Below are 57671 nucleotides of genomic sequence, written 5' to 3' on the forward strand. Positions count from 1 at the left end.
GTAAAACCGGCTACAAATGGCTTGAACGTTTTGACCCTTCTGACCTGTCATCCCTCTCTGACCAGTCGCGCGCTCCGCATTCCCACTCCCGGACAGTTCCTGATGATATCGTCGGGCATCTGACTGCCCTGCGTCAGAAACATCCTGACTGGGGGCCGAAAAAACTGCGGATGTGGTTGCTCAATCACCATGTCGATTTTGCCGTACCTGCCGCCAGTACTATCGGCGATATCCTCAAGCGTGAAGGGCTGGTTCCGGATAAAAAGAGAAAACGCAGAACACCGGGTAATCGCCAGCCGCTGACCACCATCAGTGAGAACAATCAGGTCTGGAGTGCTGATTTTAAAGGCAAATTCAGGTTGCTGAGCGGGGAGTACTGCCATCCCTTCACTCTGACCGACAATCACAGCCGGTATCTGCTGTGCTGCCGGGGAACACACCGGGAGAGTGAGCCCTTTGTCAGAGCGTGCCTGACTGATGCATTCCTGGAATATGGTCTGCCGGAAGTGCTCAGGACCGATAACGGTCAACCTTTCGCGGGAACAGGCATAGCCGGATTAAGCCGTCTTGCAGTCTGGCTAATCAAGCTGGGCATCAGGCCGGAACGTATCAGAAAGGGACACCCGGAAGAGAATGGCCGCCATGAACGAATGCACCGCTCCCTGAAAAGTGCGGTGAAATATGGCAACACCTTCATGACGATGGAAGAACAACAGCGGTGGTTCAGTGACTACCGGGAAGAGTTTAACCACGAGAGACCGCATGAAGCCCTGGCAGGTGCAACGCCCGGAACGGTGTGGCAACCCTCGGGCCGACACTGGGATGGCAGAGTGCCTGAATATGTTTATCCGACAGGGGGCATGGTCTACAGGGTGAAATCGAGGGGAACACTGTATATGGGAAAAAAGGGGACCGTGTTCCTGAGTGAAGCACTGACTGGTGAGTACATAATGCTGAAAGAACAAGATGATGGCCTGGAAGCCATCATCTTTAATGGAATAACACTTGCGTACTACGACAGTAAAACCCAGAGTGTGCTCCGGATAGACTAAAAGTGTTACCTATGTTCCCGGTCTGATCTGTCACCTATGTATCCGGTCATACAGTAGCGCCACCGGGCACGCCATCAGACGCCGATATCCCGCAATTTCTCGCCTTTCATCAGCTTGCGTTCAATGTGTTCCAGCGTCACGCCTTTGGTTTCAGGAACAAGCCAGAACGTAATACCGATAAACACCACGTTCAGCACCGTATAGAGCCAAAATGTACCAGCCGCGCCAATCGAATCCAGCAGCGTCAGGAATGTCGCACCGATAATCATGTTCGACACCCAGTTGGTGGTTGTAGAACAGGTAATCCCGAAGTCACGGCATTTCAGCGGCTGAATTTCAGAGCACAGGATCCACACTACCGGCGCGGCACTCATCGCATACCCTGCAATACACATCATGGTCATGCCGACAGAGAGCCATGAAAGCCCGCTTGATGCCGTGCCGTTATCGAACTGCATCAGGCAGTAGCCGAGGATCAACGTGCCGATGGCCATCACGCTAAAACCAATTTTCAGCGCCGGTTTACGTCCGGCTTTATCAACGGTGAATACCGCAATAAAAGTGGCGAACATAAAGGTCAACCCGACCACCAGCGTGGCTATCATCTGCTGTTCGGTGTTGGTGAATCCGGCCATTTTGAAGATGCGCGGGGCGTAATACATGATGATGTTCATGCCGGTGAACTGCTGCATCGCCTGCAACAACATGCCGAGGAACACCGCGCGACGCACGTTGCTGTTGGCCTTAAACAGCGCCCAGCCGCCCTGCTTCAGCTTCAGGCTTTCGCGGATTTCGTTCAGCTCGTCACGCGCTTTTTCAGACGTATCACGCAACATGCGTAGCACCTCTTCCGCCTCCACATGACGCCCTTTTTGCGCCAGCCAGCGCGGGCTGTTCGGCAGGAATATCACCAGCACGATCAGCAGCAACGCAGGCAGCGCCAGCACACCCAGCATCGCCCGCCAGTTACCGCTGTAGCTGAAATATGTATCGGACAAAAACGCCAGCACGATACCGAGCGTCACCATCAGCTGATACATACTGATCATCTTGCCGCGCACGTTCTCGCTTGCCATTTCTGACAGATAAAGCGGCGCGGTGTACGACGCAATCCCCACCGCTACGCCCAGCAGCACGCGGGACAGCAACAGCAATTCCACGCCTGTGGCAAACGCAGAGCCGAGTGAACCGGCGACGAACAGAATGGCGCCAACCATCAGGCTGTATTTGCGCCCAAGGCGGAACGAAAGCCAGCCGTTAAACAGCGCACCGATAGCTGCGCCGAGCATCATACTGCTCACCACCCACTCCTGGAGGCGGCTGCTCAACGTAAAGTGATCGGTAATAAACGGCAACGCACCGGCAATCACGCCGATATCCAGCCCAAACAGCAACCCGGCTACCGCTGCCGCGATAGAGACAAACTGGTTCATCCGGCGGGTATCGCGCAGCGCGCCGGGCATGAGGGTAGAGTCATTTATAGATGTCATATTTTCCTGCCTGAACAGCGAAATTCGTTAACTGAAATTACGAGATGGCGAAAAAAAGTGTCAGGCGGGAATCCGCGAAGATATGGATAATTTCGCTGCGACATACCGATCTGTGATGGACATTACAATTTCAACTAATGCTGAATAATCACATTTTTTTACTAATCAGTTAATTTTTAAGCAATAAAACTGTGATTTATGTCATTCATGCATTTTTGGTATGGATTTTTCATCTTTACGGGTATGGATAATGACATTTTTTGTGCAAAAAAAACCTCCGCCATAAGGCAGAGGTTCTTCGTCTGGGGGCGGAATTAACGCGCCAGCCAGCCACCATCAACGGCAACGGTGTAGCCGTTGATGTAGTCAGAAGCTGGGGACGCCAGGAACACAATCGGCCCCATCAGGTCGCTCGGCAGCCCCCAGCGGCCAGCCGGGATACGGTCGAGGATTTCCGCGCTACGCTGTTCATCAGCACGCAGCTGCTGAGTGTTATTGGTCGCCATGTAGCCTGGTGCAATGGCGTTGACGTTGATGTTGTGCTTCGCCCACTCGTTCGCCAGCAGACGGGTCACGCCCATCACGGCACTTTTTGACGCGGTGTAAGACGGTACGCGGATTCCGCCCTGGAACGACAGCATAGAGGCGATGTTAATGATCTTGCCGCCTTTACCCTGGGCGATAAAGTGCTTCGCCGCCGCCTGAGACATAAAGAACACGCTCTTGATGTTCAGGTTCATCACGTCGTCCCAGTCGCGCTCGCTGAAGTTGATAGCATCTTCACGGCGGATCAGGCCTGCGTTGTTGACCAGGATATCGATATGCCCGAATTCTGCCACAGCGCGATCCAACAGCTCAGGAATGGCATCGATTTTACGCAGGTCAGCGGTCAGGCTCAGGAAACGGCGGCCCAGTGCGGTGACGCGTTCAATGGTTTCAGTCGGTTCAACAATGTTGATCCCGACGATATCGCAGCCGGCTTCCGCCAGACCTAATGCCATACCCTGGCCCAGACCGGTGTCACAACCGGAAACTACAGCCACTTTACCCTGTAGAGAAAATGCATCCAGAATCATGTTAGTTCCTTAATCTTTTAACGCCTGTCACGAACAGGCAGGTTTATGCTTAACTGCCCGCGACTAGCGCAGATCTTTAACAGCGACGTGGTCCATGTCATCAAAGACCTGGTTTTCACCGACCATACCCCAGATAAAGGTGTACGCACGGGTTCCCACGCCTGAGTGAATCGACCAGCTCGGAGAAATCACGGCCTGCTCGTTATGCATCACGATATGACGCGTTTCCTGCGGCTGCCCCATCATGTGAAACACGCAGGCATCTTCTTCCATGTTGAAGTAGAAATAGACTTCCATGCGGCGCTCGTGGGTATGGCACGGCATGGTGTTCCACAGGTTGCCCGGCTCAAGCTCGGTCAGCCCCATGCTGAGCTGGCAGGTTTCCAGCACATCGGGAACAAAGTATTTGTTGATGGTACGGCGGTTGCTGGTGAGGTTATCGCCAAGCGTGACCGGGGCTACGTCCGCAGGTGTCACTTTTTTGGTTGGGTACGTGGTGTGGGCTGGCGCACAGTTGTAGTAGAACTTCGCCGGCTTGCCACTATCAATGCTGGCGAAGACCACTTCTTTCGCGCCTTTGCCAACGTACAAAGCATCGCGATGACCAATCTCGTAACAGTGGCCGTCTACGGTGACAGTGCCAGGACCGCCGATATTGATAACGCCCAGTTCGCGGCGTTCCAGGAAGTAGCTCACGCCGAGCTGTTTGCCCACTTCGCCACCAACAGAAACCGTTTTTGCCACCGGCATGATGCCGCCAACAATAATGCGATCGATATGGCTGTAGACCATGGTGTACGCATCGGCTTCAAATACCTTCTCAACTAAAAACTCGTTGCGCAGCGCCTGGGTATCCAGCGTTTTAGCGTGCGCGCTGTGGATGCTTTGTCTGACGTCCACGGTAACCTCCAGAAGTGATCCGTGCCCGAAGGCAAAATAATTAACGAAACATCGTTCCGTTTTCTCGATTGGCACATAGTATCCCCTGAGAAATGGGTTTTCAATTGCATTTAAAACGACGTTTCACTTTTTCTGTATCTTTATGCCAGAAATGATGTTCGGATCACGATTGTTGAGGGGTTGACGCAGAAATGGTTAAAAGCAGCCTGGATGTTAATCATAATAAACAATAAGTTATAAAACCTTTGAAATATGACGGCCTACAAAACATTCAGCGTTAAAAATCTAAGATGACATCGCTTTCATCAATTTTTCTTACAAATTGCGCCATCAGTCACACAAATTGAAACGATGTTTTGATAATTTAACACCCAGTTTTTAACTCAATTTTTATCGTATAAAGGAGTGCATTATGGCTAAAGGTATGCGGGTCAAGCTGAACTACGAGGTCAGCCGCGATCCGGATACAGGCGTGGAAGTCACCCGCCTGACCCCACCCGAAGTAACCTGTCATCGCAACTACTTCTATCAGAAGTGCTTCTTTAACGATGGTAGCCACCTGCTGTTCGCGGGAGAGTTTGACGGGAACTGGAACTACTACCTGCTGGATCTGAAAAAAGCAGAAGCCGTACAGCTGACTGAAGGTACCGGCGATAACACCTTTGGCGGGTTCCTCTCCCCGGATGATAAGTCCTTCTACTATGTGAAGAACGACCGCACGCTGCTGGAAGTGAACTTACACACCCTGGCCGAGCGCGAAGTGTACCGCGTCTCTGACGAATGGGTGGGTTACGGTACCTGGGTGGCCAATAGCGATTGCACCAAACTGGTTGGTATTGAGATTGCCAAAAGTGACTGGACGCCGCTCAACGACTGGAAGATTTTCCACGACTTCTTCCATAAAGGCCCACACTGTCGCCTGCTGCGCGTGGATCTGAAAACCGGTGAAAGCTCAACCATCCACGAAGAGAAAAACTGGCTGGGGCACCCTATTTATCGTCCGTTCGACGACAACACCGTGGCCTTCTGTCACGAAGGGCCGCACGACCTGGTGGATGCCCGCATGTGGCTGGTCAACGAAGACGGCAGCAACGTGCGCAAAGTGAAAGAGCACGCAGAAGGTGAAAGCTGCACCCATGAATTCTGGGTGCCGAATGGTTCTGCACTGGTCTACGTCTCGTATCTGAAAGGTCAGCAGGGCCGCACGATTTACAGCTTTAACCCGGATACCGGCGTTAACGATGCCGTCATGCAGATGCCCGCCTGTTCACACCTGATGAGCAACTTCGACGGCACAATGCTGGTTGGGGACGGCTCCGGCACGCCGGTCGATGTGAAGGATACCAGCGGTTATACCATCGATAACGATCCTTATCTTTATGCCTTTGATGTGGAGAAAAAAGCGTACTTCCGCATCGCCCGTCACGATACCTCCTGGGCAACGGTGGCCAATAGCCGCCAGGTGACCCATCCGCACCCATCCTTTACCCCGGATGATAAAGCGGTTCTGTACAGTTCCGATAAAGACGGCAAACCTGCTCTCTATATCGCGAAACTCCCCGAGCAACCTGAAATGTTGCAAGCATGATTTGAGTTAGTGTTTCTGTAACTGGCCTTGCCCTCCTTTATGGAGGGCTTTTTTTTGGGGGTCAGTGCGTGCTTTTTTGCCCGGTGGCGCTGCGCTTACCGGGCCTACAAAACCGGGAGTTCCGGGCATAAAAAAACCGGCTCACGCGGAGCTAATGCCAGTCAGTTAAGCGATATTAAACCACTCTGCTATTTGAGTGGCATCGTTCCGTTCACTTAGGCTTTCCTGCTACCTGCATAATCCGCTGCGGTGAACGTGCTAAGGGGGCTGCCGCCGCCCCCTTAGCAATCCCGGCTCCCGGCAAAGAAACTCGCCGCTTCGCGGTACCCTCAGCTTATTCCTTCCGGCTTATCGGGGACGGGCGGAGGTAACGTCCCTGTAAATCCGCCCTCGCCGCGCATCCCTGCGCGTCGCCCCGGCCTTCAGGAAACGCTTCGGCGATTTTCAGCCGGACTCACGCTCCCTCAACCTTCTCTGCGGCCTGAAAGTGGCACGGATGTTGAGTCCCGCAGAAATCGGCGAACCGGAGGCCGGATGACAAGGGCTGGACGCCAGGGATGGCGGCCAGAGGCGAAATGAGACAGGATGTCGAGTCGAGCCGACCGCAGGCAAACGGTCGGGAGGTGAGCGCAGTGCGAAGCACCGATTTCTTTGCGGGTCGCGGGGATTGATAAGGGGGCCGCGATGGCCCCCTTATCCCGTTCACGTGTTCTGAACGAATTATTTTCTGCTGATATTAAGGTGAACGGAACCCTGCACCGTGCTTCACTGACAAGCATTACTCACGCGGAGCCGGTCTTTTTCCCGGAGGTACTGCTTATTATGTCTTAGAAAGAGTACGCCACACCTAAACGGAAACGGGTCTGGCGCTCATCGGTATCTTTCACGCCCACGTTACCGACTTCAACATAGGGTGCCCAGTTTTTATCCCATTTGTATGCCAGCTTGGCGTTATATTCGTTGGAGTAATCTTTATTGTTATTACGAATCATACCTTCCGAGCTTTTCGCGTAAACGTAGTTCAGCTCGGTACGGAAATCGCCCATCACCCAGCCAACCCAGGCATCGCCACGGTTGACTTTATCATCTTCTTTATTTGAGCTTGACGGATAACGGGTATATTCATAACGATAACGCGCTGCAACGTAGAATCCATTATCGAAACTATATTGCAAGTGCAGGTTCGGTTTATAAATAGTACGGCTGTCATTACTCTCAATCGTAAACGCAGGCGTCAACGAGATATTGTCCGTTGCTTTCCAGCGCCAGCTAATCTGGTCTTCGTGGCCGTTACCCACCACATCTGCAAATGGCTGGTCGGCCTTATCACCGCCAGATTTCCATTTCGCTTCAACCGAAAAACCTAAGCCGTTTTCAAAACGATGTGAAACAGATACGCGATCTGCGTTCGAGCCGCTATCGATGTATTCATGACGTAAATCAACAGTAACAGCCTGAGCTGCAAAAGACGCACCGACAAGGGAAGCAAGAGCCAGAGATTTCTTAAACATGAAAAACCCTCAATTGAAATAACGTTTCGTTTTTATGGAATTGCAGTTTATTTTTTTATAAACGCAATTTTAGTGACAAAGATCGTAATTATTTGTTTCATTTTTTTTGGCAAAGATCGACGTGAACCCCGTCAACAAAAAAGGGGCTTTAAGGTGAATTTTTATGGGAGAGATCACACTAAAAACTTAGCGGGGAATATAATTCGGCGTGCAAGTATTAATGATAACTTTAGATTTACCTGAAGAGGGTAAAAATATGATTCTTCATGTCAAAAAAAACCTCCAGGCAGGAGGCTTTAGTGTCGGGTTGATGGAATATTATCTTTCGATTGCTAGCGCAACCCCCTGCCCACCACCGATACACAGCGTGGCGATCCCCTTACGGGAATTACGTTTCATCATTTCGTGGACCAGTGACACCAGGATCCGGCAGCCGGATGCGCCGATCGGGTGGCCAAGGGCTATCGCCCCGCCGTTGACATTGACGCGCAGCGGATCCCATTCCAGCATTTTGCCTACCGAAATGGCCTGAGCCGCAAAGGCTTCGTTCACTTCGATAAGATCCACATCACTGAGATGCCAGCCCGCGCGCTCCAGACAGCGACGGGTCGCATAGACCGGTGCGATCCCCATTAAGGCTGGGTCAACACCTACGCTGGCAAACGCCTTGATACGCGCCAGCACGGGTAAATCCAGCTCCTGGGCTTTGCTTTCACTCATCATCATCACCGCTGCTGCACCGTCATTAATAGAGGATGCGTTCCCGGCGGTCACCGAGCCCAGGGTTTCAAATGCGGGATTCAGCTTTGCCAGCCCTTCGGCGCTGGCATCGGTACGCGGCTGTTCATCCGTGTCGACGACAACAGATTCACCGCTCTGTCTAAGCGTGCTGACGGGCACGATTTCATCGCGAAACCGTCCGGAATCGATAGCCGCACGGGCTTTTTGCTGTGAGCTTAGCGCGTAGGCATCCTGAAGCTCGCGGCTGATGCCGTACTCCCGCGCCAGGTTTTCCGCCGTCACGCCCATGTGGTAGTCATTGAACGCATCCCACAACCCGTCATGCACCAGGCTGTCGATAAGCTGGCTGTTGCCCAGCTGCGCGCCGGTACGGCTGTCGGTGAGGACGTGCGGGGCGCGGCTCATGTTTTCCTGCCCTCCGGCAATCACCACATCCGCTTCACCACACTGTATCGCCTGGGTAGCAAGATGCAGCGCTTTCAGGCCAGAGCCACAGACATCGTTGATGGTAATTGCAGACACGGTATTCGGCAGGCCGCCTTTGAGCGCCGCCTGGCGCGCAGGGTTTTGCCCGGCACCGGCAGTCAGCACCTGACCGAGGATCACTTCGTCGATTTCATGCCCGGCGATCCCGCTGCGTTCCACCAGTGCCTTCACCACCACGCTGCCCAGATCAACGGCAGAGTGGCGCGATAGTGCTCCCTGAAAACAGCCGATAGCCGTACGCAACGCACCCACTATAACGACATCTTTCATCACGACCTCTGTATAAAATGACATGACGATAGTAGAGGATTGTTATCAACAATTGACGCAATTGTTTAAAAAAAGTGAGTTTAGTCACAGGATTAGCGTGCATCCTGCAAATACTGGCGCAGCCAGCTTCCGGCGACGCCTGGCGGGGATCGTTTGTTCCACAGCAGATCAACCCCGATCGCGCGCGGCCAGCCCGTTACGTTCAGCTGCACCAGAGATTTTGATGCCGCAAACTCATCCACCAGCGCGCATGGCAGCGCACACCAGCCAAAGCCCTGCACCGCCATACTCAAGAGTAACAGGTAATTGGGCGCTGACCAGACCGGCCCCCGCGCAAGCGTTGTTTCCCGCTCAAGATAGGTACTCAGGCGCAACTCGCGCCAGCCGTGAAGTTCGTCAGCCTGTGTCTCATGTTGCGCCGCAAGGGGATGATCGGCAGAAACATAGATGGCCATCCGGGTCTGCATGGGCAGCCGGGTTGCGCCGATATCGGTCGGGTAACCATCACGCGCTTCCGTCAGCCCGACCTGCGCCCTCTCTTTCTGGAGAAGATCGATAACATCCTCTTCCTCGCCGATCAGACATTCGAATTCCGTATGGGGAAAACGCTGGTCGAACTGTTTCATCAGGTCTTCCAGCACATCCGGGTTCAGCGTATCGGAAAGCACAAACGTCAGACGCGCTTCGGTTTGCGCCGTCAGCGATACCGCCAGCTCGTCGAGCCGCGCGCTGGCCGCAAGAATGGATTGCACATAACCCAGCACCTGTTCGCCCTGCGCGGTTAATACAGGCTGACGCGCCGAACGGTCAAACAGCTCAAAGCCCAGATCGGCCTCAAGATTGGCAATAGAGGTACTGATGGTGGACTGGCTTTTGCGCAGCCGACGCGCGGCAGCAGAAAACGAACCGGCGGCAACCGTTTCAACAAACGCCGTGAGGGCTTCGGGTGAATAGCGCATGAAGTATCTACTTTATCGATGGATACCATCTTTTATATATCATCTTTAGCGATAAAAATAGACCGCAACAACGCCCATTCTGGCGAATTAACGAGGTCACTATGCAACATCAGGATGCACTCCAGCGTAAGCTACCGGAGCGAATCTTCCATGCGGTCTGTTTTGAAGGGATTGCCACGGCGATCCTCGCCCCGACGGCCGCGTGGTTAATGCAACGTTCAGTGGTTGAAATGGGCGGCCTGACCATTATTCTGGCCACCACGGCGATGGTGTGGAATATCATCTATAACTTTGGCTTTGACCGTTTCTGGCCTGTACAGCGGGTGAAACGCACGGCCAAAGTCCGCGCCCTGCACGCGTTAGGATTCGAATGCGGTTTTATCGTGATCGGCGTAAGCATCGTGTCTGCCGTGCTCGGCGTCACGCTGCTTGAGGCATTCACACTGGAAATAGGTTTCTTCCTGTTCTTCCTGCCCTACACTATGTTCTATAACTGGGCGTACGATACTCTGCGCGAGAAAATCATCAAGCGTCGCCAGCAACGACGCGCCCTGGCAGGCTAATTCGCCACTGGCCGGACACCCGCTCCGGCCAACCCCCTCAGAAGCAACGGCGATCTCCTCTCATAATTATGGTAAATTGCACTCCTTTTTGTTCGTTTTATAGTTGATACGTTGCTCTAATGTCGAAAATTTGGTCAAAAGAAGAGACTCTCTGGAGTTTCGCCCTCTACGGTACTGCCGTGGGCGCAGGAACCTTGTTCTTGCCCATTCAGCTCGGCTCCGCAGGCGCCATTGTCCTGCTCATTACTGCCCTCGTGGCGTATCCGTTAACCTACTGGCCGCACAAAGCGCTGGCGCAATTTATCCTGTCGTCGAAAACAAAAGGCAACGAAGGGATCACCGGAGCGGTTAGCCACTACTACGGGAAGAAGATTGGTAACCTGATCACCACGCTCTATTTTGTCGCCTTCTTTGTGGTGGTGCTTATCTACGCGGTGGCGATTACAAACTCGCTAACCGAACAGCTGGCGAAGCGCATGACGGTCGACCTTAGTGTGCGGGTGATGGTGAGTTTTGGCGTGGTGCTGGCGCTGAATCTGATCTTCCTGATGGGGCGCCATATCACCATTAAAGTGATGGGATTTTTGGTCTTTCCGCTGATCGCCTACTTCCTGTTTTTATCGCTCTATCTGACGGGTAGCTGGCAACCTGAGCTGCTCACAAGCCAGATGGCATTCGATCAACATACGCTGCACCAGGTGTGGGTTTCTATCCCGGTGATGGTTTTCGCTTTTAGCCATACCCCGATAATCTCGACGTTCGCGGTTGATCGTCGCGAGAAATACGGTGACGCCGCCATGGGTAAATGCAAAAAAATCATGAAGGTGGCGTACCTGATTATTTGCCTGAGCGTACTGTTCTTCGTGTTCAGCTGCCTGCTTTCCATTCCACCGTCTTACATTGTGGCGGCGAAAGAGGAAGGGGTAACGATTTTGTCGGCGCTGTCGATGATGCCCTCTTCTCCTGCCTGGCTTGGGATTTCCGGCATTATTGTCGCCATTATCGCGATGTCGAAATCGTTCCTCGGCACCTACTTTGGGGTGATTGAGGGAGCGACGGAGATTGTGAAGTCGTCGCTGAATCAGGTCGGAGTGAAGAAAAGCCGCGCCTTTAACCGTGCGGTTTCCATCCTGGGCGTGTCGCTGATTACCTTTGTGGTGTGCTGTATTAACCCGAATGCGATTTCAATGATTTACGCCATCAGCGGCCCGCTGATTGCCATGATTTTGTTTATTATGCCGACGCTGTCGACGTATTTGATTCCATCGCTGAAGCAGTATCGTTCGGTGGGGAATTTGCTGACGTTGATTGTGGGGGTGTTGTGTGTGTCGGTGATGTTTGTGGGGTGATTCGAGGAATGAGGATGCAGGCTGTTCCGTTCACTTCTATTCCGGTATAACATTTATTCTTCACAGCCCGTGAACGGGAAAAGGGGGCCACCGCGGCCCCCTTTTCAATCCCCGCGGCCCCGCAACAAAATCGGTGCTTCGCACTTCGCTCACCTCCCGACCCTCTGCCTGCGGTCGGCTCAACTCGACATCCTGTCTCGATTCGCCTCTGGCCGCCATCCATGGCGTCCAGACCTTGTCATCCGGTCTCCGGCTCGCCGATTTTAGCGGGGACTCAACACCCGTGCCCCTTTCCGGCCGCAGTGTAGGTTGAGGTGATGCCAGTCCGGCAGAAAATCGCCGAGGCGTTTCACCGTAGCCGGGGCGACGCGCAGGGATGCGCGGAGAGGGCGTGACCTGCATGGATGCAGGATCTCGCCCGACCCGAAAGCGAAGGGGAAAAAGCCGAGGGAACCGCGAAGCGGCGATTTTCATGGCCGGGAGCCGGGATTGTTAAGGGGGCGGCGATAGCCCCCTTAACACGTTCACCGCAGCGGGATAAACAGGTAGCGGAGAAGCTATAGTGAACGGAACGCTACCACCGATCGTGCAGACGGTGGAACATCACGCCCGAATATCGTCATACTCTCGCGTATTATCAAACTCATGTTTCGCAAACGGGCACAGTGGGATAATCTTGCGGTTCTCACCGCGCATCTTCTCCACCACTTTCGCCACCAGCTGCTTACCGACGCCTTGCCCCTTCAGGCTCGGATCGACATCGGTGTGCTCGATAATGCTCAGGTGCTCGCCGGTTGGGACAAACACAATCTCGGCGACCTGATTTCCGTCTGCATCGTTCACATAAAACTTGTTATGGCCTTCCAGAATATCCATAGTTCCTCGCTTATTTTTGGCGATACTTCAGCGCACCGCTCGGGCAGGTATCAATCACACGAATAACCGTTTCTACATCCACTTCATCCGGGATGATCCACGGTTTGCGTTTCAGATTGAATAGCTTAGCGCTACCGCGCACACAATTCCCTGAATGTTTGCAGATCCCGGTGTTGAAGTAGACATCAATTTTGTCCCCGGTATAGGCCCGGTAACCGGCATCCAGTAGTTCTTTATCCATGACATTGCCTCTGTAGTTATTATGGTGCTAAACAAAGCATAGCCTTGTGGGATCCTGATGGCTATCCACGCAAAAAACGAAAAGCCAGCTCACAACTCTGTTTTTGTCAGATTGCACGTCACATTTCCCCATGTCAGGCTCCGCAAATATCTCATTTTTGTATTTCAGCCGCAGGACATATGAAACGCAGACTCCCTTTTCAGGTGAAGCTTTTTTTATCTCTGGTGTTTTTTTCCTGCCTGCTATTAGCACTGCTGGGTGCGATCCTGTTCCATTTTATCGACCGACAGCTGCACCACGACCTCGGACAACGTGCACGGGTGCAGGCCAGCGAAATAGCCCTGATGCCAGGGCTTGCCGATAAAGTCGCTGCCAGAGATATCAGCGGCATTGCCCGCTTAATTCAGCCTTTACGCGCAGAAAGCGATGCCAGTTATATTGTCATCGGGGATATCCGCGAACAGCATCTGTATCACTCAGAATCACCTGAACGCCTTAATTTACCCATGATTGGTGGGGATAATGCCGAGGTCTTAAAGGGAAAAACCATTATTTCCGTACGTAAAGGCGGGATAGGTGTTTCATTACGTAGTAAAGCCCCGATATTTAATGCACAACATCAGGTGATCGGGATTGTCTCGGTGGGTTATCTGACGTCGTACATTGCTAATATTAATGCCCGCATCCTCTGGCAGTCGGGCTTATATGGCATTGGACTTTTGCTTCTGCTGTTTATTTTTTCCTGGCTGTTTACCCGTAATCTCAAAAAGCAGATGTTCCGCCTGGAGCCCAAAGATATTGCCCAACTGGTTCTGCAACAAAAAGCCCTGCTTGAAGCCATGTACGAGGGCGTATTTGCGGTAAATGCTGAAAAGCAGCTGATTTTAATAAACCGGGCAGCGCGAGAACTGCTGGATATTCGCCAGAGCGAAAAAGAGCTTATCGGCAAACCGCTCGATGAGGTGTTACAGACCTCACCCGGTTTCTTTTCACAGCGCTATACCTCAATAAGCAGCGGTAGCCACGATCAGATTGCCGTCCTTAATCATCGGGAAGTGATCGTTAACCGCGTGGCAATGGAGGTCGAGCCGGGTGTCGAAAGCGGTTGGGTGTATAGCTTCCGCGATAAAAACGACATTAACACCCTCAGCAGCCAGCTGAGCCAGATAAAGCGTTACGCTGACAATCTGCGCATTATGCGCCATGAGCAATTGAACTGGACCGCTACCCTCGTCGGGTTATTGCAGATGAAGCATTATGACGAGGCCATTCGCTACATTCAGGCCCAGTCCGATGGCGCGCAAAAGGTGCTGGATTTTGTCTCTGCCCGTTTCACATCGCCGGCATTATGCGGGTTGCTGCTGGGAAAATACGTCAGCGCGCACGAAAAAGGTGTTGAACTGCTTTTCGATCCTGCCTGCCAGTTAACCCATATACCGTTAACGCTCAACGAAACAGAGCTGATGTCGGTTATAGGCAACCTGCTGGATAACGCCGTGGACGCCACGCTAAAAGCCTCCGTACCCGCCGCAGTGGAACTCTATATTTCGGACAGAAACCAGGAGCTGCTGATAGAAGTAGCCGACCGGGGCTGCGGCGTGGACGATGCCATGAAGCCGCATATTTTCCAACAGGGATTTACAAGTAAGCCCGACACCGGCAACGAAATAACGGGCTCCGAGCACGGTATCGGTCTGTTTCTGGTGGCAGGATATATTGATAAGGCTGGTGGTAATATTGAAATCACCGACAATACCCCGCAAGGCACTATTTTCACGGTGTTTATTCCCTTTAAACCTTCCGTTCGACAGGGCTAACACATGACTACTACCCGGGCAATTGATGTCGTCATTGTTGAGGACGAACCTCACCTCGCCGAGCTGCATCGTGAGTATATTGAGCAGAATTTCCATTTGCGCGTTGTCGGCATTGCCCCTTCGCTGGAAAAGGCGCGTGAGCTGATTAGCCGCCATCAGCCACGGTTGATCTTGCTTGATAACTATCTTCCTGATGGTAAAGGCGTGAACTTAATCGACAGCCCGCTGCTGAAGAGTTTTGAGTGCTCGGTCATTTTCATCACTGCGGCCAGCGATATGCAAACCTGTAGCCATGCTATGCGCAGCGGCGCGTTCGACTACCTGATAAAACCGGTCTTTTTCCAGCGCCTGCACGCCTCGCTTGAGCGGTTTTTGCGATTCGTCCACACCGTGCAACAGGTGAAAGTGGTGGACCAACATGCGCTGGATCGCCTGTTTAATCTGCCTGCGGCAGAATCCTCCCCGGCCCCTTCCACAAAAGGGATTGAGCCCAATACGCTGGAGCGCATTAAGCGCTTTTTCACGGATAACCCTGAAAGCAATATGTCTGTAGAAGAGGTGGTAGAAAACGTGGGCATCAGCAAAACCACGGGCCGCCGTTATCTGGAATACTGCGTGGAGAGCGGTTTTATTAGCATCGAAATGTTGTACGGCAATATTGGCCATCCAAGACGGCTATATCGCAAAGCACCTGCCAAAGAATAAGCCGTAAACCGGGTGGTGTTTTGCGGATTTAATGGTGTTAATTGCCGAAACAACGCCGACAATCACACTTCGGAAGCGGGGCTTTCGCCCCCCTATTGTCTGATGTTCCCCATACGCTATGTTGACCATTAGTTCCTCAAATGTAACTAAAAGGTTAATTATAATGTCGAACACTTTCCGAATTTCTCTGCTTACCGCTACTGTACTGATCTCTACGTCTGCAATGTCTGCTTTACCGCAGGGCTATCCTGCCGAGTATCAAAAAGTCGTGGATGCTGCGACCAAAGAGGGCAAAGTGGTGATTTACTCCACCACCGACACCAAAGCCGCCGGGCCGCTGATTGAGGGCTTCGAGAAAACCTATCCGGGCATTAAAGTTGAATATAACGACATGAACAGCACCGAGCTGTACAACCGTTTTATCAGCGAACAGGCTTCCGGTGGCGGCAGCGGTGATGTGGTCTGGAGCTCCTCAATGGATACCGCGCTGAAGCTCGCCACCGACTATGCGCAGGAGTACAAATCCCCTGAGCAGAGCCAGCTGCCAAAATGGGCAGTCTGGAGCGATAAAGCCTACGGCACCACCTATGAGCCGGTGGTCTTTATCTACAACAAACGCCTTATCCCTGCGGCCGAAGTACCGGATTCACACGCGGCACTGGCCAAACTTATCGCCAGCCAAAGCGATAAGTTCAAGAGCAAAGTCACCACCTACGACATCGAAAAATCCGGGCTGGGCTTTATGCTCTCCGTTCAGGATTTCAAGGCAGATCCTAACTACCTGAAAACCCTGGCTGACGTCGCCAAAGGCGGTTTAGCCGTGCAGTCTTCAACCGGCACGATGATGGAAAGGGTATCGTCAGGTGAAAACCTGATTGGCTTTAACATCCTTGGCTCCTACGCTGAAGCCCGTGCGAAGAACGATCCGTCACTGGGCATCTCCTATCCGAAGGATTACACCCTGGTATTATCGCGCGTGTCCTTTATCAGCCAGCAGGCGCAAAACAGCAACGCCGCGAAGCTGTGGCTGGACTATGTGCTGTCAGAAAAAGGGCAAAGTATTCTGGCGAATCAGGCTGATATCCCGTCCATTCGTAACGATATCGAAGGCAAAAATGATATCGACGGCCTGACCAAAGTGCTGGGCAGCGCGCTGAAACCGATCCCGGTTGATGAAAGCCTGCTGGAATACCTGCAACCGAAAAAACGTCTGGACTACATCAAACAGTGGCGCGAAGCCGCAGCTAAATAAGTCCGGTCATAGCGCGGCGGCTCTGCCGCGCTCCTTCACCTGATGTCGTTGTTCTGGGTTCCAGCACCAGGGATACACTATGAATACATTACACAGAAAGTGGCAAAGCCTGCCTCGCGGCGTAGTGGTATTGATAACCGCTCTGGTTATCTATATTCCGCTGTCGTTCATCGTGATACAGAGCTTCTTATCCGCTCCCTTTTTCTCTCCGGCTAAAGAGTGGAGCTTTGAATCATTTGGATTTATTTTCACCGACCCCGACTTCTATAAAGCACTCAGAAGCGGCTTCATTCTCGCGTTCGGTCTGGTCATCATCGCCATTCCACTTGGCGGGGTACTGGCGTTTCTGATGGTCCGCACCGATTTGCCTGGCCGGCGTCTGATTGAGCCGCTGATCCTGGTGCCGATTTTTGTGTCGCCGATGGTTCTGGGCTTTGGCTATGTGGTCGCCGCCGGGCCGGTTGGGTTTTTATCTCTGTGGGCGCAGTCGCTGATTGGTTTTGTGCCCTGGAATATCTACGACATGTCGAGCATCGTGGTCATCGCTGGCCTGACACATGTTCCGCACGCGTATCTGTATATTTCTTCGGCGCTGCGAAGCGTGGGTTCTGATGTAGAAGAAGCCGCGCGCACGGCGGGGGCTTCTCCGTTGCAGGTCATGACCTCCGTCAGCCTGCCGATGGTGCGTCCGTCTATTCTGTACGCCATCGTGTTGCTGTTCTTCCTCGGGCTGGAGGTGTTTGGCCTGATGCTGGTGCTGGGCGATCCAGAAGGCAACATGGTGCTGGCAACCTACCTGTATCAGTTGACCAACAAGCTCGGCACACCGTCTTATCACCTGATGGCGGCGGTGGCCGTGGTGCTGATTTGTATCACCATCCCACTGGTCATGTTACAGCGCCGCCTGATGCGCACTGCCAACCGCTTTGTGACCGTGAAAGGCAAAGCGTCACAGGCGCGCGCGTTGCCGCTGGGCAAATGGCGCTGGGTGGCAGGTGCCGTGGTGGCGTTCTGGCTGACCGTGACCATTGGCGTTCCGCTGCTTGGCGTGGTGTTACGCGCGTTTATCTCAAACTGGGGGGTGGGAGTATCTCTCTGGGATGAGCTTTCCCTGAGCACCTTCCGCACTATCTGGGCACAACCAAACCTGCTGCGCGCCATCGTCAACTCGATGTCTATCGGCGTGATTGGCGGTGCGCTGGCGGTGGCCTGTTATCTGTTTGTTGGTATTGCCATGCACCGCAAACCGGACAACACCACGCGGTTCCTCGATTACAGCGTGCTGGTGCCACGTGCGGTGCCGGGCTTGCTTGCGGGTCTGGCTTTCCTGTGGGTGTTCCTGTTCCTGCCAATGTGGCTGGATAACTCACTGAAATCAGGCTGGCTTTCCGGGTTTGCGTGGTCAGACTGGATGCGTGAACATCTGATTGTCTGGTTGCGTTCATTACGCAGCACCATCTTCAGCGTCTGGCTGGCCTACACCGTGGTGTGGATGGCATATGGGCTACGGCTTATCTCCTCAACGCTGCTCCAGGTCGGGCCTGAACTTGAAGAAGCGGCGCGCAGCACAGGGGCAACGCGCGGGCAAATTACCCGTCACGTCACCATCCCGTTATCACGCTACGGTCTTATCGGCTCATGGTTGTTGATGTTCCTGATCTTTGAACGCGAATACTCAACCGGTGTGTACCTGCTTTCGCCAGGTACGGAAACCATAGGCTCGATGCTGGTTTCCCTGTGGGCGGCGGGTGCCATTGATATCGTGGCTGCGCTCTCTTTTATTAACATCCTGCTGGTCGTGGTAGGTCTGGGCATTGCCCTTCGCTTCGGAGTTAAATTACATGATTGAATTAGCGGTCGAAAATCTGCACTTAACCTACGGCGACAACCCGGTGTTAAAAGGGGTTTCCATGAACCTCAAACGCGGCGAAGTAGTTTCCTTGCTGGGGCCATCGGGCAGCGGCAAGACCACATTGCTGCGCGCGGTTGCGGGCCTGGAAAAGCCGACCCAGGGTTCGATTGTCATCGGCAAAAACAGCGTTTACAACGGCACACCGCGCAGTGAAATCCCGGCAGAGGAACGCAACCTGGGGCTGGTGTTTCAGTCCTACGCCCTGTGGCCGCACAAAACCGTTTTTGAGAACGTGGCATATCCTTTAAAGCTGCGTAAGGTCCCAGCGAAAGAGGTAACCCAGCGCGTTCAGGATGTGCTGGATCAACTCGGCCTGGGCCATCTGGGTAAGCGCCACCCGCACCAGCTTTCCGGTGGTCAGCAACAGCGCGTGGCGATTGGCCGGGCGCTGGTCTATAACCCGCCAGTGATCCTGCTGGATGAACCGCTTTCGAACCTGGACGCCAAGCTGCGCGAAGAGGCCCGCGTGTTCCTGCGTGAGCTGATTATCAAGCTCGGCCTGTCGGCGCTGATGGTCACGCACGATCAGAATGAAGCGATGTCGATTTCCGATCGTATTCTGCTGCTGAACAACGGCAAAATTGAGCAACAAGGTACGCCGCAGGAGATGTATGGCTCGCCGAAAACGCTGTTTACCGCCGAGTTTATGGGCAGTAACAACCGCCTGCATGGCAAAGTGACCGAAGTCCGCGACGGCAAAGCGCACATTGAAGGCAACGGCTGGAGGCTGTGGGGCCAGGCGGCGGAAGGCGTGAAAGCAGGGAGTGAAGCCACGGCGGTTATCCGTGTGGAGCGTGTTGCAGTGGTGGAAGGTCCGGGAGAAAACCAGCTTGAGCTGCCGTTACTCACCAGTATGTATCTGGGTGATCGCTGGGAATATCTGTTCCGTACCTCGGGGGACGATTTTGTGATCCGTGCCTACGGCCACGACGTTCGCGATCCGCAGCACTGCCATTTGTCGTTACCGGAAAAACACGTCTGGATCTTCCCGAAAGGGTGATGAAAACCTGACAGTGCCCGCTGGCGCTTGGCTTACCGGGCCTGCAAAACCAACGTCGGGTAAGCGAAGCGCCACCCGACACAAACGCGTGCTACCGCTTATGGCGTAACAATATTGAACCAGAAATCAAAGGTATCCAGGCAATGCGGATTCCAGATAACATTGCCCTCCTCGCCCTTGATCATTTCCTGCAAAAGTGGCGCAATAACCTCTTTGCACTAACAAGCATTTCCAGTTTCATAAATCCTCGATAGATAATAATGAGTTTCGAAGAAACAAAGCTACCACCTGCATGTTTTATACCCCATAGCTAATACATTTAAAAATAAACAATTTAAATCTGATAGCGCCGCCAACGTTTTAGATAATGTCAGTCTCTCTCATTTACCCAGAGTTATTCCATGAAGAAACTGTCATTATTTGTGGCTATATTCAGCTTGAGTACATTAACCGCATGTAGCGCCCCTCATCAGGATGAGGTTGAAAAGATAAACCACCTGCAAATCCCGTTGGTTCTGCCAGGTGAAAAACCCGCAGAGGTGCAAACTTCACACATTGCGGCACTTTACCAAACGAACAAACAGCACATTAATGCGCTAACCACCAGCCTGAAAGAACACTATTTAAAAGATACGACCTCAAAAGATATTTTTACCGAAGACAGCCCGGTCCAGCGCGTGTATGCCTCACTGACGAAGCTTGAGCAACTGGATATGATTAACCAGCAATATCTGAAAGATAATAATGAAATGGGTCTGAGGAATATTAATATCGCCCTTCAGCCTTTAATGGCCGGTTAAATGTCAAAAGCCCGGCTACAAACGTAGCCAGGCTTTTTTATCATCGAGAATATGGCAAGTCTTAATCGTGCTGCCCAAAACGATAGGTTAACCCTGCCGTTACAGAGCTCACATCGCTGCTGACGCCTATCTGGTTGGCATTACCCACGTTGCTCACCCACTGATACTCCAGGCGACCCGCCCAGTTTTTGTTGAATGCGTACTCCGTACCGACAGCAGCTAGCGGACGTACGCCGGTATCAAAGCGATTGTGACCACTTACATCGGACTCAGCACGATAGGCCATCGCCCCGGCACGACCATAAATATCCCAGCTGTCCGTCAGGCCGTAGCTGGCTTTTAAGGACATCTGCAAACCCTGGCTTTTCATTTGCGCACCCGCGCTATGATGACCATTAATCTGCATATTCCCTAAATAATCATAACCGCCTTCAACGGCCAGCCATGGCGTTATCTGGTAACCCGTATAAATACCGCCACCGACGTTATCGTGATCGACATTATACTGGTCAGAGCCGTTGTTGTGGTCGTGCGCCTTAGACGCGGTATTAGCATCAAAATAGTGTGACCAGCCAAATTTAGCACCGCTGTACCAGGTACCTGCATCAGCTGCCGCAAACGCCGTGGTTGCGGTAAAGGCATTAGCAATAATTAATGCGACAAGTGTCTTTTTCATAGAAATCCCGTTTGCTTAGTTGAATGTTTTCAGTCAGCAAACGATATAGATAAATATGCGCACCGTTAATTTATTTTCAGTTTAATTTTAAATTATCTCTAGAAAGACTCCGGCAAATGCGTCATCTCCAGCAAATAACCGCCGCGCTTAAATGAGATGTATTTTCCTTGTTTTAACGCCGATAATACATTGAGAACACTGCTACGCGACAGTAACGTACGATCCTGAATATAGTCCAGAATTGTCGTGCGCATTCGCGCTTCTTCGGGCAGCAATATCATCTCCTGCAAATGATTACGAATAACGGAATAGGTACGTTGCTGTACTACCTGGGCATCGCGGTAAATTAAATAAGCCGTGTGATATGACAGCACTGCCGCTACATCCTCCCATACGCCCTGTTCGCGAAAAAGCGTAGCGGCATGATCTGCATCGGCACGCAAAACCGTCGATTCGGTTTCCACCCGCAGAATGTGCCCCTGCGTGGGCTGGATCATTTCGGCGATCCCAAACAGATGCGGTTCATAGACCGTCACCAGCAGCAGTCCGTCCGAAGCACGCAGCAGCGACAGTTCGCCCTGCTGGAAAAGGTACATTTGCTGCCGGCCTTTGTGCGTCCAGGTGATGCGCTTACGCGGGACTAACTTCACTTTCTCCGTGATCGGTTCAAGGATCGCGGTCAGACGTTCAATGGATTGTTCGGGTCGAACAGGAGGTAAAATATGCATGGCACTGCCCTGTAGCCTGACGTCTTTGCCAGTATAGACCAGAAAATTAAGCGGTTACTGCTTCAGAACTGATAACTGTAGTTCACGCTGGCAAACCAGAGATGTGGATTATCGTAGCTGCCGGATAAAACGGCGCGGGGCGCATGACCCAGCCAATGAGCTAGCGCACAGATATATCAGGCGATATTTAGCGAGTAAAAAGAAAGGGGGTTTAATTTTAAATTTCAGCCAGGCGGATCAGAACAATTTCGGTAAAGTCACCTCTGAAATATAGTGGTTAATTTAACCTAAATATATCCTCTTTCAGGACGATGATCTCTCAAAGCATAATACTAAGAAAAGCAGGTGAACGATGTCTGGGATCATCACCAACGTCAATACTCTGGTAGTACAAAATACCGCGTTAAAAAACAGTTCCGTATTACAGCAATCCGTTGAGCGACTCTCCTCCGGGATGCGAATTAACAGCGCCAAAGACGATGCGGCAGGTCAGGCGATTGCTAACCGTATGGGCAGCCAGATTAAAGGTCTTCTTCAGGCGCAGCGAAACGCCAGCGACGGGCGTTCAATGGCCGAAACAGCGGAAGGTGCGCTCAGCGAAATTAACCAGCGCTTGCAGCGCATTCGTGAGCTGTCCGTTCAGTCGTTAAGTGAAACCTACACCCTGGAAGATGCAGACAGCATTCAGGCTGAAATTAACGTCAACCTGAAAGAGATTGCCCGCCTTAATTCGCAGACCACCTTTAATGGCAAAAACGTGCTCGATGGCAGCGCCGGGAATGTGCCGATACAGGTTGGCGTAAATGATAATGAAACCCTTGGCCTCTTCCTTGGCAAACCGGGTTTCAGCGTTGACGAACTTGGACTGACCGACCTGGTGATCCGCGGAATTAGCGGCAAAGTGACGCCGACCGATCAGCTACTGGGCTCCGCCAGCAATATCTCGCTGAGCAGCGGAAGTACCAGCGTCACCTTTAATACCGCAGGCGTCGCACTGACATCCGCCAAACTGGTTCGCAGCAGCAGCGGTATTTTGTTTATTCAGGGCACCGACGCGCAGGGGAAAAACACCTATCTGACGGCGAACTACGGCGCGACGTACAACACCGCCACCAGTTCGGCCAGCGTGAGCGTTTCAGCCGTGACTTCTTCACCGCTCTACAGCGATATCTCCACGCTGCCATCACGCGCGGTGTCAGGACTTTCGTTTGTGGACGACAGCAACGCGGCGATGAGCGCCGATGCGCTGGTAAGCAGCAACGGCAAATACTATATCCAGCAGGGAACGGACTATTACGAAGCTGAACTCAACTGGGGCCCGACCGGGGCAATGCAGGCAAAAGTCACTGACCCCACGGCGCTGACGACCCTGGCATCACCGGTTAACGTCACCACGACACCAGCGGTAGATTTAACGACGGTAACCCCCACCTTCCTGGACAGCAGCGGGAATGCGGTTTCCGGTGCCGCGCGGCTGGTGAAAAATGGCAGCTCGTATTTCATGGAAGTGGACAACGGCGGCGGCGATTTTCGCTATTACGCCGCCTCTGTTGCTGTCAGCAGCGATGGCGGAACACCCGCCGTGACCGTTCAGGCAAACACCGCGACTGCACAAAACACCTTCACGGACGTCAGCACCGTCGGCGGTACATCTTACATAACGATCGACCCGGCAAAGATGCAGCTGAACTATACGGATAACGACGGCAAAACCTTCGCTAACGTACTCGATAGCGATGCTGACGGGAATTATGTGATGAACCTCGGCGCAGACGGAAAAAGCGCCACGCTGGTACAACAAAGTGACGGCTCACTGCTGATTAAGACACTCAACGGCAGCGGCGAGATCCAGATTTATTATCCCAACAGCTATACCGCCACAACCGACGCAGCAACGGGCTGGACCACCATCAATCTGCGGGAAACCGGAGACGGGATCCGTCTGCGTAACCCGGAAGATCCGCTGGCAACCCTCGATGCGGCGATTGCCCGTGTCGATCAGCGCCGTAGCCTGCTGGGCGCAACCATGAACCGCCTCGAATCCGCGCAGAATGTGCAAACGGCAACTTCTACCGCACTGAGCACCTCGCGCTCGCGAATTGAAGACGCTGATTACGCAGAGGAAGTGTCGAAAATGTCTCGCGCGCAGATTGTGCAACAGGCGGGGAACTCGGTGCTGGCGAAATCGAACCATCTGCCGGATGCGGTACTTTCATTGTTGCAGGGGTAATTGGCGTGATGGGGTGAAGGGAATCGAACCCTCGTATAGAGCTTGGGAAGTTCTCGTTTTACCCTTTAACTACGCTGTCAGACATAGTATAGCTACCGTTGCTCCCATTCATTTTCAGAGAATAGCCATGAACGCTAAGCCGTGGGTTTTAGTATTTATTATTTTTGTGGGTTCGTTGAATACTGCTATGGCGGATAGTTGCCGAGCCAACATTTTTGATGGACAGGACTGTCGCTATGACGATGGCACAACATCCAGCAGTCGGGCCAATATTTTCGGCGGGCAAGATACGCAAAACTATTAGCACCAGTAGAGGGTTATGAATGGAATCAGCATGGTCTGCTCGCACAACGCCTGCGGCAGATTTAAAATGAGCGAAAAACAATAACTTCAAGCTATGAGCAAAGCAGATGGGAAACTCTTGCGTGAAACAAAGATACCCCGCCAGTTGCACCGAAATTGTATTGTTTTTTGTTCATGGGCGGATGGGAAAATAAAGGTAGGGGAATTTTGGAGCGGGTGAAGGGAATCGAAACTCTGTTTCATAATTTCCGCAACGCGACGATCATCGAATCAACATAGTAACTATTATTGATACTTGATTGCGAGATTTTAGAGGATCAATCTCATGACAATCAAGGGTCAGGAGTATCTTTATCTTTCACCGGACGGTGTATGGCAGTTTCAGATTTACATCCCGTCTTACATGCGTCACATGTTCGGCGGGAAACGTCTGTACCGGAAAAGCACTGGTACAAGAGACATTTACAAGGCGCGTCACTTCCGTAATCACATGCTGGTAGAGTGGAACAACCTGAAAGAGCAGTTCAAGCCAGATACAGAGGACAGGCGCATCCAGCTTGCGATCACTTCTCTGCACTCTCAGATCAGGAAGAACAAAAATAAACCGCTGATCGAGGAGCGAGCCAGTGTTATTCCTCACCTATGCTTCTTACGAGATGAATACGCAACTGCCTACCAGGAACGGAGATCATTCTCTACCCTGAGCAAATCAGCGCGAGCCGTTGAGGTGTTTCTCCAGAGTATCGGGAAAGTTGATATCAGTCTGGATCAGATTGGACGCCGATTAGTTACAGACTTCATAGAAGAACAGAAGAAACGCGATGTAGCACCCCAGACGGTGCAAAACTGGCTTACATCATTAGGTAGTCTCTACGAGTTCGCCAAACGTCGCTATGACGCTATAGCGCCCCTAAATCCGTTTCATGGTCACAACCTTGAAGCGCGTCGCACCATTGAAAGCTATCAGCCGTTTGAATGGCATCAGCTATCTACCTTACTCAACGAAGCCGATGAAGAACTACGAGCCGTCATTCTGATCGGTTTGTTCTCTGGTGCAAGGCTGGACGAAATCGCCAGCTTGAAAAAATCAGATGTTGTTATAGTGGAAGGGATACAGACTTTCTTCATTAGCAAATCGAAAACAAAAGCAGGGGTTAGGCACATACCGATCCACGCTTTTCTGATCGGTATGGTGGATTATTATCTGAGTTTGAACACTGGAGATTACCTGTTACCACAGGCTAACAGGATTGAACGCAAAGACGGGAAAAAGGGGCCGTTCTATTCCCAGGCATTCACCCGCTTACGGCGTCGCGTAGTGCCTATGGCTACAGATCGCCAATGCTTTCACAGTTTGAGGGGGCATTTTATCACGTGTCTTGACCGTGCCGGAGTACCCGAACAGCGTATAGGCTACATCACGGGGCACTCTTCCCAAGCCGCAGCCACAGAAGCATTCAAGACATACAGCGCGGGGTGTTCCATGAAAGAATTGTCCGACTATGTGGAAATGGTGGATTATCCAGAGATCATCTTCCCAGAAACGAAATAAGGGGCGTAAGCCCCTTATTTATAAACAAATTGATTAGATTAATAAGCTATTATTTGTGAATAATACACGCTAATGATTGCTTTACGAGCAAAGCAAGATTAAAATAGTAACAAAAAAGCATTAAACCCTTAACACCAAAACCAAAAAAAACTAACAAAATTCAGCAAGTTACACACTTACATAACAGAAACCATTGTTGATTTTTTGTTACAAAAACCACATTATGAATGAACCTATGTAGAAATTTAAGGTGTTTGTTATGGATACTACATTCATTGCTGAACCTATAGTAAGCATTGACGAAAAGTTGTTGGGCGTTGAGCTTCTCACTCGCTTCATTTCCCCAGATGGACGCCCCCTTCATCCTGAGTCCGTAATTTCATCTTGGGATTTAGATAGGAAACGGCTTTTCCTATACGAACAATGCGGAAACATTGCCAGTATGCAAAAGTGGTTCGAACGAAAGAATCTATTTTGTACACTGAACATTGATCAGCAAATGGCTTTTCTGATACGTCATGACTACATACTTAGACAAACTTTCGAATCGATGCCATTCATCAAACTTGAGCTTTCTGAGAATTTCCCAGGTTTAGATAAAGGATTAAAAAGCCCCTTGTTAAAGTCGCTGAGCCAGGGTGTGAATGGGCTGTGGCTCGATGACCTTGGGGCAGGTAATTCGCATGTAGTTAGTTTGATAGAAGGTTACTTTGAAGTAGTAAAAATAGATCGCATTTTCTTTAATGAGCAGGTGAAAAAACCAACCTTCTACGAATTAATTGTATTAATTAAAAAATACTGCGACAAAATTGTTATTGAAGGCATTGAGGATAGAAAAAGTATGGAAATCTTGCGTGAAGTAGGCATTTGGGGGTTACAGGGTTATCTTTTTAAATCCATCCCATTTGAGAACGTAGATTCGTTGGTATAGCTTGAATAATCTTCCTTGTAAAAGGGGCAAAATGCCCTTATTTATTTCTTAAATTCCGTAGTAACAGTATCAGATTCAGTTTTCTTTGGTGCATTGTTTACTACTTTCTGTTTCACCGTACCACCAACGCTTCTATTACTTTGCGTTTTAGTCGCAATTACATTAACTGTAGCAGTGCTAACAAGTCTTATCTGTTCAAATTCAAGATCGAATTGCATAGCAAATTCAGATTTATAATCGTAACTGATACCAGAGAGAATGACATTCTCATAAACTTTGTGCTCTGTCACTAATGTAATAGGCTGACGGCTATCAAAGATTTTATCAAGATACTGGATAGCCTGAGAAATACGAGTGCCATTAACGCCAGCACTGTATAATAAATCTTTCTCAAGCCTTACCGGAGTTTCGGTAATAATCCCCGATAGCTTGAATGTATTATTCTTAATCTGAACGTGATCGCTCACTTCTGCGCCACTCTCGACGGGATAGCTTGTAATTTCTGCCTGTCTGCGTATTCCCGTATCTGTCACGGCATCAAAAATAATTGCCTGATAGTTTTGAATGTAGCTTTCAGAAGCTGGATTATAAACAGATGCAAGGATAGTGAATCCGTTTTCACCTTTATTACGGGTAGCGCTGCTGTTATTACTATTTGAGGTTGAATTGATTCGGGAAGAATCGCCCCCGATTGTTAAACTTCCTGGTGTTGCCATTTTATTTTATTCCTTATGAAGAGGGGCAATTAGCCCCCCGACCCCTGTCCAGATGAAACAGCCAGCACCATACGCTGATTGTTCTGATTAATACGCTGATCTACGCTCGCATTTAGCATGTTTCCAAATGTCGGATCAGGGGAAATAGTGAGAGAGATCATTCCTTCCGGTAGGTTATTTTGCAATACCACAGGTTGCACCACTGTATTATTAACTGGCGGTGTTACTGTAGCCGCTGCGGATTGTTTCAACATCGAAACAGGAGAATAATCACCGTTGGCGCTCTGTGCGTAGCTGCTAACATCCTGCGCCCCGCTCGTACCGTTCCACCATTCACGCATTGTGTCGAATACATTAGGCTCATGACCGTCTGCTTTAGGCTGGCTGGCTCCATAGGTGTTAGCCACAGGATTACTTCCAGCCTGTGCAGGTGCTGACGTTGTGCCGTAATGCTGGCTCACCGCCTCTTTAGTAGTGTTGTCACCGTTCAGGAGATTCAGCTTACCACTGATCCAGTTGGTCATTTTCATCAGACCGTCCACCACATCCCCCGCTGCCCGTCCGATCCCCTGAAAGAAAGGCAACGCCTCCTGCATCGCTTCCTTCCACTCTTTAACCGTCGCAGGGTCGAGAGACTCCATGAAACCTTCGAAGAATGCCAGCTTCTGGCTATCGGAGAGAATGCTAAGTTCCTGATTGAATTTGCGGTAGGCCACAAGCTGATCTTGCTGTTCCTGGTTCAACCATTGCCCGTTACGCTTGAGCACGTCCACCTGATCAGTGAGCGCCTTACCGCCATTCATAAAGGCTTTATGGTATAGGCCAAGGTCATCACCTAACTGTTCCAACGATGCGAGGATTTGCTCTGGTGATTTGCCCTGCTTCTCAAGAGTATTCGTCAGTGCGCTAACGAAGCCCATCGGGTTTGTTTGATACTGTCGTAAATCGTCCATCTTAAATCCGGCAGTGTTCACCGCTGACAGAATCCCCTGATCTCCACCTTTCCACTGTCCCGACTTCTTATCGAATTTAGCCTCATTGAGAGTTTGACCAATGCGATCCTGAATATCTTTATAATTATCAAGGAGTTTGCGCTGACCTTGAATACCCATTCCCGAATCAATCCCGTTAGCCGTCGCATACTGGCTTTGTGCTTGTAGCGCGTTGTAATCAACGTTCCCTAATCTGGCACGCTGTACAATTTCGCTGCGCTCTTCCTGGGCTGTAACAGCCTCTTTACCCCATGAATAAGCACCATAAGCCGCCGCACCGATACCAGCGCCAGCAAGCGCACCAGTGCCTAAGCCCATCAATCCGCCTGTAATCGCTCCAGAGCCACCTACAGGAGCCGTAGCGCCTCGTTTAGCTGCTTCCCTACGTGAAGCATTGAGCCTGCGATAACCCTGCTGTAAGCGCTTAATCTCACTATTCTGACGTTGTAGACTGATCGTTCCATCAGCATAACTACGGGTAATCTTGCTGGCCTGTAATGCAGCCTGGGTTAGTTCGACGTTGGTTAGGTGTTGCATACTTTTGAAACTCGAAGCTGTATCGAGCAATTTTAGCGAAGCCCTTTCACGGCGCTGTGCGTTTCTTGCGGCCTCTTTCGCTGCCTGAGCCTCTACACGGGCTTGCGCCTTAGCTGCCCTTGCCTTTTCTCGTTCATCGCTATTACGTGGCTTAGAGGCTTTCTTATTCAGCTTATCTAATTCTCTTTCAGCAGACTTTAGCCCCTGGCTGAATCTCTTCATGTTTATTGTGGGGTCTTTAATACCTTTTGCTTTTTTCTGAATCTGGTCAAAAGCATCAAGGGCTGTCTTCATAGAATTACGGTCAACACTAAATGTCACCGTGTTATTAATTTTAGAAGTGTTAATCTCAAGCATGATTATTCACCGCCTTTCTTTTCGTTCACCAGATAATTAAGTGCATCTGATACACTCATTCCTCTGAAAATAAGTTGTCTTAAATGTGAATGACTCACATCAAGTGCTCTCGATACGGCTGCTAAATTGAGTATTTGCTCTGCGCTTGTATCATTAAGTTGTAAATGCAAGCCTCGACTCTTTAGGATAATTTCCAATTTTATCTTTCCTCTTATTCTGGAAATAAAAAAGGGGCAAGGGCTGGCGCATTTGCTTTGCGTGTTCCAGTTCCCTACGCCCCTGATTAAAAAGCTCTTCTGTTATTTCCAAGACGGGAAGAACTACCGTCTATCGCTCGCTATTCGGAGGCTTTAATGTGAACGGAGAAGTTCAGGCCGTGGTTAACTGGCAGTGCTGAGTTTTCCGAGATCACGTTAATCGCGTTTCCGCGCTCGCTTTCGAAGCTCCAGCTATAAACTTCCGCAGGTGCTGCATTAAGGAGTTCAAAGGTGCTGCTGGCTGCGCCGTAAATGTTGGTGTAAATACCGCTTCCCTTAGCGAATTGCGGGATAGCGATAGCATCAGCATCGCCCATTTGTGCGATCAGCAATGGGTCAGTTACTTTGATCACATCTACATTTGAACCAGGGATCGAGAAGGTGCTCACACCTGGCAGGAGGTCACGACGCTGGAACACTACGTTCCCTTCGTCCAATGGGCTGACATAGCGGAAAGCCGCTTCCATTGCAGGGCTGAAACGCAGATCGCTATAGAATGAGCCTGTAGCAAAAACAATAATTCGCTCCACTGCCGACGCCTGGCTTTGTGCCGCTTCGGTAATCTGGCTCACCATGTCGTCAATGGCACGTAGAGTGCTGCTATCGGTAGCTGACAGATCAAGAGTGGCATTCATCGGGGCTACGCCGAACAGGTCGCCAAAGTCGATTAACAGATCGTCTGTCTTAGGCGTATACACCTGACCAGAGAAGAGTGATCGTGCGAGGTAACTTTCACGAGTGCGCATAAACGCTATAGCGTGTTTATTCATGTAATCGCTGTAAATGTCAGTCACGGTTTCTTGAATGTCGCTTCCAGGCTTACGCTTGCCCTGAATGTCTGCCGGGACAATAAGATCCTCACGGAGGAAATACGGAAGCTCGATCAGCCATTCTTTACCGCTTTGACGGGATGTTACGTTATGTTCGTTGGAGAACCTTGCAGTAGGCTGATTATAAAGGCTGGTGTTATCTTCCAGTAAACGGGAAACACTCACTTTATGAGATGTAACTCCGTCGCCATCAAAAATGTTTAGTGACGACAGTAAAAAATTGCGGGTACTGGTTAGCTGGAATAGTGGACTCAGATCCACACGTTCATTTCCAATAATCATTATTATCTTCCTTGCTTAAGAGGTGAAAAATTCACGAGTGGCGAAGCCTTGCGCCTGTAATGCGCTGATCGCTGCTGCGTGGTTAGCTGCGTTGAGGTTGTCGCTCTTGAGGGCAACGTATGATCCAACGTTGGGAGCGCGTAGGACGTTTACAGGCTTATTACTGCCAGCAGTGACAAATTCACTGACGACTACGAAAGCCACATTCCCAGATGTATAGAGATCGCCGGAAGCGTCTATAACATCGCCGCACTGCACATCAGCAGGAAGAGAAGCAAACACTTTACTGTCTACTGCTGCAAAATTATCGGTCGCAGCACTCACAATGTCTGTGTAGCTTTTACGAACCGGAAAAACGTCTGATAGGGTGATAATCATTGTTTGGTTGATTCCTTTTTTACTTTATTGGCGATCCGTTCCTGAATACTTAACTTATTTGGAGTGGTGTTTTCAGAAGGGAAATAACGCTCTACAGCCTTTTCTATTTCTTCTACAGTGCATCCTGCCATTTCAGCCACTTTAGCTATCATTTCAGGGTTACACAAAATCACTTCATCTTTGTATTTTAGGATTCGGTCGCGATTATTTAATAAGAACATTGTTGTTCCTTCGCGTTGGTCTGTGCATTAATTACGAAAGCATTAATAACGAAAGCGTTACACACAGATTGTTAAAAAGGGGCGATCAAGCCCCTGGAGAGAATGCCCCTTGCTAAAGAAAGCATTATTAACGTCATTTTTCAGGAGAAATGAAGTTAAGAATACAATCTAATAAAAAGACCCCCGTTTTATTATCTTAGGAGATTTAAAAAGATCGGGGGTACTTTGCATCTGTTAAACGTGAAGCCCTTCACGCTGGCAATAACAGATCTTGATTTCATTATCTATTAGCTGACACTTTCGGGAGTGTTATTAATAGAAGATTGCCAGCTTAACGTAATTCCTGAACCTCTCACAATTCAAGGGTAGTTAAGTCTGACTACATTCATCCTAACGGAATGAATGAGGGATAAAGAGCGAATGCTCTTTTTGAAAAGGTCGGAGATGCGCGGGTGATTGCATGTAATGCCAACACAACGAGACATTACATCCCGCGCATTCCTTCGGAACTAAACAAAAAAGAAGAAGAAAGAACCAACACTTTCAAAAAAAGCATTCAAAAGAGAGTGCCGCTATGGGAAACGGCATTCAGGAGGGGGAAGTGATTCGAATACTTACCCTAATACTACTATAACACTTTCGCTACGAATTGTCAAGCACTTATTGTGAATGACTATTCAATTTCACTTGCGGCGTATTTCTCTGCAATGCTAACGGCAAGCTCTCCCAGCTCAAGCGTAATGACTTGCAGGGAGCAAGCAAGCTCTTCAAGGGCATTTGCTGCTCGCCACGCCTGATCAGCGGTTATTGTGCTGCCGTCACGCTCCACCAAACGCGCTACAGAGGTTTGCAGGTGCTCAAGGGCTGTAATGGCTTGCTCTGTATGTCTGACAGCGTTCAGGAGGCTCTCAGGCGTTGCTGTGATGTATGTTTTATTCACTTCCTGTAGTAGCGGGAGATGATAATTATCTTCGAAACTAAGGAGTAGAGATTGAATTGTGTCGTTAGTCATTATAATTTTCCCTATCGTCATTAAATAAAAAATCCAAATCGGCAGTGTGACCACTCAGGCCGTTAGTTTGTGAATACCCGACATAATCGGCGTAATGCTCAAACCCGATAATTTGCCAGGATTTAAGTTGGCTACTGTCAATAAAGTATTCTTTTCTACGTCGCGGTTTGTAATAAACGTTGTCCGTTGACGATAGAACATCCTGCAATAATTCAAACTCTGATCCGGCTGGAACCGTTGGAGGGTGTTCTATAATTGTCGTTACCATCTCGCCAGGAATAGATTCTCTTGAATAATCTTTTAACTTATGGCTGTATTTACGTTTTGTTGCTCTCACTGCTTTTTCGATTCTAACAATGTTACTGCGTTCTTTTCTTCCCATTAATTCCTCGTAAAGGGAAACTTCCGTATTTCCTCGTTATGCTCCATACTGCGTAAAATGCAAATAGCCAATAGATAGCGATGATCATAAAAGTTTCCCGATTGTTTGTTAGTGTTGCTTATCAGTGGGGTGTAGTGATAAAACTCACCGCATCATTAACGGTAATGTCGTAATACTTGCCGTGACGCTCCATAGTAATAACGGCTGCATCGTGCATTAATAACATCCAATACCGCGCCCCGCTTTCACTTATACCGACACCATCAGCAATGTATTTCACGGTGGCTTTTATTGCTCCGCTTTCACGTTTGAGAGATGCAAGGTGAAAATAAAGACGCTGGCAAACGGTGTTACATTCGATTTGATGGTTTGTGCATTCATTCAATAGGTATAATTTGTTCATAGTCCTCTTTATTTCAAAATTGTTACTTTGTATCCAATACCAGGGCCAGCACCCAAACGCTCCGCTAAAATGTAATTCTTCTCTATGAGTTCAGGAAACACACGATCAATTGTACTTTTTGAAAGTCCTGTTGCTTCTTCTATCTCTTTCTTAGTGACGTTATCCAAATTAAAGCAAGATGAAAAGTACAGCATAACGATCCGTTGTGAAGCTCCTAAGTTTTTATTTAAGGCATAATCTTTAACTGGGTTCTGCTTTGGTGTCATTGCTGCATTAAATAAAGCCACAAGAGCATTAGCATACTGTAATTCTCCGCGTTCTGCGTATACGTCTACAAGCTCTTGCGCTTGCTCGAATGCAACGCCTCTTTCAACTTCTGGGTTAATAAGACTGGCAAGGTGAATAACATTCAAATCTCTTTCACTGTATTTCTTTGGTGATGCTATTTTTAACATAGATGTTTTATTTCCTCATAGATTGTTTTAAGTTTTGGATTCTTCTCTGTGTCCAGGTATCCGTTAATAAGTAGCCATCTGATTTTCGGATGTTGTGAAACAGGTAAATTCTTTTCTGGGTTTTCCCATTCATCCCGATACAACCCGATAGAAACAGGGTTGACGGCTTCTATCTTAATTTCTTTAGCTGGAATGGAGGCGAGTTTCTTCGTAGGTATTTGCTTTGGCTTCTCCGGCTTCGGATCTGCTTTGGCCTCTTCTGGCACTGGCTGCTGTTTTTCTTCCTGCACTCCTTGCGCTACATCTTCTTTGACGTTACCAAACACAGGGTTTTTTAGGCAATCAATCCACACTGGATCGGCTGTTGTTCCCGTCCTACGTTCAAGCCTAAAGGCATCAGGTGTTAAGTCCGTCACTATCCATTGATTGGAACGTCCTGAAAGATTAGCAATCACCAAACCCACTTGTTTCAAGTCTTCTAGGCAACGCAATGCTGTACGTTTCGAGATTCCAACACTTGCGGCTAATTCTTCTACGTTGTCATGGTAGATCCCTTTATTTCCGCCAATGTTCGAAGTGGTAAAAAAATGAAAACGCTTGCGCATACGAGCGTATAATGCTTTGGTATTGTTAGATAGCTCGACACGCTCACCTGTATTAACGTTGGTTATGTGACTTGCTTCGGATAATGCTTCTTCTGTACCAAAATACTTGTAAATGTCTCCGTTTATAATGTCGGTCATGTTAGGGTGTATCCTTATTTAGTAGAACGTTCTCCGCTCTTGATTGATAATGAAAGTATGGTTGCAGCGTCAATTAACATCTCCTGCACTGTTACGCCTCGCGCCCGTGCCTCTTTAAATAAAGTGGTAAACACTTCATCAGGCAGTTTTACGAATGTTCCGGCTGGTTTCTTCTTTTGGGTTTCGCTCATTCAGTTTTCTCCTTCTGGTTTATTTGTCAGTTTCTTTCTGTGCTGCTCTAATTAGATCGAAGCGTCGTAGCACTTCGTTAAAGAACTCTTCCCGCTCTTTATAGCCGTGCTTACGATTGGTGTTGCGTATAGCTTTAATTTGGAAGCGGGTGACTTCACCGTTAACAAGCTGTGATACCGTAGTATCTATGTCAAAGTATTTAATACTGGTTCTCCTTACGTGAGATAAAATAAAAACACCTTGCAGCCTGACGGCTCAAAGTGCATTGCGATTTGGAATTTTTGGGAGGCTGAATACCTCAAAGATAGAAGGTAAGAATCTTTTTCTTAGCTCCTGATACTAATTTAACACGAAATAAGATAAAAGTCAATAATTATTTTTACCCATTTAAGATCATAGCATACTCACCAAAAACGATCAAGCTCTACCAATCACCATAAAACGGGATGTATCGAGCTATGCGAGGTTTGCACATACATACACTACATCGGTATTCCCTACCCTCTTTAAAGCGCTCTGAGGGCTTCCTGTGCGCCCTCTGGCACTTACCGAAACCAATAGCACAACTACAGAGGGATAACGGTAGTTATCATGATAGTAGGTGATGGTATTGGATTGAGGCTGGATGAACTGGAGCTATCAGTGACCAGTGAAGCCTTAGCCGTGGGCTAACTTTGCATGGATGAAATGCGGAGCATGGAAGACAGGCAGAAGTTATGCCGAAAGAGATTGCGCACACGGCGCACTGCTTCTGTGCCTCGTTTCACGAGGGCGAAGCCCTGGCACAATTACAGATAGATACGCTACGCTGCGTCGTGAGCGGCTGAACGGGTAGCCACCAAAGGCGAACCAGTGAACCTTGCCAGGCGATACACGCCAGCAAAGCGAATCTTTCATAAGATCTTTTCAAAGCTCTCTTTTACAAGTCGCTTTGAAAATCTCTTTGTATAGAGTGCCAACTTGTCACCAATCACAGCCTAATCAGTGCCATTTTGTCACCTGTTACCTTTGAATCAGTGCCATTTTGTCACTTATTCATGGATGCCATTCTGTCAGTCGGTGACAAATTGACACCAATTAGGGTTAGCCCTTTGCCCTGTTCTCTCCAAACTATCCCATACAACAACTCCAATGTAATTCTCATCTAACAGGCATCTAAACCGCTGGTAATTGGCAGGTAAAGAATGCCATTGTTACGGGGTTAAAGTTGCCATAGTAACTATCACTCTCTTTGCGTAAAGCCTTGCGCCGTGCGGCTTGTCACTGATTGTCACAACGATCATCACTTTGATGTAAGCACATCCTGCTTAACGACTTTTTTGTTATAATGTAACAACACGATTTTCCATGCCAAAATCGCCTTTTTTGATAATAATTCTCAACAACTCAGATCACATCGTTGTGGATGAGAACCACTATCATCTACAAAGCAATAACGCCCTACTTCGATACACTTTGGTAAAGTGTATTCTGTAACTCATTGATTTAAATGAATCAGCACACTTTTCCATCACTTCACCGTGCAAACAGGGGTAACACCCCGCCATCGAAAATAAATCTCTTGACAGAACCACCGTTTCATGAATCATGATGGTGAGTGTATTTTCATTTATTTTTCAATTACTTACTGATATTTTCCGATTCTGGCGATTTCAGATCGGGGTGGCCTTTGTAAGCCGTTCAGCAGCTCAGGCAACCGCGCACACATTTTGATCATTTTGTGCTCTTCTTAAATTTACGTATCGTACAACTTATTGAAAATGATCAATTTCTGATCAATGATGATTTCAACGAAACGAACATGAGGAGGGGTAAAGATGAAAGGTATTAGCCAGGCGCTAAAGAGTGCAGACCATGTTAAGGCGGTGGCAGCAGAGCTACAGCGCAACAACACCACCAACCTGTTCTATTGCTTGTGGGTGTTTATGTATGAATCGGGCTTGCGTATCTCTGACGTGCTCAAGCTCAAGTATGAAGACGTAGAGGGGCAATCTCACCTCAAGGTGAAGCAGGAGAAAACGGGGAACGTGGTAAGGCCAAAAGTTACAGCGTCCATGTTGTCAGTGGTGGCACAACGCAAGGCAGAACAAGCTAAGATGCCTGTAGCTACAGATTACATTTTCAGTGCTGCCACATTACGCAGTAGAGGAAACCCCGTTACACGTAACACGGTGTTTGCCGAGTTCGGCAAGATGGGCCGTAGAGCGGGATTCTCTAATGTGGGATGCCATACACCCCGAAAAAGTCGGGGCCGAATTTTATTCGAGAATGGGGTGCCGATTGAACAGATCGCCCATTTCCTGGGACAGACAGATCCACGGTCAACGATGTATTACATCGGGTATGGTCAGGATGTGCAGGACGATTTAACAGACGAGTTTTCTTTAGAATGGTGATCAACATGAAGCGCTTACTTTACGTGCTGGTACTGCTGCCGCTGGCGTCTCATGCAGGACAAATTACGATGACCAACCCAGAGGAGGAACAGACGGAGAACGGAAAAACGCTATGCACGTATCAGAACAGCAATTACCTGTTCACCTACGTAACTAAGGGGAAATGTCCCTATACGAAAACCTTCAATACAGAGGATTCGGAAGAGTGAAAAAGGAAGAAGAGCTAATCACCAGCTTTATCTGGTGTGGTGCTACGGTGTGCGTTTATACGCAGGTAGTAAAGTTTGCAGGGACGACGATACAGCGTCACCTGTTACCAACAAACCTTAGAAGAGCAGTTGATCAGCAAGTGGCAGGGGCCGCCAACCACCAAGAAGCCAGCCCCCGCCGTATTCAACAATCCCAACGGAGAGTTAGAGATGCCGAATCAGCACATTATGGCGTTAGCGCTCGCGCTGTGCAACGTAAGCAACGGTAAAACCGTCCGAATCCCTGCCATGACAGGAAGCCAGCTTCATTTGCTTATGATGTGGCTACGGGCTTTGAAATAACCATAACGAACGAGGAGATAAAATGGCGACATACAATTCTTATTCAATCAAGCAAGACATTGAACTCTATCAAGAAGAGTTGCAGGAAAAACACCCACGGCTATCTGAGAAACGGTTAGATGCGATCCTTGAGGTGAAAAGTGCAATAGCGCTACGTTTTAAAGACATTGCCGACAAGGACGAAGCAGCGAAAGAGCACATTGCTGTATGCAACATTATCCGAGCCAACAAAGAACTAAGTAAGGCTGATTTCTCGAAGTTTATGGACTTTGCGCAAATGTACTGGCGACAGTATCAAAGCGAATGTGCTCAAGAAGCCTAACCAATTTCTTGCCGGGGGCGCAATGCCCCTTTTTCTTTAGGGTATTACTCCCCGTTGGTTTTATCCCCGTCCTCTTGCCGCATAGATTCGATAAACTCCCGTTGCGCCTGTGTGAGTTCAAGCTCATCCAGCAAGCGATCTAACTCGTCTTTGGGTGATTCCTCTTGATTCTGTCTCTTCCCGATAGCCATACTCACCCTTGATTTATTCAGATTAATCTTAGGTTAACCAGGGTGCAGAAAATGCGCAACTCACAGATTTTAGAGAATAGAAACCATAATGCCCGTTGGTGGTAAGACAACGTGCGGAGCCGTTAGGCGACTTCATCAGGGTTATGTCAGACAGTGAAGTTTATCAGGATGACCATGTACCCGAAGGAGCGAGGCCGAACCGCTGGCAGAGCCGGATCTGTAGCTACCGGAGCATCACCACCATAAAACCTGTTTATTCCCTGCAACGTCATCTCGACGTGTGGCATGTGGGAGCATCGGCAAAAAATGCGCTTCACTGTAAGGTTATGAGAAGTGCGATCCGTCGCTGCCTGGTGTAGGCTTTGCGTTCATTGTTGGGCTATCGCGGTAAGAACTTGAAACCACCGCCGACGATTGGCTACACTCTCATCTCACCGAGTAACCATTCGTGACAAGTGTCAAAGTAGTGAACTATGGTAGAACGCCTCAGCATGTTAGTAAGCACTACTGCGTAACATGCTGGCAGAGCAGCATTTTAGAATGCTTGCTCCACAAGGGGAGATTCTGGAGCGGGCGAAGGGAATCGAACCCTCGTATAGAGCTTGGGAAGCTCTCGTTCTACCATTGAACTACACCCGCTTTGAAGTGCGTAAAGCATTATAGGCCTTACGCACTTTCACACAAGCCTCTTGATGACTAAGTGGCGATTAAATAATCACTTAGCATTTCGGTTTGCTGCCCTGTGCCGGAAGATAACGCTGCGGATCGATGGCCGTGGCGCGATAGCGGATCTGGAAGTGGAGCTTCACCGAGTCCGTCCCTGTGCTGCCCATGGTCGCAATCTTCTGCCCCGCCTTCACGTTCTGCCCATTGTTCACCAGCATAGTGTCGTTGTGCGCATACGCCGTGATGTAATCTTCGCCATGCTTAATCATGATCAGATTACCGTAGCCGCGCAGCTGGTCGCCGACGTAAACCACTTTTCCGGCACCGGATGCATAAACAGGTGTCCCGCGCGCCGCAGAGATATCAATGCCCTTGTTTCCGCCCTCAGACGTTGAATACGGCATCACTACTTTGCCACTGGCAGGCCAGACCCAGCAGCGCTGCCCGACCGGCGGCCAGGACGATTGCGGCACTGCGTAAGATGGTGTCACTTTGGCGGTTTTCGTTTTAGACGACGTGGAATTTTTTGCTGTAGAAGAAGAGCCGCCGTTAACCTTCAGCTTTTGCCCCACTTCGATGGTATAGGGCGCAGGGATATTGTTCATCCGCGCCAGATCTTTCACGCTAGTGCCCGTTGTACGCGCAATTCGGTACAGCGTATCCCCGCGCTTAACGGTGTACACCGTACCGCCCATATCGGAGGATTTACTGCCCGAACACCCCGCCAGCAGTAGTGTTAGCGTCAGAAGGGATAAGGCAATAATGGGGTTTCTGGTCAGGCTTCCTGCAAACAAAACGGATCCTCGGTCAGCGTAAATGGCGCACTATGATACCAGCCTCAATCCTGATGCCCAACAGCTGCTGCAAACGGATATCCGTGGGCAATAATTTCCATCATTTCCGGCATATAGGGCATCGCGGGCAACTTCACCAGCGCCGGGTAGAAAATCTGCGGCGAAGGAAAGACATCTACCACATAACAGTGGCTGAGCTTACGGGCATCCACCTCAGAGGAAGGCAGCAGCGTAGCGGCCTGCAAACCAGACTCTAGCCAGTCCAGAATGACGCCAGGCTGGGTGATATGCATAATCACTTTCGGATTCACGCCCGCTTTGCGAAACAGATCGATCAGCATTTCGTAAGTGCCGGAGTCCTTTGCCCGATGCAGCAATACCAATGGAAAATCACCCAGCGCGGCGTAATCAAACGGATTGGCAGGCGGCGCGGGCAGACAAGATTTAGCAATCACCGCCACCAGCTTGATCGGATCGAAGGAAACATAATCGAACCCTTCACTGCGATAAGGTCGCTGAATAAGTGCGACGTCGATTGTCCCAGCATTAAGCTGCGTCTCTAAATGGCTGGAATCCGACACAGATATGTTAATTTCGGCATGAGGGTGGCGGCGATATAATTCTAATAACAGCGGTTTAAAATAGGACTGAAAAAGATGGGTTAAACCGATGCGTAACTGAAATTTATCTTTCTGCGCAATTTCTGTTGTTTCACGCGCGGTATCTTCAATCTGGCGTAATATTTCACAGGCTTTACGATAAAGAAAATAACCGGCTTCTGTCGGTTCGAGTCGATTTCCCCGGCGTGTAAATAACGCAACCTGTAATTCTTCTTCCAGCTCCTGAATGCGTTTACTGAGCGGCGGCTGCGCCATGTTGAGCGACTTCGCCGCCTGGCTCACCGAGCCCTGCTCCACCACTTTGCAAAAATAACGTAGCCTTTTCAGATCCATATTGAACGCCCCTTCTCTTTTTCGCCTGTCAGTATCACACCCGATATCGTAAAGGGGAAGTATTTCCTTATACCGCATTTATTTAACATTAATAACAAACCTGCAAATTAAACCTTTTTGATCTGGTTCGCCTCCGTTAAACGGTATTTGTCGGAATAACGGTGCCGCAATATCGTAGAACCACTCCTGTTACCTGAGATGGAATCCATCATGTCAAATAGCGATAACAATGTTCATGACCTGCGTTCCGCGCTGGCGTTATTAAAAACGCTGCCGGGCGAATATGTTGAAACCAGCGTTGAAGTTGATCCTCATGCCGAACTGTCGGGTGTTTACCGTTACGTTGGCGCAGGCGGAACCTGCCAGCGCCCGACCCGTAAAAACGGTCCGGTGATGGTATTTAATAAGGTGAAAGGCTTTCACGATATCAGCGTGGCGATTGGTCTTAATGGTTCACGCAAACGCGTCAGCCACTTTCTGAACTGTGAGCCGGAAAAACTCGGTCACCTGCTGAAAAACTCTGTGCAGAACCCGATTTCACCGGTCATCGCGCGCAATAACGCAGTCTGTCAGGAAGTAGTACATCTGGCCACTGACGAAGGTTTCGACCTGCGCAAACTGCTGCCCGCGCCAACCAATACCGAAGAGGATGCAGGCCCGTATATCACCATGGGATTGTGCTACGCCTCTGACCCAGAAACCCACGAATCCGACATCACCATTCATCGCCTGTGCGTGCAGAGCAAAGACGAGCTCTCCATGTGGCTGACCCCTGGCCGCCATATTGATGCGTTTCGCATGAAGGCCGAAGCGGCAGGTAAACCGCTACCCATTTCCATCAGTATCGGCGTTGACCCGGCCATCGAGATTGCCGCCTGCTTCGAGCCGCCAACCACCCCGCTTGGCTTTGACGAGCTGAGCGTGGCGGGCGCGTTACGAGGCCACGCAGTTGAGATGGTGCAGTGCAAAACCATCAACGAAAAAGCGATTGCCCATGCCGAAATCGTTATTGAAGGCGAGCTGCTGCCAAACGTGCGCGTGCGCGAAGATCAGAACACCAACACCGGTAAAGCCATGCCGGAATTCCCGGGCTATACCGGCGAAGCCAAAGAGGCGATCCCGGTCATCAAGGTGAAAGCCGTTACCCATCGCCACAACCCAATCTGGCGCACCACTGTCGGGCCTGGTGAAGAACACGTGAACATGGCCGGTATCCCAACGGAAGCCAGCATCCTCGATATGGTTGAGCGCGCCATGCCGGGCAAACTGCTGAACGTGTTTGCCCACTCCGCAGGCGGCGGCAAGTTACTGGCGGTAATGCAGTTTAAGAAAGCGGCCGCAGTAGACGAAGGGCGCCAGCGCCAGGCGGCACTACTTGCGTTTTCAGCATTCCCGGAACTGAAGCACGTCATTCTGGTGGATGAGGACGTGGATATTTTCGACAGCGACGACGTGATGTGGGCGATGCAGACCCGCTACCAGGGCGATGTGGACACCGTATTTATTCCCGGCGTACGCTGCCATCCGCTCGACCCGTCACAGGTGCCGGAATACAGCCCGAGCATTCTCCAGCAGGGGATGTCGTGCAAAACCATTTTCGACTGCACCGTCCCGTTCCACCTCAAACACCACTTTGAACGTTCAAAATTCAAAGAGGTAGATGTGAAACGCTTCCTGCCAGACTTCGAGTAAGAGGAATTAACGTGACCACGCAACGTATCATCATCGGGATCAGCGGTGCATCGGGATTCCAGTACGGCGTTAAAGCGCTTGAACTACTGAAACCCTTGGATCTGGAAGTGCATCTGGTGGTGTCCAGAGGGGCGGAGCGCACCTGCGAACTGGAAACCGACTATCAGCTCGATAAGGTGATGGCGCTGGCGGATGTCGTTCATCCCATTAGCAATCTGGGGGCATCGATATCCAGTGGTTCGTTTAAAACTTTGGGAATGCTGGTTGCCCCTTGCTCCATGCGCACGCTTGGCGCAGTGGCTCACTGTCTGACGGACAATCTGCTGACACGCGCTGCCGATGTGGTGCTGAAAGAGCGGCGTCATCTGGTACTGCTGGCCCGCGAAACGCCGTTGAATCTTGGGCATATCCGCAACATGGCCGCGGTAACGGAAATGGGCGGGATTATCTTCCCGCCAGTTCCAGCGCTTTATCAGCGGCCGCAGAGTGCAGATGAGATCATTCAACACAGCGTCAGCCGCGCACTGGACCTCTTCGGTCTGGACGTGAAAAACATCCCGCGCTGGGGCGAAGGCAACCTGCTCTACACAGAATAATACTTAGGAAAACATCATGTTAATTGGTCCTTATGTGAATGGCGCGGCCGTCATTCTGGGTGGCTTCGCGGGTTCTCTGGTCGGGACACGCATCCCTGACCGGGTGAAAACCGCGCTGCCATTAACGTTTGGCCTCTGCTCGGTGGGTCTGGGCATCAACCTGGTAATCAAAGTGAAATTTATGCCCGCCGTGGTTCTGGCCATGGTGCTGGGCGCGGTGATTGGTGAACTCTTCTTCCTGGAAAAGCAGATTGGCAAAGCGGCGGGAACCACGCGCGGGCTGATCAACCGCATTTTCCCGCCGGTTCAGGGGTTATCGCATGACGAATTTACGGAAAAGTTTGTCGCCATTCTGGTGCTGTTCTGCGCCAGCGGAACGGGGATTTTTGGTGCGATGCATGAAGGTATGACCGGCGATCCGTCTATTCTCTACATCAAAACGGTGCTGGATCTCTTTACCGCGGCTATCTTCGCGACCATGCTCGGCTTCTCGGTGATGACCATCGGAATTCCGCTTATCGCTGTGCAGGTCGCACTGGCCACGCTCGCAGTGTTTATCCTGCATCTGATTACGCCTGATATGATGGCCGATTTCTCCTGTGCGGGAGGGCTTATAATGGTGGCGACCGGTCTTCGCATTTGCAACATTAAGGCATTCCCGGTAGCAAATATGTTGCCCGGTCTGATACTGGTTATGCCCTTTTCAGCTCTGTGGGCCAAACTGTTCGTATAAGAATGCCGTATAATAAAGCCGCAGGTGGTGGTGCGCAGCCCTAACCTGCGGTCTTTGTACTGGAGCAATAATGAGCATTCAAGAACACGTCATTTTAGTAAATGACCAGGGAACGGTAATTGGCACTCAGGAGAAATACGCCGCACACACGTCGCATACCCCGCTGCATCTGGCCTTCTCATCCTGGCTGTTTAACGCAAAAGGCGAATGTCTGGTGACACGGCGCACCATGAGCAAAAAAGCCTGGCCTGGCGTCTGGACCAACTCCGTGTGCGGCCACCCTCAATCCGGTGAAGAGATTGAACAGGCCATTATCCGCCGCTGCCGATTTGAAGTGGGCGCAGAGATTACTGACATTACCGCCGTCGCGCCTGAATTTCGCTATCGTGAAGTCGATCCTTCCGGGATTGTCGAAAACGAGATCTGCCCGGTTTATGCCGCACGCGTCACTGCCGACGTCACCATCAACCATGACGAAGTGATGGAATACCAGTGGGTCGCGCTGGAAGCGTTATTCCGTGCGCTGGACGCAACGCCTTGGGCATTTAGCCCGTGGATGGTGATGGAAGCCACCGTCGCACGCGACGCGCTCCGTGCTTTCGCCACACAATAAAAAAGCCCCGGCGATAATCGCACGGGGCTTTTTTTACGTCCTGACGGCTTATTTCACCGGACGCATCGCCGGGAAGAGGATCACGTCACGGATGGTGTGGCTGTTAGTGAACAGCATTACCATACGGTCGATACCAATGCCCAGGCCCGCGGTTGGCGGCAGGCCGTGTTCCAGTGCAGTCACGTAGTCTTCGTCGAAGAACATAGCTTCGTCGTCGCCAGCCGCTTTCGCATCAACCTGATCCTGGAAGCGCTGCGCCTGATCTTCCGCATCGTTCAGCTCGCTAAAGCCGTTGCCGATTTCACGGCCACCGATGAAGAATTCGAAGCGGTCAGTGATTTCCGGGTTCTCGTCATTACGACGCGCCAGCGGAGACACTTCAGCAGGGTATTCGGTGATGAAGGTAGGCTGAATCAGGTGCGCTTCGGCCACTTCTTCGAAGATCTCGGTCACGATACGGCCCAGACCCCAGCTCTTCTCAACCTTGATACCGATGCTTTCTGCAATCGCTTTCGCAGAGTCGAAGTTATCCAGGTCAGCCATCTCAGTTTCTGGACGGTATTTCTTGATAGCTTCGCGCATGGTCAGCTTAACGAACGGCTTACCAAAGTCGAACACCTCGTCACCGTAAGGCACTTCGGTTTTGCCCAGAATGTCCTGCGCCAGGGTACGGAACAGGGATTCGGTCAGTTCGATCAGGTCTTTGTAATCTGCGTAAGCCATATAGAGTTCCATCATGGTGAACTCTGGGTTATGGCGAACGGAGATACCTTCGTTACGGAAGTTACGGTTAATTTCGAACACGCGGTCGAAACCACCTACCACCAGACGCTTCAGGTACAGTTCCGGCGCGATACGCAGATACATGTCCAGGTCCAGGGCGTTGTGATGCGTGATGAACGGACGTGCAGACGCGCCGCCTGGGATCACCTGCATCATTGGGGTTTCCACTTCCATAAAGTCACGGTTAACCATGAACTGACGAATACCGGCCATGATCTGGGAGCGGATTTTGAAGGTCTTGCGGGATTCATCGTTAGAGATGAGATCCAAGTAACGCTGACGATAGCGCGCTTCCTGATCCTGCAAACCGTGGAATTTATCCGGCAGTGGGCGCAGTGCTTTGGTCAGCAGACGCAGCTCGGTACAGTGGATAGACAGCTCACCGGTCTTGGTTTTGAACAGCTTGCCTTTCGCGCCCAGGATATCGCCCAGGTCCCACTTCTTGAACTGCTCGTTGTAGATGCCTTCTGGCAGGTCGTCACGGGAAACGTACAGCTGAATACGACCGCCAACGTCCTGTAAGGTCACGAAAGAGGCTTTACCCATGATACGACGCGTCATCATACGGCCAGCCACAGACACTTCTACGTTCAGCGCTTCCAGCTCTTCGTTTTCTTTGCCGTCGAAGTCAGCGTGCAGTTGGTCTGAGGTGTGGTCACGACGAAAATCGTTCGGGAACGGCACGCCCTGCTCACGCAGTGCTGCCAGCTTCTCGCGGCGGGTTTTCAGTTCGTTATTAAGATCGACTACCGCGTCAGCGCCCTGTGCTTGTTGTTCAGACATGTTGGTTCCTCATAACCCTGCTTTCAAACTTGCTTCGATAAATTGGTCCAGGCTGCCATCCAGCACCGCCTGCGTGTTACGGGTTTCAACCCCGGTACGCAGGTCTTTGATGCGGGAGTCATCAAGGACGTAAGAACGAATCTGGCTGCCCCAACCGATGTCAGACTTGTTGTCTTCCATCGCCTGTTTCTCAGCATTTTTCTTTTGCATCTCCAGTTCATAAAGCTTCGCTTTCATCTGCTTCATGGCCTGGTCTTTGTTCTTATGCTGGGAACGGTCGTTCTGGCACTGCGTAACCGTGTTGGTTGGAAGGTGGGTAATACGCACCGCCGATTCCGTACGGTTAACGTGCTGACCACCCGCACCGGATGCGCGGTAAACGTCGATTCGCAGGTCGGCCGGGTTGATTTCGATATCGATATCGTCTTTCACTTCCGGGTAAACAAACGCGGAGCTGAAGGAGGTATGACGGCGGCCGCCGGAATCGAACGGGCTCTTACGTACCAGACGGTGAACGCCGGTTTCAGTGCGCAGCCAGCCGTAGGCGTAATCACCAATAATCTTAATGGTGATGGATTTCAGACCCGCGACTTCACCTTCAGATTCTTCGATGATTTCGGTTTTGAAACCGCGTGCTTCTGCCCAACGCAAATACATACGCGCCAGCATACTGGCCCAGTCCTGCGCTTCTGTACCGCCAGAACCGGCCTGAATATCGAGATAGCAGTCGGCGCTGTCATATTCGCCGGAGAACATGCGGCGGAATTCCAGCTGCGCCAGCTTCTCTTCCAGAACGTCGAGCTCTGCAACGGCTTCGTTAAAGGTTTCTTCGTCTTCAGCTTCGACAGCAAGCTCCAGCAGACCAGAAACATCTTCCAGACCCTGCGCCATTTGATCCAGCGTATCAACGATGGCTTCGAGAGAGGAACGCTCTTTACCCAGCGCCTGAGCGCGTTCAGGTTCGTTCCAGACGTCCGGCTGTTCCAGCTCGGCGTTTACTTCTTCCAGACGCTCTTTCTTGGCATCGTAGTCAAAGATACCCCCTAAGAACGTCAGAGCGCTCCGTGAGGTCCTGAATGCGGTTTTTTACCGGATTAATTTCAAACATGGTCTGTTTTCTTTTATGGACTTGTCAAAATGCGGTGATAAGAGCGGGATTGTACCGAATCCACGCCCTTTTTTATAGAGATTACTGACGCTAAATTGGCCAGATATTGTCGATGATGATTTGCAGTGAGCGGTTACCGCGAAACTCGTTAATATCCAGCTTGTAGGCAAGCTCGACTTCACGTACGCCGTTGTCCGGCCAGATGGCGGTGTCGACGTTGAAAGCAATCCCGTCAAGCAGTGGGCCGCCGCCTGACGGCTCGACCATCACCTTAAGATGGCGTTCGCCAACGATACGTTGTTGCAGCAGGCGAAAACGCCCATCGAACAGCGGTTCCGGGAACATCTGCCCCCACGGACCTGCATCGCGCAGCATCTGCGCCACTTCCATGGTCATTTCAGCGGCCGTTAACGCACCATCGGAAACCACTTCACCCTGCAACAAAGACGGGTCGATCCAATCCGTTACCAGCTCACCAAACAGGCGCTGGAACTCGTCGAACTTCGCCGCTTCCAGCGACAAACCTGCCGCCATCGCGTGCCCGCCGAACTTGATCATCAGTCCAGGATAGAGCGTATCCAGGCGCTCCAGCGCATCGCGCATGTGCAGTCCCTGAATCGAACGGCCCGAGCCTTTTAGCGTGCCATCCCCTGCCGGGGCAAACGCAATCACCGGACGATGGAAACGCTCCTTGATGCGCGACGCCAGAATACCCACCACGCCCTGATGCCACTCGGGGTGATACATCGCCAGGCCGCCAGGCAGCGCATCACCGCTGCGTTCCAGCTTTTCGCACAGGGTCAGCGCTTCGGCCTGCATCCCCTGCTCAATCTCTTTACGGGTCTGGTTCAGCGCATCCAGTTCGTTTGCCAGCATCCGCGCTTCGCCGATGTTGTCGCACAACAGCAGCGCAACGCCGACGGACATATCGTCCAGCCTTCCGGCGGCGTTCAGACGCGGCCCCAGGGCAAAGCCTAAATCGCTTGCCGCCAGCTTGAGCGGATCACGGTTGGAAATTTCCAGCAGTGCTTTAATGCCAGGACGGCATTTGCCTGCACGGATACGGCTTAACCCCTGCCAGGTCAAAATGCGGTTATTGGTATCGAGCGGCACAACGTCCGCCACGGTTCCCAGCGCCACCAGGTCGAGATACTCTGCCAGGTTCGGCATCGCAATTCCACGCGCGTCAAACCAGCCTTTTTCACGCAGCAGCGTGCGCAGTGCCAGCATCAGATAAAACGCCACACCCACACCGGCCAGTGATTTGGACGGGAATTCACAGTCGCGCAGGTTAGGGTTAATGATTGCCTCGGCGGCAGGCAGGGTTTCACCCGGCAAATGGTGATCGGTAACCAGCACCGGGATCTTCAGTTCATGCGCACGATCGACACCGGCGTGTGAGGAGATCCCGTTATCCACGGTCATGATCATCTGCGCGCCAAGCGCATGGGCCTGATCCACCACTTCCGGACTCAGACCATAGCCATCTTCAAAGCGGTTAGGCACCAGGTAGGTGACGTTATCGCACCCAAGCGCACGCAGGCTTAGCACGCTCAGCGCCGTACTGGTCGCACCATCGGCATCAAAATCACCGACGACCACAATCCGCGTCCCTTCACGGAAGGCGTCGTAGAGCATCGCGGTGGCTGTTTCAACCCCGCTAAGTTGCTGCCAGGGCAGCATCCCTTTCACGCTACGTTCAAGATCGGCGGTGTTTAACACGCCACGGCTGGCATAAAGCCGACGTAAAAGCGGTGACATATCCGCAGGAAGATCTGCGTTCTCATTCACTTCACGACGACGGAGTTGGATGGGTGCTTTCACGCGGATTAGTTACCACCAAACTGTTTCTGGTGCGCGTCGAGGAACTCTTTCATCTCTTTCGGCCCCTGATAACCAGGCACAACGTAGCCATTGTTCAGCACGATAGCAGGCGTACCGTTCACACCAAACTGCACGCCCAGCGCGTAGTGGTTCGCGATATCAATGTCGCAAGAAGCAGGCGTAACGCCTTTGCCGTTCATTGCATCATCAAACGCTTTATTGCGATCTTTTGCACACCAGATAGCCTTCATGTCCTGCTCTGGCTGGCTCTGCACGCCCGCACGCGGGAAGGCCAGGTAACGCACAGTGATCCCCAACGCGTTGTAGTCTTTCATCTCTTCATGCAGCTTGTGGCAGTAGCCACAGGTGATGTCGGTGAAGACAGTAATAACGTGTTTTTCCTGCGCCGCTTTATACACGATCATCTCTTTTTCAAGCGCGTTCAGGTTTTTCATCAGTAGCTGGTTGGTCACGTTCACCGGCTGTCCGCCGCTGACGTCATACATTGGCCCCTGAATGATGTGTTTGCCGTCTTCGGTCACGTACAGCACGCCACTGTTGGTCAGCACAGTTTTCATGCCGGCGACTGGCGCAGACTGGATATCGCTGCTGGTTACGCCAAGCTTGGTCAGCGATTGCTTAATTGCGGCATCATCAGCGTGAGCAAAACCGGTAAAAGAAGCTGCCAGCAAAGAGAGCAGCGCTAAAGACTTTTTCATATTCAATCCTATTACAATTCGTCGGCACTCACGCGCGTGGGTGGTGCTGTTGGTGAAGCTGCCGCAGGCGTTCCGTCGCGACATGGGTATAAATTTGCGTCGTTGAAAGATCGCTGTGCCCAAGTAGCATCTGCACCACGCGTAAATCAGCTCCGTGGTTTAGCAGATGCGTCGCGAAGGCATGACGCAAAACGTGCGGCGACAGTTTTTCACTATCGATACCTGCCAGTGTGGCGTAATGCTTAATGCGATGCCAGAAAGTTTGCCGCGTCATCTGTTGCGCACGCTGGCTTGGGAAGAGCACATCAATAGAAACGCCGTTCAACAACCACGGGCGGCCATGCTCCAGATACGTTTCCAGCCAGTAGACCGCCTCTTCTCCCAGCGGCACCAGCCGTTCTTTGTTCCCTTTACCGATCACACGCACAACCCCCTGACGCAGGCTGATATCACTCATCGTCAGCCCGACTAACTCAGAAACACGCAAACCGGTAGCATACAATAGCTCAAGCATGGCTTTATCGCGTAACTCCAGCGGCAGGTCAACCGCTGGCGACTGTAATAATCTCTCAACTTGTGCTTCGCTCAGATCTTTAGGCAGTCGCTGCGGGAGTTTAGGGGAGGCCAGCATCGCGCTGGGATCGTCGGCACGGATCTTCTCACGGTAAAGGTGCTGAAAAAGCCGCCGCATGGCGCTTAACAGGCGCGCGGAGCTGGTCGCTTTGTAGCCCCCGTCAATGCGTTCGGCCAGCAGTCCTTGCAGGTCATCGCTTTGCGCGTTCTCAAGCCCCAATTCCCGGTGCGCCAGCCACTCCACCAGCAGGGTAAGGTCACGTCGATAGGCGCTAATAGTGTTGTCGGCCAGGTTTTTCTCAAGCCACAGCGCATCGAGAAACTGTTCAATGAGTGCGAGATCCTTTTCCACATCAACCCCTTTGTTTCTGCAATCCGCGCATTATGCCTGATTGCCAGTGGTTTCTGGTACACTACGCGCAAAGTCAAAGCAAGAATTGAGATATTTACGCGATGAATATTGGTCTGTTCTACGGTTCCAGCACTTGCTACACCGAAATGGCGGCAGAAAAAATTCGTGACATCATTGGCCCGGAACTGGTGACGTTGCACAACCTGAAAGATGACGCGGTCGCGCTGATGGAGCAGTACGATGTGCTGATCCTTGGCATCCCGACCTGGGATTTTGGCGAGATACAGGAAGACTGGGAAGCTATCTGGGATCAGCTTGATACCGTCAACCTCGACGGCAAAATCATTGCAATGTACGGGATGGGCGATCAGTTAGGTTACGGCGAGTGGTTCCTGGATGCGCTAGGTATGTTGCACGATAAACTGGCCCTGAAAGGCGTTACGTTTATCGGTTATTGGCCGACCGAAGGGTACGAGTTCACCAGCAAAAAACCGATTATTGCCGACGGACAGCTTTTTGTCGGGCTGGCGCTGGATGAAACCAACCAGTACGACCTCAGCGAAGAGCGTGTGCAAAACTGGTGCGAGCAAATTCTGGGCGAAATGGCCGAAAAGTTTAGCTAACCGCCCTATTCCTGCGTCGGTTGTTGCAACACCATCCGACGCAGATCCCGCCACTCCACTTCATCCATGCTGTCAGCTGCCAGCCACAAATGCTGGCGACGCCCACCGCCCACCTTACGTAGCCGGAGCATCATGCCGGAACTGAGCATCCAGGGCGTGCCAATAATGTCCCACTCTTTCCCCTGCCAGCGCAGGCGCGAATCCATCATCAGTTTGATTTCACCCTGACAGGCATTGATACGGCGCTGGCTACGCACGCTGTCAAACACCACGAATGACAATAACAGCAACCAGAGAGGGGTATAGCTAAGCGGCCACGGCATCAGTAATACAAATGCCGCAACCAGCCCGTGGAGCAATAAAGACATCCACTGCGAGCGCCATGAAACGCGAAGATCAGATTGCCACAGGACCACGTTCCCGATTCCGTGTTTGAATTAATTGCACCATCCGTTGCAACTCGGTGTCGGCGGGTTTGCCGTGGTTCATTAGCCAGTTGAACAAATCAGGATCGTCGGATTCAAGCAGGCGAACAAACAGACGCTTATCGTCTTCGCTTAAGCTGTCGTACTCGTATTCGAAGAAAGGCATGATGGAAATATCAAGTTCACGCATTCCGCGACGGCAAGCCCAGTGGATACGGGCCTTGTTGTTAATATCCATGTTCTTTTTCCTGCATTACGTTTGGCACAGTCGGTGTCCCGTTCGGGATGCTTTATTTCTGCCGGGAACTCTGGCTAGTGTAACGTGTTTTTGACCGTTTCTTTACTGGAATATTGCGAACCCGGAGCAGGGTTCCAGAATAAACCACATTAAGATAGCGGATTACACTGTTTTGCGTAGCGCTAAGCAGAAGTCAGATATGGCACGAATGGTCTGCTGAAAGCGCTTGCAATGACAACAGTCTCTTTTACCATTAGGAATTATCAAAGCGTTAAGCAATTCAGGACATCACTATGGCTTTTACTCCATTTTCTCCTCGCCAGCCCGTCGCCTCTGCGCGTCTGCCGCTGACGCTTATTACTCTTGATGACTGGGCGCTGGCGACACTGACCGGCGCCGACAGCGAAAAATATTTGCAGGGTCAGGTCACTGCTGACGTCAGCCAGATGACTGAAAACCAGCATTTACTGGCTGCGCACTGCGACCCAAAAGGCAAGATGTGGAGCAATCTGCGTCTGTTCCGCCGCCTGGGCGGGTTCGCGCTTATTGAGCGCCGCAGCCTGCGCGACGCCCAACTGACCGAACTGAAAAAATACGCGGTCTTTTCCAAAGTCACCATCGCACCTGACGATGAGCATGTCCTGCTTGGCGTCGCCGGGTTCCAGGCACGCGCGGCCCTGAAAAATCTGTTCAGCGAGCTGCCAGATGCCGAAACGCAGCTGGTGCATGACGGCGCGACCTCAATCCTGTGGTTTGAGCACCCGACTGAGCGTTTCCTGCTAGTGACCGACGTCGCCACCGCAGAACGCGTCACCGATGCCTTGCGTGGTGAAGCTCAGTTGAATAATAGCCAACAGTGGCTGGCACTCAACATTGAAGCCGGGCTGCCGATCATTGATGCGGCGAACAGCGCACAATTTATCCCGCAGGCCACCAACCTACAGGCGCTGGGGGGCATTAGCTTTAAGAAAGGGTGCTACACCGGCCAGGAAATGGTCGCGCGTGCAAAATTCCGCGGTGCGAATAAACGTGCTCTATGGACGCTGGCAGGCCACGCCAGCCGCGTACCGGAAGCCGGTGAAGATCTCGAGCTGAAAATGGGTGAAAACTGGCGCCGTACCGGCACGGTTTTAGCCGCAGTACAGCTGGATGATGGCCGCGTGCTGGTGCAAGCGGTGATGAATAACGACATGGAGCCAGACAGCGTGTTCCGCGTGCGTGACGATGCAAAAACCCTGAGCATCGAGCCACTGCCGTATTCGCTGGAAGAGTGATCCTGTATCGCCCGGTGGCGCTGCGGTATGAACCGGAAACATGGGTAACACTTTAGACCGGATACATGGGTAACAGTTATAACTGGCATAGAAGAGGAGACTCGCTATGCCCTGGACTGAGACCCAACCTATGCAACGCCTTGATTTTATCCGTGCCTGCCATGCAGGTACGGCCTCCTTCTCCGCTCTTTGCCGTCTTTTTGGTATCAGCCGTAAAACCGGCTACAAATGGCTTGAACGTTTTGACCCTTCTGACCTGTCATCCCTCTCTGACCAGTCGCGCGCTCCGCATTCCCACTCCCGGACAGTTCCTGATGATATCGTCGGGCATCTGACTGCCCTGCGTCAGAAACATCCTGACTGGGGGCCGAAAAAACTGCGGATGTGGTTGCTCAATCACCATGTCGATTTTGCCGTACCTGCCGCCAGTACTATCGGCGATATCCTCAAGCGTGAAGGGCTGGTTCCGGATAAAAAGAGAAAACGCAGAACACCGGGTAATCGCCAGCCGCTGACCACCATCAGTGAGAACAATCAGGTCTGGAGTGCTGATTTTAAAGGCAAATTCAGGTTGCTGAGCGGGGAGTACTGCCATCCCTTCACTCTGACCGACAATCACAGCCGGTATCTGCTGTGCTGCCGGGGAACACACCGGGAGAGTGAGCCCTTTGTCAGAGCGTGCCTGACTGATGCATTCCTGGAATATGGTCTGCCGGAAGTGCTCAGGACCGATAACGGTCAACCTTTCGCGGGAACAGGCATAGCCGGATTAAGCCGTCTTGCAGTCTGGCTAATCAAGCTGGGCATCAGGCCGGAACGTATCAGAAAGGGACACCCGGAAGAGAATGGCCGCCATGAACGAATGCACCGCTCCCTGAAAAGTGCGGTGAAATATGGCAACACCTTCATGACGATGGAAGAACAACAGCGGTGGTTCAGTGACTACCGGGAAGAGTTTAACCACGAGAGACCGCATGAAGCCCTGGCAGGTGCAACGCCCGGAACGGTGTGGCAACCCTCGGGCCGACACTGGGATGGCATAGTGCCTGAATATGTTTATCCGACAGGAGGCATGGTCTACAGGGTGAAATCGAGGGGAACACTGTATATGGGAAAAAAGGGGACCGTGTTCCTGAGTGAAGCACTGACTGGTGAGTACATAATGCTGAAAGAACAAGATGATGGCCTGGAAGCCATCATCTTTAATGGAATAACACTTGCGTACTACGACAGTAAAACCCAGAGTGTGCTCCGGATAGACTAAAAGTGTTACCTATGTTCCCGGTCTGATCTGTCACCTATGTATCCGGTCATACACTGCGCTTACCGGGCCTACAGAACCCGTAGGTCGGGTAAGGCGGAGCCGCCACCCGACAGAAAACTACACCTGCCCCACATACAAATAAATCGCCAGGAAGTGACACACGCTGCCGCCCAGCACGAAGCCGTGCCAGATAGCATGGTTGTAGGGAATGCGCTTACAGACGTAGAAAATCACGCCCAGCGAATAGACCACCCCGCCAACGGCCAGCAAGGTTACCCCACCTGCCGCAAGCTTGATTGCCAGCTGATACACCACAATCAGTGATAGCCACCCCATTGTCAGATACGTCACCAGCGACAACACCTTAAACCGGTGCGCAATGGTCAGCTTAAACAGAATACCCAGCAGCGCCAGGCTCCAGATAACGATCATCAGGCCACGCGACAGCGGAGAGTTTAACCCCACCAGCAAAAACGGCGTGTAGGTGCCTGCAATAAGAAGATAGATAGCACAGTGGTCAAATTTCTTGAGCCAGATCTTAGCCCGCTGATGCGGAATAGCGTGGTACAGCGTCGATGCCAGAAACAGCAGGATCATGCTCCCGCCATACAGGCTGTAGCTGGTAATCGCCATGGCGCTGGCGTTGGTATCCGCCGCCTGCACCAGCAGTAACACTAAACCGACAATCCCAAATACCAGGCCAATGCCGTGGCTAATGCTGTTGGCTATTTCCTCAGCCAGCGAATATCCCTGTGCGATTAATGGCTTGCCCACCATAAGTAACTCCGGGAAAACAAAAGATGATTATTCATCGCCCGACTATGCTAACTGAGAATGATTCCAGTGAACACCTGTTAGCTAAAATAAAGTTAACTCTCAATTTTCCAATTTACAATCAGAGAGTTACAAAAACATTTCAGCTAACAAATGTGTTTATTTAACTTAAACGCATTTAAAATCAATCACATAAAACTGGGTCTGCCCTGGATAGATTTCGGCGATCACACTTCTCAGCGTACCCACCGTCATGTTTTCCTGCTCGGCATGTTTTTCCGTCAGCGTATCCAGCGTGACGGTCGATGTTCCCGTTACTTCGATGGTGCAAAAATAGCCGTCATCTTCATAGCGCCCAACGCGCAGGATATCGCCGGTTTTAAAATGGGATTCACTTTCATCACGGATGGTGATGGTTTTACGCCCGGCCAGAATGTCATCCTGAAAGCGCTGAAAAAAAGTGATGTCGTTTGGCTGCATGTTATTATTCCCTGAAGATAAAGTCTGATGAGTGAGTGTAGCCACTGTGAGCATGTTCTCCCATTCCGCCGTTGCCAGTCTCAACAATCTGGAGATGATGGTCTACAACTATGTCATTAAAAATCGTGACAAAGTGATGTACATGACCATCCGTGAACTGGCGGATGCGGCGGGAGTTTCGACCACCACCATTCTGCGCTTTTGTCGCAAGCTCAGCTGCGAAGGCTACTCCGAATTCCGCGTGCGCTTTAAACTCTATTTAGAGCAGAACGAACCCCAGCAGGCAAATTTCGGTGCCAGCGAAATCATTAGCTTCTTTAAAAGCGTTAATAATGAAGAGTTCGATGCGTTATTAGATGATGCCGTTGATATTATATTATCCTCTGAGCGAATTATATTTGTCGGCGCTGGCACATCAGGATCGCTTGCAAAATATGGCGCGCGGTTTTTCTCAAATATCGGGAAATTCAGCAATCATATCGATGACCCTTATTTCCCTGTAACCAACGATATGGCCAAAAATGCGCTGGCGATCGTGCTTTCCGTTTCGGGAGAAACAGAAGAGATCCTGCGCTTCGCCAGCCAGTTCAGCCTCCACCACTGCAAGGTCCTGTCGATTACCAGCCACGAGCACTCCCGGCTGGCAAAACTGGCAGACTTTAATCTCTCCTGGCATGTTCCGCAAACGCGTATTGCGGGCGTCTACGATATTACAACGCAAATTCCCGTCATCTATATTCTGGAATCACTGGGGCGTAAACTGGCGAAGAAACTAACAGAATAAAACACCCTGTTTTTTCAATGTGACAAATTACATTTTCTGAGAATTGTTATATCGTGACATTTAATTCCGCTTTGCTAGACTCGATATCATTAAGTCATAAATTGAGAATAGCAAAGATGAAAAAACTCACCTTACCAAAAGATTTTTTATGGGGTGGCGCAGTTGCGGCGCACCAGGTTGAAGGCGGCTGGAACAAAGACGGTAAAGGGCCAAGCATTTGTGACGTGCTGACTGGCGGCGCCCACGGCGTACCGCGCGAAATCACCCAGCAAGTGGAGCCTGGCAAATACTACCCAAACCACGAAGCCATCGACTTCCACGGCCACTACAAAGAAGACATCAAGCTTTTTGCTGAAATGGGCTTCAAATGTTTCCGCACCTCTATCGCCTGGACCCGCATCTTCCCGAAAGGTGACGAAACGCAGCCAAATGAAGAAGGGCTGAAGTTCTACGATGACATGTTCGATGAACTGCTGAAATACAACATTGAGCCGGTGATCACCCTCTCCCACTTCGAAATGCCGCTGCACCTGGTGCAGGAATACGGCGGCTGGACCAACCGTAAAGTGGTGGATTTCTTTGTACGCTTCTCTGAAGTGGTCTTCGAGCGCTACAAAAACAAGGTCAAATACTGGATGACCTTCAACGAAATCAACAACCAGCGTAACTGGCGTGCGCCGCTGTTCGGCTACTGCTGCTCTGGCGTGGTCTATACCGAACACGACAACCCGGAAGAGACCATGTACCAGGTGCTGCACCACCAGTTCGTGGCCAGCGCTCTGGCGGTAAAAGCGGCACGCCGTATTAACCCGGAAATGAAAGTCGGCTGTATGCTGGCAATGGTTGCGCTCTATCCATTCTCCTGCAAACCAGAAGATGTGATGTTTGCTCAGGAATCTATGCGCGAACGTTACGTCTTTACCGACGTGCAGTTGCGTGGTTACTACCCGTCTTACGTGCTGAACGAGTGGGAACGCCGTGGTTTCTCCATCAAAATGGAAGCCGGCGACGAACAGATCTTGCGTGACGGTACCTGTGATTATTTAGGTTTCAGCTACTACATGACCAACGCCGTGAAAGCGGAAGGCGGTACCGGTGATGCTATTTCCGGCTTCGAGGGCAGCGTGCCGAACCCACACGTGAATGCATCCGACTGGGGCTGGCAGATTGACCCGGTGGGTCTGCGTTATTCCCTGTGTGAGCTGTACGAGCGTTATCAGAAGCCGCTGTTTATCGTCGAAAATGGCTTTGGTGCATACGACAAAGTGGAAGAGGACGGCAGCATCAACGATGACTATCGTATCGACTACCTGCGTGCTCACGTGGAAGAGATGATGAAAGCGGTCACTTACGATGGTGTTGATCTGATGGGCTACACCCCGTGGGGCTGCATCG

58 protein-coding genes and 1 tRNA gene (2 of these 59 running past the window's edge) are annotated in these 57671 nt (G+C 50.9%); 25 read left to right on the forward strand and 34 right to left on the reverse strand.

Going from position 1 to position 57671, the window contains the following annotated elements; genetic code table 11:
• Window positions 1-1052 carry the 3' portion of a DDE-type integrase/transposase/recombinase gene (locus ACT9TW_RS00530; RefSeq protein WP_315685889.1) on the forward strand. The gene continues 106 nt to the left of window position 1, outside the view, so the window shows 1052 of its 1158 coding nt (coding positions 107-1158); the start codon falls outside the window, past its left edge; its stop codon occupies window positions 1050-1052.
• Between the two features lie 74 nt (window positions 1053-1126).
• On the opposite strand, the gene araE is transcribed toward ACT9TW_RS00530, so the two are convergent.
• The 3 genes from araE to kduI form a co-directional block, all read right to left on the reverse strand.
• Window positions 1127-2560: an arabinose-proton symporter AraE gene (gene araE, locus ACT9TW_RS00535; protein ID WP_446492663.1), complete on the reverse strand. Its 1434-nt coding sequence runs from the start codon at window positions 2558-2560 to the stop codon at window positions 1127-1129.
• Window positions 2561-2856: 296 nt separating this feature from the next.
• Window positions 2857-3618 carry a 2-dehydro-3-deoxy-D-gluconate 5-dehydrogenase KduD gene (gene kduD, locus ACT9TW_RS00540; protein ID WP_166717561.1) on the reverse strand — a complete coding sequence of 254 codons (762 nt, stop codon included), beginning with the start codon at window positions 3616-3618 and terminating at the stop codon, window positions 2857-2859.
• 63 nt (window positions 3619-3681) lie between these two features.
• Entirely contained in the window at window positions 3682-4518 is an 837-nt protein-coding gene (gene kduI / locus ACT9TW_RS00545) for a 5-dehydro-4-deoxy-D-glucuronate isomerase (RefSeq protein WP_446491417.1), read from the reverse strand.
• Between the two features lie 412 nt (window positions 4519-4930).
• Between kduI and ACT9TW_RS00550 the strand changes: the two genes are divergently transcribed.
• Window positions 4931-6106, forward strand: coding sequence for an oligogalacturonate lyase family protein (locus ACT9TW_RS00550; RefSeq protein WP_446491418.1), 1176 nt, complete (start codon window positions 4931-4933; stop codon window positions 6104-6106).
• Between the two features lie 827 nt (window positions 6107-6933).
• On the opposite strand, the gene ACT9TW_RS00555 is transcribed toward ACT9TW_RS00550, so the two are convergent.
• From ACT9TW_RS00555 to ACT9TW_RS00565, 3 genes are all read right to left on the reverse strand, one after another.
• Window positions 6934-7617, reverse strand: coding sequence for an oligogalacturonate-specific porin KdgM family protein (locus tag ACT9TW_RS00555; protein ID WP_446491419.1), 684 nt, complete (start codon window positions 7615-7617; stop codon window positions 6934-6936).
• Window positions 7618-7935: 318 nt separating this feature from the next.
• On the reverse strand, window positions 7936-9114 hold the full coding sequence (locus ACT9TW_RS00560; protein WP_315686705.1) for an acetyl-CoA C-acetyltransferase: 1179 nt from the start codon (window positions 9112-9114) through the stop codon (window positions 7936-7938).
• Between the two features lie 92 nt (window positions 9115-9206).
• Window positions 9207-10073: a LysR family transcriptional regulator gene (locus ACT9TW_RS00565; RefSeq protein WP_446491420.1), complete on the reverse strand. Its 867-nt coding sequence runs from the start codon at window positions 10071-10073 to the stop codon at window positions 9207-9209.
• Window positions 10074-10174: 101 nt separating this feature from the next.
• Between ACT9TW_RS00565 and ACT9TW_RS00570 the strand changes: the two genes are divergently transcribed.
• Window positions 10175-10636: a multidrug/biocide efflux PACE transporter gene (locus tag ACT9TW_RS00570; RefSeq protein WP_182062318.1), complete on the forward strand. Its 462-nt coding sequence runs from the start codon at window positions 10175-10177 to the stop codon at window positions 10634-10636.
• A gap of 119 nt (window positions 10637-10755) precedes the next feature.
• Complete coding sequence (locus tag ACT9TW_RS00575) at window positions 10756-11985, forward strand: amino acid permease (RefSeq protein ID WP_014071633.1); 1230 nt, start codon at window positions 10756-10758, stop codon at window positions 11983-11985.
• A gap of 603 nt (window positions 11986-12588) precedes the next feature.
• On the opposite strand, the gene ACT9TW_RS00580 is transcribed toward ACT9TW_RS00575, so the two are convergent.
• The gene (locus ACT9TW_RS00580; RefSeq protein WP_014071634.1) at window positions 12589-12861 is read right to left on the reverse strand and encodes a GNAT family N-acetyltransferase; all 273 of its coding nucleotides are present in this window, start codon (window positions 12859-12861) and stop codon (window positions 12589-12591) included.
• A 10-nt stretch (window positions 12862-12871) separates the two neighbouring features.
• Window positions 12872-13102 carry a 4Fe-4S mono-cluster protein YjdI gene (yjdI, locus tag ACT9TW_RS00585; protein ID WP_315686707.1) on the reverse strand — a complete coding sequence of 77 codons (231 nt, stop codon included), beginning with the start codon at window positions 13100-13102 and terminating at the stop codon, window positions 12872-12874.
• Window positions 13103-13281: 179 nt separating this feature from the next.
• Here yjdI and ACT9TW_RS00590 point away from each other — a divergent pair, with 179 nt between their 5' ends.
• The 6 genes from ACT9TW_RS00590 to ACT9TW_RS00615 all read left to right on the forward strand — a co-directional run bounded on the left by ACT9TW_RS00590 (window position 13282) and on the right by ACT9TW_RS00615 (window position 20588).
• The gene (locus tag ACT9TW_RS00590; RefSeq protein WP_446491421.1) at window positions 13282-14919 is read left to right on the forward strand and encodes an ATP-binding protein; all 1638 of its coding nucleotides are present in this window, start codon (window positions 13282-13284) and stop codon (window positions 14917-14919) included.
• 3 nt (window positions 14920-14922) lie between these two features.
• Window positions 14923-15624, forward strand: a complete 702-nt coding sequence (locus tag ACT9TW_RS00595) for a response regulator (RefSeq protein WP_182062322.1) — start codon at window positions 14923-14925, stop codon at window positions 15622-15624.
• Between the two features lie 163 nt (window positions 15625-15787).
• Window positions 15788-16876 carry an ABC transporter substrate-binding protein gene (locus tag ACT9TW_RS00600; RefSeq protein ID WP_446491422.1) on the forward strand — a complete coding sequence of 363 codons (1089 nt, stop codon included), beginning with the start codon at window positions 15788-15790 and terminating at the stop codon, window positions 16874-16876.
• A gap of 79 nt (window positions 16877-16955) precedes the next feature.
• Window positions 16956-18725, forward strand: coding sequence for an ABC transporter permease (locus ACT9TW_RS00605; RefSeq protein WP_446491423.1), 1770 nt, complete (start codon window positions 16956-16958; stop codon window positions 18723-18725).
• Window positions 18718-19788: an ABC transporter ATP-binding protein gene (locus ACT9TW_RS00610; protein ID WP_446491424.1), complete on the forward strand. Its 1071-nt coding sequence runs from the start codon at window positions 18718-18720 to the stop codon at window positions 19786-19788. Before ACT9TW_RS00605 ends, ACT9TW_RS00610 begins: the two co-directional genes overlap by 8 nt.
• A gap of 401 nt (window positions 19789-20189) precedes the next feature.
• The gene (locus tag ACT9TW_RS00615) at window positions 20190-20588 is read left to right on the forward strand and encodes a hypothetical protein (RefSeq protein WP_446491425.1); all 399 of its coding nucleotides are present in this window, start codon (window positions 20190-20192) and stop codon (window positions 20586-20588) included.
• Between the two features lie 61 nt (window positions 20589-20649).
• On the opposite strand, the gene ACT9TW_RS00620 is transcribed toward ACT9TW_RS00615, so the two are convergent.
• Window positions 20650-21264 (reverse strand): outer membrane beta-barrel protein, encoded by a 615-nt coding sequence (locus ACT9TW_RS00620; protein ID WP_446491426.1) that lies wholly within the window; start codon window positions 21262-21264, stop codon window positions 20650-20652.
• Between the two features lie 98 nt (window positions 21265-21362).
• Window positions 21363-21992 carry a helix-turn-helix domain-containing protein gene (locus ACT9TW_RS00625; protein ID WP_446491427.1) on the reverse strand — a complete coding sequence of 210 codons (630 nt, stop codon included), beginning with the start codon at window positions 21990-21992 and terminating at the stop codon, window positions 21363-21365.
• A gap of 352 nt (window positions 21993-22344) precedes the next feature.
• Here ACT9TW_RS00625 and ACT9TW_RS00630 point away from each other — a divergent pair, with 352 nt between their 5' ends.
• The 3 genes from ACT9TW_RS00630 (at window position 22345) to ACT9TW_RS00640 (ending at window position 27008) form a co-directional block, all read left to right on the forward strand.
• Window positions 22345-24222, forward strand: a complete 1878-nt coding sequence (locus ACT9TW_RS00630; protein WP_446491428.1) for a flagellin N-terminal helical domain-containing protein — start codon at window positions 22345-22347, stop codon at window positions 24220-24222.
• A gap of 628 nt (window positions 24223-24850) precedes the next feature.
• Window positions 24851-26077 (forward strand): tyrosine-type recombinase/integrase, encoded by a 1227-nt coding sequence (locus ACT9TW_RS00635; protein WP_062773120.1) that lies wholly within the window; start codon window positions 24851-24853, stop codon window positions 26075-26077.
• Between the two features lie 259 nt (window positions 26078-26336).
• A complete protein-coding gene (locus tag ACT9TW_RS00640) occupies window positions 26337-27008 on the forward strand; it encodes an EAL domain-containing protein (RefSeq protein WP_415992886.1) in 672 nt (223 codons plus the stop codon).
• A gap of 41 nt (window positions 27009-27049) precedes the next feature.
• Here the strand turns inward: ACT9TW_RS00640 and ACT9TW_RS00645 are convergent, their stop codons facing one another.
• From ACT9TW_RS00645 to ACT9TW_RS00700, 12 genes are all read right to left on the reverse strand, one after another.
• Window positions 27050-27724, reverse strand: a complete 675-nt coding sequence (locus tag ACT9TW_RS00645; RefSeq protein WP_062773115.1) for a phage baseplate protein — start codon at window positions 27722-27724, stop codon at window positions 27050-27052.
• A gap of 29 nt (window positions 27725-27753) precedes the next feature.
• Window positions 27754-29610, reverse strand: a complete 1857-nt coding sequence (locus ACT9TW_RS00650; RefSeq protein ID WP_446491429.1) for a hypothetical protein — start codon at window positions 29608-29610, stop codon at window positions 27754-27756.
• 2 nt (window positions 29611-29612) lie between these two features.
• Entirely contained in the window at window positions 29613-29807 is a 195-nt protein-coding gene (locus tag ACT9TW_RS00655) for a hypothetical protein (protein ID WP_032255343.1), read from the reverse strand.
• 140 nt (window positions 29808-29947) lie between these two features.
• Window positions 29948-30979 (reverse strand): major capsid protein, encoded by a 1032-nt coding sequence (locus tag ACT9TW_RS00660; RefSeq protein ID WP_062773112.1) that lies wholly within the window; start codon window positions 30977-30979, stop codon window positions 29948-29950.
• Between the two features lie 15 nt (window positions 30980-30994).
• Entirely contained in the window at window positions 30995-31357 is a 363-nt protein-coding gene (locus ACT9TW_RS00665; RefSeq protein ID WP_062773109.1) for a hypothetical protein, read from the reverse strand.
• Window positions 31354-31578, reverse strand: coding sequence for a hypothetical protein (locus ACT9TW_RS00670; protein WP_062773106.1), 225 nt, complete (start codon window positions 31576-31578; stop codon window positions 31354-31356). Before ACT9TW_RS00670 ends, ACT9TW_RS00665 begins: the two co-directional genes overlap by 4 nt.
• 673 nt (window positions 31579-32251) lie before the next feature.
• Window positions 32252-32590 (reverse strand): hypothetical protein, encoded by a 339-nt coding sequence (locus tag ACT9TW_RS00675; RefSeq protein WP_062773103.1) that lies wholly within the window; start codon window positions 32588-32590, stop codon window positions 32252-32254.
• A complete protein-coding gene (locus ACT9TW_RS00680; protein WP_062773100.1) occupies window positions 32583-32972 on the reverse strand; it encodes a hypothetical protein in 390 nt (129 codons plus the stop codon). The genes ACT9TW_RS00675 and ACT9TW_RS00680 overlap by 8 nt, the downstream gene beginning before the upstream one ends.
• A gap of 121 nt (window positions 32973-33093) precedes the next feature.
• Window positions 33094-33375 (reverse strand): hypothetical protein, encoded by a 282-nt coding sequence (locus tag ACT9TW_RS00685; protein WP_062773097.1) that lies wholly within the window; start codon window positions 33373-33375, stop codon window positions 33094-33096.
• A gap of 8 nt (window positions 33376-33383) precedes the next feature.
• The gene (locus ACT9TW_RS00690; RefSeq protein ID WP_062773094.1) at window positions 33384-33830 is read right to left on the reverse strand and encodes a hypothetical protein; all 447 of its coding nucleotides are present in this window, start codon (window positions 33828-33830) and stop codon (window positions 33384-33386) included.
• Window positions 33824-34573, reverse strand: a complete 750-nt coding sequence (locus tag ACT9TW_RS00695; RefSeq protein ID WP_174525765.1) for a DUF6945 domain-containing protein — start codon at window positions 34571-34573, stop codon at window positions 33824-33826. The genes ACT9TW_RS00690 and ACT9TW_RS00695 overlap by 7 nt, the downstream gene beginning before the upstream one ends.
• Window positions 34574-34587: 14 nt before the next feature.
• The gene (locus ACT9TW_RS00700; RefSeq protein WP_164717431.1) at window positions 34588-34764 is read right to left on the reverse strand and encodes a hypothetical protein; all 177 of its coding nucleotides are present in this window, start codon (window positions 34762-34764) and stop codon (window positions 34588-34590) included.
• Window positions 34765-36582: 1818 nt separating this feature from the next.
• Between ACT9TW_RS00700 and ACT9TW_RS00705 the strand changes: the two genes are divergently transcribed.
• From ACT9TW_RS00705 to ACT9TW_RS00715, 3 genes are all read left to right on the forward strand, one after another.
• Entirely contained in the window at window positions 36583-37161 is a 579-nt protein-coding gene (locus ACT9TW_RS00705; RefSeq protein WP_062773091.1) for a tyrosine-type recombinase/integrase, read from the forward strand.
• Entirely contained in the window at window positions 37155-37370 is a 216-nt protein-coding gene (locus ACT9TW_RS00710) for a hypothetical protein (protein WP_062773088.1), read from the forward strand. Before ACT9TW_RS00705 ends, ACT9TW_RS00710 begins: the two co-directional genes overlap by 7 nt.
• Window positions 37371-37734: 364 nt before the next feature.
• Window positions 37735-38034: a hypothetical protein gene (locus ACT9TW_RS00715; RefSeq protein ID WP_062773082.1), complete on the forward strand. Its 300-nt coding sequence runs from the start codon at window positions 37735-37737 to the stop codon at window positions 38032-38034.
• A 756-nt stretch (window positions 38035-38790) separates the two neighbouring features.
• Here ACT9TW_RS00715 and ACT9TW_RS00720 read toward each other — a convergent pair.
• From ACT9TW_RS00720 to ACT9TW_RS00730, 3 genes are all read right to left on the reverse strand, one after another.
• Window positions 38791-38864: transfer RNA gene (locus tag ACT9TW_RS00720), tRNA-Gly, on the reverse strand.
• Between the two features lie 80 nt (window positions 38865-38944).
• Window positions 38945-39685: an amidase activator ActS gene (actS, locus tag ACT9TW_RS00725; RefSeq protein ID WP_446491430.1), complete on the reverse strand. Its 741-nt coding sequence runs from the start codon at window positions 39683-39685 to the stop codon at window positions 38945-38947.
• 44 nt (window positions 39686-39729) lie between these two features.
• The gene (locus ACT9TW_RS00730; RefSeq protein ID WP_446491431.1) at window positions 39730-40638 is read right to left on the reverse strand and encodes a LysR family transcriptional regulator; all 909 of its coding nucleotides are present in this window, start codon (window positions 40636-40638) and stop codon (window positions 39730-39732) included.
• 210 nt (window positions 40639-40848) lie between these two features.
• Here ACT9TW_RS00730 and ACT9TW_RS00735 point away from each other — a divergent pair, with 210 nt between their 5' ends.
• From ACT9TW_RS00735 to idi, 4 genes are all read left to right on the forward strand, one after another.
• Window positions 40849-42330 (forward strand): UbiD family decarboxylase, encoded by a 1482-nt coding sequence (locus ACT9TW_RS00735; RefSeq protein WP_446491432.1) that lies wholly within the window; start codon window positions 40849-40851, stop codon window positions 42328-42330.
• 11 nt (window positions 42331-42341) lie between these two features.
• Window positions 42342-42926, forward strand: a complete 585-nt coding sequence (locus tag ACT9TW_RS00740) for a UbiX family flavin prenyltransferase (protein ID WP_446491433.1) — start codon at window positions 42342-42344, stop codon at window positions 42924-42926.
• A 16-nt stretch (window positions 42927-42942) separates the two neighbouring features.
• Window positions 42943-43659 carry a DUF554 domain-containing protein gene (locus ACT9TW_RS00745; protein ID WP_014071645.1) on the forward strand — a complete coding sequence of 239 codons (717 nt, stop codon included), beginning with the start codon at window positions 42943-42945 and terminating at the stop codon, window positions 43657-43659.
• Between the two features lie 70 nt (window positions 43660-43729).
• Complete coding sequence (gene idi / locus ACT9TW_RS00750; RefSeq protein WP_446491434.1) at window positions 43730-44272, forward strand: isopentenyl-diphosphate Delta-isomerase; 543 nt, start codon at window positions 43730-43732, stop codon at window positions 44270-44272.
• A gap of 48 nt (window positions 44273-44320) precedes the next feature.
• Here idi and lysS read toward each other — a convergent pair whose 3' ends face one another.
• The 5 genes from lysS to xerD form a co-directional block, all read right to left on the reverse strand.
• The gene (gene lysS, locus ACT9TW_RS00755) at window positions 44321-45838 is read right to left on the reverse strand and encodes a lysine--tRNA ligase (protein ID WP_182062332.1); all 1518 of its coding nucleotides are present in this window, start codon (window positions 45836-45838) and stop codon (window positions 44321-44323) included.
• Between the two features lie 9 nt (window positions 45839-45847).
• Window positions 45848-46946, reverse strand: a protein-coding gene (gene prfB, locus ACT9TW_RS00760; protein ID WP_119936139.1) for a peptide chain release factor 2 whose coding sequence is annotated in 2 segments (ribosomal slippage) — window positions 45848-46870 and window positions 46872-46946 — 1098 coding nt in all. Because the reading frame shifts where the segments join, the coding sequence is not laid out codon by codon here.
• Between the two features lie 90 nt (window positions 46947-47036).
• Complete coding sequence (gene recJ / locus ACT9TW_RS00765; RefSeq protein WP_446491435.1) at window positions 47037-48770, reverse strand: single-stranded-DNA-specific exonuclease RecJ; 1734 nt, start codon at window positions 48768-48770, stop codon at window positions 47037-47039.
• A 5-nt stretch (window positions 48771-48775) separates the two neighbouring features.
• A complete protein-coding gene (gene dsbC, locus ACT9TW_RS00770) occupies window positions 48776-49489 on the reverse strand; it encodes a bifunctional protein-disulfide isomerase/oxidoreductase DsbC (protein WP_182062335.1) in 714 nt (237 codons plus the stop codon).
• A gap of 28 nt (window positions 49490-49517) precedes the next feature.
• Window positions 49518-50414: a site-specific tyrosine recombinase XerD gene (gene xerD, locus ACT9TW_RS00775; RefSeq protein ID WP_446491436.1), complete on the reverse strand. Its 897-nt coding sequence runs from the start codon at window positions 50412-50414 to the stop codon at window positions 49518-49520.
• Between the two features lie 101 nt (window positions 50415-50515).
• Between xerD and fldB the strand changes: the two genes are divergently transcribed.
• Window positions 50516-51037, forward strand: a complete 522-nt coding sequence (fldB, locus tag ACT9TW_RS00780) for a flavodoxin FldB (RefSeq protein WP_166717545.1) — start codon at window positions 50516-50518, stop codon at window positions 51035-51037.
• Between the two features lie 5 nt (window positions 51038-51042).
• On the opposite strand, the gene ACT9TW_RS00785 is transcribed toward fldB, so the two are convergent.
• Entirely contained in the window at window positions 51043-51453 is a 411-nt protein-coding gene (locus ACT9TW_RS00785; protein WP_182062338.1) for a protein YgfX, read from the reverse strand.
• Window positions 51434-51700 carry an FAD assembly factor SdhE gene (gene sdhE, locus ACT9TW_RS00790; protein WP_014071654.1) on the reverse strand — a complete coding sequence of 89 codons (267 nt, stop codon included), beginning with the start codon at window positions 51698-51700 and terminating at the stop codon, window positions 51434-51436. Before sdhE ends, ACT9TW_RS00785 begins: the two co-directional genes overlap by 20 nt.
• Window positions 51701-51993: 293 nt before the next feature.
• On the opposite strand from sdhE, the gene ygfZ reads away from it, so the two are divergent.
• On the forward strand, window positions 51994-52974 hold the full coding sequence (ygfZ, locus tag ACT9TW_RS00795) for a tRNA-modifying protein YgfZ (protein WP_182062339.1): 981 nt from the start codon (window positions 51994-51996) through the stop codon (window positions 52972-52974).
• A gap of 106 nt (window positions 52975-53080) precedes the next feature.
• A complete protein-coding gene (locus tag ACT9TW_RS00800; protein ID WP_446491437.1) occupies window positions 53081-54238 on the forward strand; it encodes a DDE-type integrase/transposase/recombinase in 1158 nt (385 codons plus the stop codon).
• Window positions 54239-54355: 117 nt separating this feature from the next.
• Here the strand turns inward: ACT9TW_RS00800 and trhA are convergent, their stop codons facing one another.
• Window positions 54356-55015: a PAQR family membrane homeostasis protein TrhA gene (trhA, locus tag ACT9TW_RS00805; protein WP_446491438.1), complete on the reverse strand. Its 660-nt coding sequence runs from the start codon at window positions 55013-55015 to the stop codon at window positions 54356-54358.
• Between the two features lie 165 nt (window positions 55016-55180).
• Complete coding sequence (gene yqfB / locus ACT9TW_RS00810) at window positions 55181-55492, reverse strand: N(4)-acetylcytidine aminohydrolase (RefSeq protein ID WP_182062341.1); 312 nt, start codon at window positions 55490-55492, stop codon at window positions 55181-55183.
• 52 nt (window positions 55493-55544) lie between these two features.
• Here yqfB and ACT9TW_RS00815 point away from each other — a divergent pair, with 52 nt between their 5' ends.
• The gene (locus ACT9TW_RS00815; RefSeq protein WP_014071659.1) at window positions 55545-56276 is read left to right on the forward strand and encodes a MurR/RpiR family transcriptional regulator; all 732 of its coding nucleotides are present in this window, start codon (window positions 55545-55547) and stop codon (window positions 56274-56276) included.
• Window positions 56277-56392: 116 nt separating this feature from the next.
• Window positions 56393-57671: the 5' portion of a 6-phospho-beta-glucosidase gene (locus ACT9TW_RS00820; protein WP_446491439.1), read on the forward strand. 155 nt of this gene lie beyond the right edge of the window; the window shows 1279 of its 1434 coding nt (coding positions 1-1279); the start codon lies at window positions 56393-56395; the stop codon falls past the right edge of the window.

The sequence above is a fragment of the Enterobacter sp. C4G1 genome (assembly GCF_052886895.1).

Bases quoted from the DNA above. Each gene is read 5' to 3' on its own strand.
- kduD (WP_166717561.1), bottom strand. From the start codon at position 3,618: ATGATTCTGGATGCATTTTCTCTACAGGGTAAAGTGGCTGTAGTTTCC.
- ACT9TW_RS00550 (WP_446491418.1), top strand. From the start codon at position 4,931: ATGGCTAAAGGTATGCGGGTCAAGCTGAACTACGAGGTCAGCCGCGAT.
- ACT9TW_RS00555 (WP_446491419.1), bottom strand. From the start codon at position 7,617: ATGTTTAAGAAATCTCTGGCTCTTGCTTCCCTTGTCGGTGCGTCTTTT.
- ACT9TW_RS00560 (WP_315686705.1), bottom strand. From the start codon at position 9,114: ATGAAAGATGTCGTTATAGTGGGTGCGTTGCGTACGGCTATCGGCTGT.
- ACT9TW_RS00565 (WP_446491420.1), bottom strand. From the start codon at position 10,073: ATGCGCTATTCACCCGAAGCCCTCACGGCGTTTGTTGAAACGGTTGCC.
- ACT9TW_RS00570 (WP_182062318.1), top strand. From the start codon at position 10,175: ATGCAACATCAGGATGCACTCCAGCGTAAGCTACCGGAGCGAATCTTC.
- ACT9TW_RS00575 (WP_014071633.1), top strand. From the start codon at position 10,756: ATGTCGAAAATTTGGTCAAAAGAAGAGACTCTCTGGAGTTTCGCCCTC.
- ACT9TW_RS00580 (WP_014071634.1), bottom strand. From the start codon at position 12,861: ATGGATATTCTGGAAGGCCATAACAAGTTTTATGTGAACGATGCAGAC.
- yjdI (WP_315686707.1), bottom strand. From the start codon at position 13,102: ATGGATAAAGAACTACTGGATGCCGGTTACCGGGCCTATACCGGGGAC.
- ACT9TW_RS00590 (WP_446491421.1), top strand. From the start codon at position 13,282: ATGAAACGCAGACTCCCTTTTCAGGTGAAGCTTTTTTTATCTCTGGTG.
- ACT9TW_RS00595 (WP_182062322.1), top strand. From the start codon at position 14,923: ATGACTACTACCCGGGCAATTGATGTCGTCATTGTTGAGGACGAACCT.
- ACT9TW_RS00600 (WP_446491422.1), top strand. From the start codon at position 15,788: ATGTCGAACACTTTCCGAATTTCTCTGCTTACCGCTACTGTACTGATC.
- ACT9TW_RS00605 (WP_446491423.1), top strand. From the start codon at position 16,956: ATGAATACATTACACAGAAAGTGGCAAAGCCTGCCTCGCGGCGTAGTG.
- ACT9TW_RS00610 (WP_446491424.1), top strand. From the start codon at position 18,718: ATGATTGAATTAGCGGTCGAAAATCTGCACTTAACCTACGGCGACAAC.
- ACT9TW_RS00615 (WP_446491425.1), top strand. From the start codon at position 20,190: ATGAAGAAACTGTCATTATTTGTGGCTATATTCAGCTTGAGTACATTA.
- ACT9TW_RS00620 (WP_446491426.1), bottom strand. From the start codon at position 21,264: ATGAAAAAGACACTTGTCGCATTAATTATTGCTAATGCCTTTACCGCA.
- ACT9TW_RS00625 (WP_446491427.1), bottom strand. From the start codon at position 21,992: ATGCATATTTTACCTCCTGTTCGACCCGAACAATCCATTGAACGTCTG.
- ACT9TW_RS00630 (WP_446491428.1), top strand. From the start codon at position 22,345: ATGTCTGGGATCATCACCAACGTCAATACTCTGGTAGTACAAAATACC.
- ACT9TW_RS00635 (WP_062773120.1), top strand. From the start codon at position 24,851: ATGACAATCAAGGGTCAGGAGTATCTTTATCTTTCACCGGACGGTGTA.
- ACT9TW_RS00640 (WP_415992886.1), top strand. From the start codon at position 26,337: ATGGATACTACATTCATTGCTGAACCTATAGTAAGCATTGACGAAAAG.
- ACT9TW_RS00645 (WP_062773115.1), bottom strand. From the start codon at position 27,724: ATGGCAACACCAGGAAGTTTAACAATCGGGGGCGATTCTTCCCGAATC.
- ACT9TW_RS00650 (WP_446491429.1), bottom strand. From the start codon at position 29,610: ATGCTTGAGATTAACACTTCTAAAATTAATAACACGGTGACATTTAGT.
- ACT9TW_RS00660 (WP_062773112.1), bottom strand. From the start codon at position 30,979: ATGATTATTGGAAATGAACGTGTGGATCTGAGTCCACTATTCCAGCTA.
- ACT9TW_RS00665 (WP_062773109.1), bottom strand. From the start codon at position 31,357: ATGATTATCACCCTATCAGACGTTTTTCCGGTTCGTAAAAGCTACACA.
- ACT9TW_RS00670 (WP_062773106.1), bottom strand. From the start codon at position 31,578: ATGTTCTTATTAAATAATCGCGACCGAATCCTAAAATACAAAGATGAA.
- ACT9TW_RS00675 (WP_062773103.1), bottom strand. From the start codon at position 32,590: ATGACTAACGACACAATTCAATCTCTACTCCTTAGTTTCGAAGATAAT.
- ACT9TW_RS00680 (WP_062773100.1), bottom strand. From the start codon at position 32,972: ATGGGAAGAAAAGAACGCAGTAACATTGTTAGAATCGAAAAAGCAGTG.
- ACT9TW_RS00685 (WP_062773097.1), bottom strand. From the start codon at position 33,375: ATGAACAAATTATACCTATTGAATGAATGCACAAACCATCAAATCGAA.
- ACT9TW_RS00690 (WP_062773094.1), bottom strand. From the start codon at position 33,830: ATGTTAAAAATAGCATCACCAAAGAAATACAGTGAAAGAGATTTGAAT.
- ACT9TW_RS00695 (WP_174525765.1), bottom strand. From the start codon at position 34,573: ATGACCGACATTATAAACGGAGACATTTACAAGTATTTTGGTACAGAA.
- ACT9TW_RS00700 (WP_164717431.1), bottom strand. From the start codon at position 34,764: ATGAGCGAAACCCAAAAGAAGAAACCAGCCGGAACATTCGTAAAACTG.
- ACT9TW_RS00705 (WP_062773091.1), top strand. From the start codon at position 36,583: ATGAAAGGTATTAGCCAGGCGCTAAAGAGTGCAGACCATGTTAAGGCG.
- ACT9TW_RS00710 (WP_062773088.1), top strand. From the start codon at position 37,155: ATGGTGATCAACATGAAGCGCTTACTTTACGTGCTGGTACTGCTGCCG.
- ACT9TW_RS00715 (WP_062773082.1), top strand. From the start codon at position 37,735: ATGGCGACATACAATTCTTATTCAATCAAGCAAGACATTGAACTCTAT.
- ACT9TW_RS00730 (WP_446491431.1), bottom strand. From the start codon at position 40,638: ATGGATCTGAAAAGGCTACGTTATTTTTGCAAAGTGGTGGAGCAGGGC.
- ACT9TW_RS00735 (WP_446491432.1), top strand. From the start codon at position 40,849: ATGTCAAATAGCGATAACAATGTTCATGACCTGCGTTCCGCGCTGGCG.
- ACT9TW_RS00745 (WP_014071645.1), top strand. From the start codon at position 42,943: ATGTTAATTGGTCCTTATGTGAATGGCGCGGCCGTCATTCTGGGTGGC.
- idi (WP_446491434.1), top strand. From the start codon at position 43,730: ATGAGCATTCAAGAACACGTCATTTTAGTAAATGACCAGGGAACGGTA.
- lysS (WP_182062332.1), bottom strand. From the start codon at position 45,838: ATGTCTGAACAACAAGCACAGGGCGCTGACGCGGTAGTCGATCTTAAT.
- dsbC (WP_182062335.1), bottom strand. From the start codon at position 49,489: ATGAAAAAGTCTTTAGCGCTGCTCTCTTTGCTGGCAGCTTCTTTTACC.
- fldB (WP_166717545.1), top strand. From the start codon at position 50,516: ATGAATATTGGTCTGTTCTACGGTTCCAGCACTTGCTACACCGAAATG.
- sdhE (WP_014071654.1), bottom strand. From the start codon at position 51,700: ATGGATATTAACAACAAGGCCCGTATCCACTGGGCTTGCCGTCGCGGA.
- ygfZ (WP_182062339.1), top strand. From the start codon at position 51,994: ATGGCTTTTACTCCATTTTCTCCTCGCCAGCCCGTCGCCTCTGCGCGT.
- ACT9TW_RS00800 (WP_446491437.1), top strand. From the start codon at position 53,081: ATGCCCTGGACTGAGACCCAACCTATGCAACGCCTTGATTTTATCCGT.
- trhA (WP_446491438.1), bottom strand. From the start codon at position 55,015: ATGGTGGGCAAGCCATTAATCGCACAGGGATATTCGCTGGCTGAGGAA.
- yqfB (WP_182062341.1), bottom strand. From the start codon at position 55,492: ATGCAGCCAAACGACATCACTTTTTTTCAGCGCTTTCAGGATGACATT.
- ACT9TW_RS00815 (WP_014071659.1), top strand. From the start codon at position 55,545: ATGTTCTCCCATTCCGCCGTTGCCAGTCTCAACAATCTGGAGATGATG.